The organism is Sciscionella marina DSM 45152 (assembly GCF_000379465.1).
Lineage (GTDB): Bacteria > Actinomycetota > Actinomycetes > Mycobacteriales > Pseudonocardiaceae > Sciscionella > Sciscionella marina.
Map to the genome: position 1 here is coordinate 228,398 of NZ_KB905436.1, position 57,671 is coordinate 286,068.

At 61.9% G+C, this 57,671-nt stretch carries 49 protein-coding genes and 1 pseudogene (1 of these 50 cut by a window edge); 15 read left to right on the plus strand and 35 right to left on the minus strand.

All coding sequences use genetic code 11. The features are described 5' to 3' along the window. A protein-coding gene (locus tag A37U_RS0137080; protein WP_020501721.1) for a DUF8017 domain-containing protein crosses the window boundary here: on the minus strand, window positions 1-499 show its 5' portion. It extends 254 nt beyond the left edge of the window; only the first 499 of its 753 coding nucleotides appear in the window; it begins with the start codon at window positions 497-499; its stop codon lies beyond the left edge, outside the window. Window positions 500-1,184: 685 nt separating this feature from the next. Here A37U_RS0137080 and A37U_RS0137085 point away from each other — a divergent pair. From A37U_RS0137085 to A37U_RS55325, 6 genes are all read left to right on the plus strand, one after another. After that, window positions 1,185-2,189: an ArsR/SmtB family transcription factor gene (locus A37U_RS0137085; RefSeq protein WP_020501722.1), complete on the plus strand. Its 1,005-nt coding sequence runs from the start codon at window positions 1,185-1,187 to the stop codon at window positions 2,187-2,189. 124 nt (window positions 2,190-2,313) lie between these two features. Next, window positions 2,314-3,465, plus strand: coding sequence for a type VII secretion target (locus A37U_RS0137090; protein WP_020501723.1), 1,152 nt, complete (start codon window positions 2,314-2,316; stop codon window positions 3,463-3,465). 24 nt (window positions 3,466-3,489) lie between these two features. Beyond that, window positions 3,490-3,981 (plus strand): hypothetical protein, encoded by a 492-nt coding sequence (locus A37U_RS0137095; protein WP_020501724.1) that lies wholly within the window; start codon window positions 3,490-3,492, stop codon window positions 3,979-3,981. A gap of 66 nt (window positions 3,982-4,047) precedes the next feature. Continuing rightward, window positions 4,048-5,175, plus strand: coding sequence for a recombinase family protein (locus tag A37U_RS50665; protein WP_157183276.1), 1,128 nt, complete (start codon window positions 4,048-4,050; stop codon window positions 5,173-5,175). Window positions 5,176-5,479: 304 nt separating this feature from the next. Then, window positions 5,480-6,202, plus strand: coding sequence for a DUF2637 domain-containing protein (locus A37U_RS0137105; RefSeq protein ID WP_020501726.1), 723 nt, complete (start codon window positions 5,480-5,482; stop codon window positions 6,200-6,202). Window positions 6,203-6,559: 357 nt separating this feature from the next. After that, window positions 6,560-7,840, plus strand: coding sequence for a 2-oxo acid dehydrogenase subunit E2 (locus A37U_RS55325; RefSeq protein WP_476707428.1), 1,281 nt, complete (start codon window positions 6,560-6,562; stop codon window positions 7,838-7,840). A gap of 353 nt (window positions 7,841-8,193) precedes the next feature. On the opposite strand, the gene A37U_RS0137120 is transcribed toward A37U_RS55325, so the two are convergent. Beyond that, complete coding sequence (locus A37U_RS0137120; protein ID WP_157183277.1) at window positions 8,194-8,595, minus strand: substrate-binding domain-containing protein; 402 nt, start codon at window positions 8,593-8,595, stop codon at window positions 8,194-8,196. Between the two features lie 299 nt (window positions 8,596-8,894). Between A37U_RS0137120 and A37U_RS50680 the strand changes: the two are divergent. Next, window positions 8,895-9,077, plus strand: a pseudogene (locus A37U_RS50680) (IS3 family transposase); the annotation flags it as partial. A 51-nt stretch (window positions 9,078-9,128) separates the two neighbouring features. Here the strand turns inward: A37U_RS50680 and A37U_RS47275 are convergent. From A37U_RS47275 to A37U_RS0137205, 17 genes are all read right to left on the minus strand, one after another. Beyond that, the gene (locus tag A37U_RS47275; protein ID WP_157183278.1) at window positions 9,129-9,818 is read right to left on the minus strand and encodes a hypothetical protein; all 690 of its coding nucleotides are present in this window, start codon (window positions 9,816-9,818) and stop codon (window positions 9,129-9,131) included. 4 nt (window positions 9,819-9,822) lie between these two features. Continuing rightward, window positions 9,823-10,485, minus strand: coding sequence for a hypothetical protein (locus A37U_RS0137130; RefSeq protein WP_020501729.1), 663 nt, complete (start codon window positions 10,483-10,485; stop codon window positions 9,823-9,825). Further along, the gene (locus A37U_RS47280; RefSeq protein ID WP_020501730.1) at window positions 10,482-11,855 is read right to left on the minus strand and encodes an MCE family protein; all 1,374 of its coding nucleotides are present in this window, start codon (window positions 11,853-11,855) and stop codon (window positions 10,482-10,484) included. Before A37U_RS47280 ends, A37U_RS0137130 begins: the two co-directional genes overlap by 4 nt. Beyond that, window positions 11,855-13,069 carry an MCE family protein gene (locus tag A37U_RS47285; protein WP_051111833.1) on the minus strand — a complete coding sequence of 405 codons (1,215 nt, stop codon included), beginning with the start codon at window positions 13,067-13,069 and terminating at the stop codon, window positions 11,855-11,857. The genes A37U_RS47280 and A37U_RS47285 overlap by 1 nt, the downstream gene beginning before the upstream one ends. Before the next feature lie 2 nt (window positions 13,070-13,071). Continuing rightward, window positions 13,072-14,262 (minus strand): MCE family protein, encoded by a 1,191-nt coding sequence (locus A37U_RS47290; protein WP_040589861.1) that lies wholly within the window; start codon window positions 14,260-14,262, stop codon window positions 13,072-13,074. 41 nt (window positions 14,263-14,303) lie between these two features. Then, window positions 14,304-15,350 (minus strand): MCE family protein, encoded by a 1,047-nt coding sequence (locus A37U_RS0137155; RefSeq protein WP_020501734.1) that lies wholly within the window; start codon window positions 15,348-15,350, stop codon window positions 14,304-14,306. Continuing rightward, window positions 15,347-16,393: an MCE family protein gene (locus A37U_RS50685; RefSeq protein ID WP_083934201.1), complete on the minus strand. Its 1,047-nt coding sequence runs from the start codon at window positions 16,391-16,393 to the stop codon at window positions 15,347-15,349. The genes A37U_RS0137155 and A37U_RS50685 overlap by 4 nt, the downstream gene beginning before the upstream one ends. After that, window positions 16,390-17,553 (minus strand): MCE family protein, encoded by a 1,164-nt coding sequence (locus A37U_RS0137160; protein WP_020501735.1) that lies wholly within the window; start codon window positions 17,551-17,553, stop codon window positions 16,390-16,392. The genes A37U_RS50685 and A37U_RS0137160 overlap by 4 nt, the downstream gene beginning before the upstream one ends. A 7-nt stretch (window positions 17,554-17,560) precedes the next feature. Beyond that, window positions 17,561-18,409: an MlaE family ABC transporter permease gene (locus A37U_RS0137165; protein ID WP_020501736.1), complete on the minus strand. Its 849-nt coding sequence runs from the start codon at window positions 18,407-18,409 to the stop codon at window positions 17,561-17,563. Between the two features lie 26 nt (window positions 18,410-18,435). Then, window positions 18,436-19,284: an MlaE family ABC transporter permease gene (locus A37U_RS0137170; protein WP_020501737.1), complete on the minus strand. Its 849-nt coding sequence runs from the start codon at window positions 19,282-19,284 to the stop codon at window positions 18,436-18,438. Continuing rightward, entirely contained in the window at window positions 19,281-20,390 is a 1,110-nt protein-coding gene (locus A37U_RS47295) for an ABC transporter ATP-binding protein (RefSeq protein WP_051111834.1), read from the minus strand. The genes A37U_RS0137170 and A37U_RS47295 overlap by 4 nt, the downstream gene beginning before the upstream one ends. 1,091 nt (window positions 20,391-21,481) lie before the next feature. Then, window positions 21,482-22,987 carry a pyruvate, phosphate dikinase gene (locus A37U_RS0137180; protein WP_020501739.1) on the minus strand — a complete coding sequence of 502 codons (1,506 nt, stop codon included), beginning with the start codon at window positions 22,985-22,987 and terminating at the stop codon, window positions 21,482-21,484. A 16-nt stretch (window positions 22,988-23,003) separates the two neighbouring features. After that, window positions 23,004-23,618: a hypothetical protein gene (locus A37U_RS0137185; RefSeq protein WP_020501740.1), complete on the minus strand. Its 615-nt coding sequence runs from the start codon at window positions 23,616-23,618 to the stop codon at window positions 23,004-23,006. A gap of 10 nt (window positions 23,619-23,628) precedes the next feature. Continuing rightward, entirely contained in the window at window positions 23,629-25,257 is a 1,629-nt protein-coding gene (locus tag A37U_RS0137190; RefSeq protein WP_205623106.1) for a PEP-utilizing enzyme, read from the minus strand. 72 nt (window positions 25,258-25,329) lie between these two features. After that, the gene (locus A37U_RS0137195) at window positions 25,330-25,743 is read right to left on the minus strand and encodes an SCP2 sterol-binding domain-containing protein (protein WP_020501742.1); all 414 of its coding nucleotides are present in this window, start codon (window positions 25,741-25,743) and stop codon (window positions 25,330-25,332) included. 61 nt (window positions 25,744-25,804) lie between these two features. Further along, window positions 25,805-25,999 carry a ferredoxin gene (locus A37U_RS0137200; RefSeq protein WP_020501743.1) on the minus strand — a complete coding sequence of 65 codons (195 nt, stop codon included), beginning with the start codon at window positions 25,997-25,999 and terminating at the stop codon, window positions 25,805-25,807. Between the two features lie 45 nt (window positions 26,000-26,044). Next, on the minus strand, window positions 26,045-26,938 hold the full coding sequence (locus tag A37U_RS0137205) for an SDR family NAD(P)-dependent oxidoreductase (RefSeq protein WP_026198013.1): 894 nt from the start codon (window positions 26,936-26,938) through the stop codon (window positions 26,045-26,047). Window positions 26,939-27,575: 637 nt separating this feature from the next. On the opposite strand from A37U_RS0137205, the gene A37U_RS47300 reads away from it, so the two are divergent. The 3 genes from A37U_RS47300 to A37U_RS0137220 all read left to right on the plus strand — a co-directional run bounded on the left by A37U_RS47300 (window position 27,576) and on the right by A37U_RS0137220 (window position 30,925). Next, entirely contained in the window at window positions 27,576-28,124 is a 549-nt protein-coding gene (locus A37U_RS47300; RefSeq protein WP_205623107.1) for a TetR/AcrR family transcriptional regulator, read from the plus strand. Window positions 28,125-28,698: 574 nt separating this feature from the next. Next, window positions 28,699-29,862, plus strand: a complete 1,164-nt coding sequence (locus tag A37U_RS47305) for an NAD(P)/FAD-dependent oxidoreductase (protein ID WP_020501746.1) — start codon at window positions 28,699-28,701, stop codon at window positions 29,860-29,862. 94 nt (window positions 29,863-29,956) lie between these two features. After that, window positions 29,957-30,925 carry a DUF7064 domain-containing protein gene (locus A37U_RS0137220; protein WP_020501747.1) on the plus strand — a complete coding sequence of 323 codons (969 nt, stop codon included), beginning with the start codon at window positions 29,957-29,959 and terminating at the stop codon, window positions 30,923-30,925. A 447-nt stretch (window positions 30,926-31,372) separates the two neighbouring features. On the opposite strand, the gene A37U_RS0137225 is transcribed toward A37U_RS0137220, so the two are convergent. The 6 genes from A37U_RS0137225 to A37U_RS0137250 form a co-directional block, all read right to left on the minus strand. Next, window positions 31,373-33,199 (minus strand): AMP-dependent synthetase/ligase, encoded by a 1,827-nt coding sequence (locus A37U_RS0137225; RefSeq protein WP_020501748.1) that lies wholly within the window; start codon window positions 33,197-33,199, stop codon window positions 31,373-31,375. Window positions 33,200-33,334: 135 nt separating this feature from the next. Beyond that, complete coding sequence (locus tag A37U_RS0137230) at window positions 33,335-34,435, minus strand: CaiB/BaiF CoA transferase family protein (RefSeq protein ID WP_040589769.1); 1,101 nt, start codon at window positions 34,433-34,435, stop codon at window positions 33,335-33,337. Between the two features lie 216 nt (window positions 34,436-34,651). Next, the gene (locus A37U_RS47310; protein WP_157183280.1) at window positions 34,652-35,695 is read right to left on the minus strand and encodes a Vgb family protein; all 1,044 of its coding nucleotides are present in this window, start codon (window positions 35,693-35,695) and stop codon (window positions 34,652-34,654) included. Window positions 35,696-36,129: 434 nt separating this feature from the next. Beyond that, on the minus strand, window positions 36,130-37,287 hold the full coding sequence (locus tag A37U_RS0137240) for an acyl-CoA dehydrogenase family protein (protein WP_020501751.1): 1,158 nt from the start codon (window positions 37,285-37,287) through the stop codon (window positions 36,130-36,132). Between the two features lie 63 nt (window positions 37,288-37,350). Continuing rightward, window positions 37,351-37,776: a nuclear transport factor 2 family protein gene (locus tag A37U_RS0137245; protein ID WP_020501752.1), complete on the minus strand. Its 426-nt coding sequence runs from the start codon at window positions 37,774-37,776 to the stop codon at window positions 37,351-37,353. Between the two features lie 111 nt (window positions 37,777-37,887). Continuing rightward, window positions 37,888-39,819, minus strand: a complete 1,932-nt coding sequence (locus tag A37U_RS0137250; protein WP_026198015.1) for a flavin-containing monooxygenase — start codon at window positions 39,817-39,819, stop codon at window positions 37,888-37,890. A gap of 463 nt (window positions 39,820-40,282) precedes the next feature. Between A37U_RS0137250 and A37U_RS0137255 the strand changes: the two genes are divergently transcribed. After that, window positions 40,283-41,404 carry an acyl-CoA dehydrogenase family protein gene (locus A37U_RS0137255; protein WP_020501754.1) on the plus strand — a complete coding sequence of 374 codons (1,122 nt, stop codon included), beginning with the start codon at window positions 40,283-40,285 and terminating at the stop codon, window positions 41,402-41,404. A gap of 81 nt (window positions 41,405-41,485) precedes the next feature. Here the strand turns inward: A37U_RS0137255 and A37U_RS0137260 are convergent, their stop codons facing one another. Further along, window positions 41,486-42,976, minus strand: a complete 1,491-nt coding sequence (locus tag A37U_RS0137260) for a class I adenylate-forming enzyme family protein (RefSeq protein WP_020501755.1) — start codon at window positions 42,974-42,976, stop codon at window positions 41,486-41,488. A gap of 232 nt (window positions 42,977-43,208) precedes the next feature. On the opposite strand from A37U_RS0137260, the gene A37U_RS0137265 reads away from it, so the two are divergent. Next, window positions 43,209-44,408 (plus strand): IS110 family RNA-guided transposase, encoded by a 1,200-nt coding sequence (locus A37U_RS0137265; RefSeq protein ID WP_020501756.1) that lies wholly within the window; start codon window positions 43,209-43,211, stop codon window positions 44,406-44,408. 49 nt (window positions 44,409-44,457) lie between these two features. Here A37U_RS0137265 and A37U_RS48905 read toward each other — a convergent pair whose 3' ends face one another. From A37U_RS48905 to A37U_RS0137285, 4 genes are read right to left on the minus strand one after another with little or no spacing between them, the layout of a single operon-like run. After that, entirely contained in the window at window positions 44,458-45,549 is a 1,092-nt protein-coding gene (locus A37U_RS48905; protein WP_020501757.1) for an acyl-CoA dehydrogenase family protein, read from the minus strand. A gap of 22 nt (window positions 45,550-45,571) precedes the next feature. Then, window positions 45,572-46,339, minus strand: coding sequence for a crotonase/enoyl-CoA hydratase family protein (locus A37U_RS0137275; protein ID WP_020501758.1), 768 nt, complete (start codon window positions 46,337-46,339; stop codon window positions 45,572-45,574). Continuing rightward, window positions 46,336-47,103 carry an SDR family NAD(P)-dependent oxidoreductase gene (locus A37U_RS0137280; RefSeq protein ID WP_020501759.1) on the minus strand — a complete coding sequence of 256 codons (768 nt, stop codon included), beginning with the start codon at window positions 47,101-47,103 and terminating at the stop codon, window positions 46,336-46,338. Before A37U_RS0137280 ends, A37U_RS0137275 begins: the two co-directional genes overlap by 4 nt. Window positions 47,104-47,127: 24 nt before the next feature. Then, on the minus strand, window positions 47,128-48,339 hold the full coding sequence (locus A37U_RS0137285; protein WP_040589771.1) for a thiolase family protein: 1,212 nt from the start codon (window positions 48,337-48,339) through the stop codon (window positions 47,128-47,130). Window positions 48,340-48,514: 175 nt separating this feature from the next. On the opposite strand from A37U_RS0137285, the gene A37U_RS0137290 reads away from it, so the two are divergent. Continuing rightward, window positions 48,515-49,717: a CaiB/BaiF CoA transferase family protein gene (locus A37U_RS0137290; RefSeq protein ID WP_020501761.1), complete on the plus strand. Its 1,203-nt coding sequence runs from the start codon at window positions 48,515-48,517 to the stop codon at window positions 49,715-49,717. Between the two features lie 231 nt (window positions 49,718-49,948). After that, window positions 49,949-50,488, plus strand: a complete 540-nt coding sequence (locus tag A37U_RS0137295) for a TetR/AcrR family transcriptional regulator (protein ID WP_276143654.1) — start codon at window positions 49,949-49,951, stop codon at window positions 50,486-50,488. Between the two features lie 249 nt (window positions 50,489-50,737). Here A37U_RS0137295 and A37U_RS0137300 read toward each other — a convergent pair whose 3' ends face one another. The 5 genes from A37U_RS0137300 to A37U_RS0137325 form a co-directional block, all read right to left on the minus strand. Then, a complete protein-coding gene (locus A37U_RS0137300) occupies window positions 50,738-51,967 on the minus strand; it encodes a cytochrome P450 (protein ID WP_020501763.1) in 1,230 nt (409 codons plus the stop codon). Between the two features lie 499 nt (window positions 51,968-52,466). After that, on the minus strand, window positions 52,467-53,507 hold the full coding sequence (locus A37U_RS0137310) for a hypothetical protein (RefSeq protein ID WP_157183281.1): 1,041 nt from the start codon (window positions 53,505-53,507) through the stop codon (window positions 52,467-52,469). A 67-nt stretch (window positions 53,508-53,574) separates the two neighbouring features. Then, window positions 53,575-54,759 (minus strand): acyl-CoA dehydrogenase family protein, encoded by a 1,185-nt coding sequence (locus A37U_RS0137315; RefSeq protein WP_051111835.1) that lies wholly within the window; start codon window positions 54,757-54,759, stop codon window positions 53,575-53,577. Window positions 54,760-54,870: 111 nt separating this feature from the next. Further along, the gene (locus A37U_RS52345; RefSeq protein ID WP_169527009.1) at window positions 54,871-55,014 is read right to left on the minus strand and encodes a hypothetical protein; all 144 of its coding nucleotides are present in this window, start codon (window positions 55,012-55,014) and stop codon (window positions 54,871-54,873) included. A 145-nt stretch (window positions 55,015-55,159) separates the two neighbouring features. After that, entirely contained in the window at window positions 55,160-55,642 is a 483-nt protein-coding gene (locus A37U_RS0137325; protein ID WP_157183283.1) for a PaaI family thioesterase, read from the minus strand. 16 nt (window positions 55,643-55,658) lie between these two features. On the opposite strand from A37U_RS0137325, the gene A37U_RS0137330 reads away from it, so the two are divergent. Then, window positions 55,659-57,416: a carotenoid oxygenase family protein gene (locus tag A37U_RS0137330; RefSeq protein WP_205623109.1), complete on the plus strand. Its 1,758-nt coding sequence runs from the start codon at window positions 55,659-55,661 to the stop codon at window positions 57,414-57,416. The last annotated feature ends 255 nt before the right edge of the window (window positions 57,417-57,671 follow it).

The following is a 57,671-nucleotide window of genomic DNA, read 5'->3' on the forward strand; positions in this document are numbered from 1 at the left end:
TCGTCGAACCGAGCGTCTTCCGAATATATCGTTCGGCTTCCTCGCGTACGGCCTTGGACGCCGGTTTGATGTCCGTACGTGTCGTGATCACCCTGCCGAGCAGCGAATTCGCATGCCCTGCACAGTATCCGGGCCGGTAGACGGCATCCTGGAATGCGCTGCCGTTCGACCCGTGCCGATCCCTGCGCGTCCAGCCGGGGGGTACGTCGTAGCTGGCCGTCCACGCGGTCACTGTCGTCCAGCCAGGGATATGGGCAGAGTCGTGGGTCGAGGACGAGGTGCTCGGCGCGGCGCTCGGGGGCGTACTCCGTGCGGTATTCCGTGCGCTGGTCGGTGTGGTGGTCGGTGTCGGGCTGCCCGCCACCTCGCCCCCTGCGCCGCCGAGCCACACCGACACGGCGATCACCGCGGCGGCCACCAGCACCACCACGGAACCGATCGCGATCCAGCGCTTCCGGCGTCCGCGCTGCGGGGAGCCGGGTACAGAAGGGATGGACATCCTCGTGATCACTCTCGCTGGTCATGTTCCGGTCGACCCGCCGGAACGATCATCGTCACGGCAGGCGGTCAGGCCCGTGGAACGCCGCGGAGCACCGCACGTCCCACGGCCGCCAGCCTGGCAATACCCCACACGCGAGACCAGCCGATTGCGCCGCGACGCAAAAGGTTCGCCGTACGGCAGCATGCCGGTACACCTGGTCACCAAGTGGCCGCCGCGCACCCGCGACGGCGTGCGGGAAGCCGGGTGCCCACACAGCTCTCCTTGGCGATCAAGAAGACCGCCACTCAAGCCGAGGCTGGCAGGGTGCGGTCGTCACGGGGCCACACCGCACTGCCGACAATCGCCCCTCACTCGGGCGAACCTCTAGCTCCCCGTCCGAACGACCCTGGTTCCGCCCCAAGCCGACCGACCACCGTGCACCTTCCCGCTCTACTCTTGCTTGGCGGCACGGTCCGCTGGTCAGGGCATCCTTTGGGCAGGCGGGCTGACCGCGACAGCGGCGGAGTGCATCGTGCCCGCGCGAGGGCACCGTCGCCCCATTTCCACGTTGTGTCCCATTAGCGACAGTTGACGGAAAAACGCCAAATGTCATATTGTTTTCGGCAAATATTTCGCTCGACAGCAGGCCAGCACATCGCGGTGTGGGATCGCTGCCCCGCCGTTTCCAGGGAAGGGGAAGCCGATGCTGCGGCTGGTTTTCGACCGAGAGGACCTGCAGCGCGTCCGGCTCGCTCAGGCACCCGATCCGATGTGGGAACTGACCCTGAGCCTGCACCGGGTCCGGGACACCGCGATCGATCCGCGGCACGCGGACTGGCAGCGAAGAGTGCGCTCCTTGGCCATAGACGACGATCAGCTACGCACCTGCCTCGGTCTACTGTTCACTCTGGTCCCACCACGGGGGAATTTCCCGGACTTCCTCACTCCGGCAAGGCTGATCACTGAACTCGACGCGGGATGCGAGGCGATCGCCGGAACCTCACGAACCCGGCTGGAACGCGATCTGGACTCCGTATTCGCAGCAGGGCGGGTGCCGAGCTGGGTACGACGGCTCGCCGAGGGCGACCTGGAGCAGCTGCATGCCACGGTGGCCGCGCTCCGCACCGCGTTCGGTGCGCTCGTCACACCTCGGTGGCACACCATCGAACAGGACGTGACAGCCGATCGCGGCCACCGAATGCACACGCTGGTGCGCAGCGGGGTCGGTGCGATGCTCGCCGAACTCCCTGGCGTGCGCGGCTGGGACGGCTGCGTACTGGAGATGCCGTATTTCCTGCCGCAGACCGTTCATCTCGCCGGACGCGGGCTCACCCTGATCCCGAGCGCGTCTTGCATCGGCAAACCGGTCACCTTCATCGACCCCGAACTGCCTCCGGTGCTTGTCTTCCCCATCCAGCCGAGCATCGCGAACGGACCTCCCGGCATACCGGGTCAGCACTTGATCACACTGCTCGGGAAGACCAGAGCGGAATGCCTGTCCGCCCTGCATGTTCCTCGGAACACCGGAGAACTGGCGGTCTATCTGAGCCTGTCCCCGAGCGCGGTCAGCAGACAGACCACGGCGCTCCGCGACGCCGGGCTGATTACCAGCACCCGACTGGGCGGATCGGTCCAGCACCAGCTCACCCAGCTCGGTGTTGGCCTTCTGGCCGGACGGATACCGGGCGTGCCCAACGAGTCCCGATGAGTCAACCTTTTCCCCTGTAGCGCAATAGTGTGGTGAAAGCATCACCGAACACCCCATTCTCCCGATACCGAGAAGCACGAGGAGACCATTCTCGGATCAACCGAAGACGAAACTGGGGTGAGTGATGAGTTTTTCCGTCGAACCGGCTTCCATTTCCGCCTACGCCGGTGTCCTGGATGCACAAAGTGAGCACAACACGCGTGCGGCCGAATACGTGCACGAGCACGTTCAGGTCTCGAGCGGATCGAACGGGGTAATCATCGATGCAGAGAACGCGAACCCCGGATTCCTCGACATCATGGCCCATTCCCTCGACCGTGCTACCGAATTTCTCACCGAGCTGTCGGCCTCGATGGATGACACCGCCCGAATGTACAAGAACACGGACATCGAGGCGGCCGCCCAGCTCGACAGCACCTACGCGCCGATCGGGCCGCCCGGGTTCGGTGCCGGCGAGGTCACGGTCAGCGGAGCACCGACCGAGCGCGAAGACCCGACAAGCCTGCTGGTCCCACCGGATCCGGTGGGGGAATTCGACATCGGCCCGTTCGCCGAACTGGGCAATGTGACCAGCGTCAGCTGGTGGATCAATGCGCTGATAAAAGAAGAATTCGACGTCGACATCATGAACAAGGCCGTCGAGTGGCTGGTGTGCGACTGGCAGGCTTTCGCACGAGCGGCCAACGGATGCGTCAACCTCGCCGAATACAGCAAATCCGTGTTCGTGAACTATTCCGAATGGCGGAGTATGACCACGCACTGGTCCGGAAATGCCGCCAATGCCGCTTACGAATACCTGGGAGCGACTTCACAGATTTTCTACGCCGAGCCTACGAACCAGACCTGCTCGCCGCCGGACCGGAACGCACCGGAAACCGACCCCATGGTTCAGGGTGGTGAAATCGTGCTCAACTTTCATTTCCTGTTCACCGAACTGGGTAAGAAGTACTCCGAGCTCGCGGTCGCTGCGTCGAACACGACCCAGTCGGTGAATGCAGTGCTCGGCAATATCGCCGACATGGCTATCTGGGGCATGATATCGGCCGCTGTGGGGGCGGTGACCTCGTGGTCGCTCGTTGCCGGCGGGATCGGAGCCGCAATAACCGGCATGGCCCTTACTTCGATCGGAAACGATATTCTGACTGTCATCGGACTGGTCAACCAACTGACCGCAGCCGTACAGAGCTTCAGCATCCTTGACATCGACGCCGGTTCCCCGCTCGATGCACTCGGCGCGCTGGAGATGCCACTCATCTTCCACCATCCCGCCGCTTGAACCGAGACAGAACGGGAGACCGCGATGAACGAGCACACCACAGGGGCGATCTTCTCGCCGAATCTGCGCCGCAGAATCCTCGAAGCTTTGAAGAACAACAGGAAAGACGCGACAATCGCCGAGATGGCTTCCGAAATCCTCAACGGAAACATCACGCCGCACCAGGCCCTGTCGATACCGGCGTATGCCGAAGCCGTCTATCAGCATGCGCGAAACGAACTGGACAAGGCCCGCGGTCGAGAACCCCGGACCGAGACCGACAGCGCACCGCCCGATTCACCGATCGGCGCCGAGAACCGCACCGCTGTTCAGGAGCCGCCCGCCCAGGATACGCTCGACAACCTGTTCCCCGGGGTGGCGTCGCTGGACGAGGTACCGGACATCGGCATCGACAACACACTGCCACCGCGATCGATCCGAGAACGGGGGCAAGACCTGGCGGGCTCTCACGGAGCATCCGAGCACTTCTCGGCCGCACGTCCACCGAGGACCAGCAAGACCCGCGCCAATCCATGATCCGGCAACTGCACTCCCGCAAGGGCGCCATCGCAGATTCCTGGGTGATCGTGTCCCCTTTCTACGATGTCGAGTCCGGCCGCATGGACCTCGAAGCCTGTGGCCACAAAACCAACGACGAACGCTTCGACATTCCCGATCTCCCACGACGGCGGAATCTCCGACCTTCTCGACGAAGCCACCCGAGAAAACCGCCGTTTCGATGTGGTGCTCGCCGAAAGCATGGCCCGCGTCGCGCTACCGAGCGAAGGTCTTCAAACACCCCAACCCCACCAAAGGCCGCACCAAATCCCGCCTCGAACCCGACGTCGCGTAAGGCGAGACCGTCACCCGGATCGCGCTGTGGCGCTACTACGAAAACTCGGCGGCGGTGCCATCACCGACCGACTCGACGCCGACCTGACCAAATACCCGCCACCCGAACCCACGATCCCGGGACGCGCACGCGGCTACTGGAGCAAATCCAGCGTCTTCGACATCCTCCACAATCCCAAATACACCGGATACCGAATCTTCAACCGACGAGCCACCCGCGCACCCCGCGGCACGTACAACGACCCGCGCAAATGGGTCCGGTCCCACGAACCCCTCATCCCCAAACCAAATGCACCTACCTCTACCGCGGGCGTGTGCTCTGCCCCTGCGGCCACCGAAGGCAAGGTGCCCGCAACCACGGCAGCAACTACCACCGCTGCTACCCAAGCCAAAACAACCGCGAACGCCCCCGACATCACCCGCGAACACCCACGCACGATCCACATCCGCGAAGACGAACTCACCGAAGCCATCCTCGCCATCTACACCGAACGCCTCGACCGCACCCTCATCGAGATCAAGGCACGGCAGCACCGCATCCGCCGCCAAGCCCAGATCGGTGACCCCGACGACCCCTTCACGCGCGACCTTCGCGAGGACTGCAACCAACTCGAAAACGAAAAGAACACCACGCTGCTAGAGCTCGCCGAACTCGACGCAGCCCAACAATCGCCCCAGAAAAGCCAACCGAAAAAGACCAGGAGATCCTCGACGCCCTGCCCTATCTCGTCGCCAACCTCAGCGACGCCCCCGAAGAACTACTGCTCGAACTCTTCGACATCACACAACTCCGTGTCGAGCTTCACAACGACCCCCAGAAAGCCACCATCACCATCACCATGCCTGAAGACCACGCCCCTACCATCAGCAGCACCGTAGAGAGGATCAACAACATGGACGACACACGAAAAACGCCTGCTCAGAGAGCAGGCGCTGTTTCGTGTGCATCTGGTACGTACCCCCGACCCGATTCAAACTACTTCCACGCAAGCTGGCCGACGCCGTGATCTGCGGTTTCCTGTGGTTAAGGGGATCGCACGGCACCGTCGTGACCGCAGGACCCGTGATGCCTTGTGATCGCAGCAACACGACCTGTGAGATTCGTTGTGATTGACGTAAAGCACCCATCCGACGCTCGGCCACTGGGTTAGCACGACACCCCACGAGCCGGAGGTGCGCTGTGATGTCGTTGCCGCGTACCGGCCACTCGTTGTCGCTGTGGATCCAATGCACCTGTACCGCACTCGTCGCGCTCGGCGCCGCCTATGCCTCGTTCCGGCACGGCCGCGAGTTCGCGCTACGGTTCGGCGCGGACACGACCACGGCGACGATCTGGCCACTGATCGTCGACGGGTTGGTGATCACAGCCACCGTCGAACTCTGGAAACCTCGTGGCCCGCAGGATGGTCAACGGTGGGCCGCCTGGCTCGCCTTCACCCTCGGGATCGGACTGTCCCTGACAGCGAACATCGCCGCCTCCCCCACCCCATCAGTCTGCGGAGTCGCAGTCGCCGCCTGCCCACCCCTGGCGCTGCTGCTCGCGGTCGAACTCCTCAACCGCGCCCTCAAACGCCACCGCATGAACGTCGAGGCGATCAGTCCGGAACTACCGCCACCCGAACCAACGGAGAAGGCCGCCGTGCCTGCCGATAGTGCCGACACGAGCACAGCCACCACATCGGACGCCGCGTCCGCTCAACCGAGCGCGGAGCAACGCATGTGGGACTACTACCTCACCCAACACGCCCGCGGCCGCACCCCCACCGGCGCCGAACTCGACCGCCACGCCGGAACCAACAACTACGGTCGCCGAGTACTCCGCCAATGGCGCACCAAAGGAATCCTCCTGTCTCTGCAAGCATCCCAACCGACTCGATCCAACCCACTCGCACCGAGACCGACGTAATATCTCAAGGTCTCGGCCGTCAACGGGCGATCTCGGCGTACCCCGACGCCACAGACCACCTCGGCCGGGAGCGACCGGCGCGCCGAGCAGGAGGCCAGTGCGGAGCAGGCGCCCGGACCGGCACCGGAGCCCGAACCGCTGTCCCGGCCACCGGCCCGGCCAGCCACGACCACGACGCCCGGAACGCCGGAACCCGCGCCCCCACCGGCGGCGTTCCGCGCTCCCGAAAACACGCGCGAGGTCCCCTATGCCACGCCCCGGGCCCGCAGACTCGCCTCCGAACACGGCATCGACCTGGCCTCGCTGACCCCTGCCGGCACGGACGGCGGGCTCCGGCAACGGGACGTGCTCGCCGTCATGGCGGCCGGACAGGAGAGCACGCAGCGCCCGGTTCCGCCCGCGCGGGAGGATCCGCCGTCCGATGCGCCGCTGGCAGCGCGGTCCCGGCCCTCGCCGGTCCTCTCAGGCACACGGGCCACCACGGAGAAGGCGAGCCGGGTCCGCCAGACGATCGCGCGGCGCACGCGGGAATCGCTGCTGAGTTCGGCGCAGCTGACTCAGGTGTTCGAGGTCGATTTCACCAGGGTCGCCCGGGTACGCGACCAGGCCAAGGCGAGCTTCCTCGCGCGCGAGGGTGTCAAACTGACCTTCCTGCCGTTTCTCGCGAAAGCCGCGGTCGAGGCACTCGGACAACATCCGGCGCTCAACGCGTACCTGCACGAGGAGATCAAGGAGATCACCTACTTCGACCAGGTCGGTCTCGCCGTCGCGGTGGACACCGACAAGGGGCTGCTCTCACCCGTCGTCCCCGACGCGGGCCGGATGAACCTCGCTGGTCTTGCCCGTGCGATCGCCGACATCGCCACCCGCACGCGGACCGGTCAGGTCACCCCGGACGAGCTCTCCGGGGGCACCTTCACGGTGACCAACCTCGGCAGCAACGGCGCCCTGTTCGATACTCCGATCATCAACCAGCCACAGTCCGCGATCCTCGGTCTCGGTTCGCTCGTCAGACGACCGGTCGTAGCGACCGGACCCGAGGGACAGGAGACGATCGCGATCCGCACGATGGCCCTACCTCGCATTGACCTACGACCATCGCCTCATCGATGGCGCGGACGCGGGCCGATTCCTGACCACGCTCAAGCGGCGCCTACAAGAGGGGCAATTCCACGAAGAACTAGGCTTGTAGTCACCAGCCACGGGCGACGCTTCCACCCGTTCGGCGCCATCGAACGTGACCGGATTCGGGCAGCCCGGCGCTCTGTGCCGTTCGCTCGGCCGTCCGTCTGGGCCAATATCGCCGTCCGGCTCGTGGTCTACACCTTCGCCGCCGTCCTGATCGTCTCGTTCCAGCGTGGACGCCGTCGGGCTCGTACCGCTCCCACGGTTCTGCTCACCGTGATCGGGCCGGCCTCACTGGTGGTGCCTGCCGTACTCGCCATGGCCGCTGGGCAGACCGTCGCGCGGGCGCTCAGCGATGGCGGCGAACTGGGCTGGGCATTCATAGCGGTGCGGCTGACCCACATCTGCTGCGTCGTGGCCGCCTCCGTGCTGATGTTCACCACCAGCGCGAACCGCTACTTTGCCGTGGACAGACACAACTGGGCGATCGCCGTCGGCGCGGACGCGCGATGAGGCGCCGTAGCGCACGGCTGTGACCGAGCGCGCAGCGACCAGTGAACCCGACGGGACCGCAGCCGTCGGCGGTATCGATCTCGCTTCGCCCCGGCGGCCCGACCGTCATCGGCGCGGCCGACCCGCCTGGCATGGTGAGCCTCCCCGCTACCCGGGACGCTCCGCAGCCTGTTGCCCCTCTGGGGAGCCGCGTTCCCGCGCGGTGATTCCCGCATCCGCGCGGCGCGGCGGCCGGACCGTTCATCGAGGTACCGCACGCGCTGGGCGAATTCGCGCAGCGCGTGCAGGTCATCCCGGCCGGGCCGTCATCGTCGGATGGCGCGCGAGATACCGCGGAAACGGCGACCCTCCGCTCAGGGTCGCGCCGCGATACGGCACCAGGAACCGATCAGCCTTCCGGCGAGTCGGGCGGCAGCCGCTCGCCCGCCGGTGAGGTCTCCCGGTAGCCATGTTCGGATCCGCTCGGCGCGCAGTTCCACCGCCCGGCTGCCGACCGCGAGCGGACTGGCATCCACTGTGGTCAGCGAAACCGCGGCCAGCTCACCGAAGGGGGCGTTGTCGAAGCCGACAACGGACAGTTCCCTGGCACCGAGAGTCCCGGGCGCAACGCTCGATGAGCATCCCGAGTGAAGGCCGTCTATCGAAGCGAACGCCGCCGTCAGGCGCTGCGCAGCGGGCGGATCGAGCAGCTCACGCAGCGTCCTTCTGCCATCGTCTGCTGTCGGGGAACCGGGAAGGCAACGGTTCCGGTACATCCAGTCCGTGCTCGGCGGGTTGCCCGGCATAGCCCGCGACGCAGGAGACCAAAGGACCGCCTTCCACCACACCCGGGGCGAGCCGTGGCGGTACCGGTCCAGTGCTATGGCGTCAATCACAAGAAAATGCGATCGAGATCACATCATGATCTCCTTGTAGGATGATTCTCGTGGCTTCCGGGCCCGCAAAGTCGCAAAAAGGAGAGTGGCGTCAAGCATCTCCCCGGTCGTGCGAGGGCCGTCCCCGGCCAGGAGCACGATTCCGGCCCCCGCTTGCTGCTCGCCGTCGTGACGGAGGCTTCTTTTCGCTGCTGCAGAAGAACGTCTTGGATACCCAAAGGTGGAATACCCAGGAAGAACTGCGGCTGGCGATCGCCACCCGGACCAAGACCAAGTACAACCGCCGACGCGGACAACGCCGCCTGGGCAAGCTCACCCCAGTCGAGTTTGAGACAATCTACGAAGCTGCAAACGCAGCCTAAACCATCAACCCCGAGTGTCAACCAAACCGGCGGCAGACTCCTGGCACTCCCTCATCGCGGCTTCAGTGAGGAGATCAACCATTTTCCGGACTGGTTCCGCATCTCCACTTCCACACGACTACCGTTTAGCTGCGGCCGCTGAATCCCATCGCCTTCCGTCGTCTGATTGAGGAAAACCAACAGCTTCACGTCCTCGGGATCAGCCGACACGACCGAGGTGTCGGCGACCTGCGCATTGGTCACCGCATGTCGCTTCTTCGAAGCGTCTATCACGACATTTTTCATCAGCGACTCGTACTGCTTACCGAACTCGGTAGTCAGCACATCCTGGGTATTTTTCGTATCATTCTGAATAGTCCGATAATCATACGACAGTGCCGTCGGCACGTTCTTCTTGGCGACCGCAACCGCCGCCGCGCGCGACTCTTCGCTGGCGTTCTGCTGCACCTTGTACCACGCGAGCCAGCCAACAAAACCGCCCAGCAACACCGCCGCGATCACCATCACGACAAAAAACTTCCTCGAACGACGCTCCACCAGATTCCGCGCTTGCCGGAGGCTATCTCGCCACACGAACTTCAGCCGCGGTTTTCCCGCTTCGTCGTCTTCCCGGTCGACTACCGGATCGGCCCGATCAGACGATTCCACTTCCCTCGGGTAAGGAGTCGGAACGTGACGCCGTCCAGACCTTGCCGGTGCCTCCTCCTTTTTGATATCCGTCTGTGCGGCCAACTTCATCATCTCCTCAGGGAACAAACTGCACATTGGAGGCAAGCCACCGGTCGTCTACCTTTGTCATCATCACCTTCAGCCGATATTCACGAGCCGAGCCCTTCTTGTTCGAGTCGTTTTTCACAGTCGAGTGCGCCGCAACCAATACTGTCGCATTACTCGAACCGGAAGATTCGATCCCCGCGGCATCGATACCTCCGTCCGAGGTGACATGCTGTCCGTCGATCATCTTCAAATAAGTCTCCTTCTCGGCGCCGAAGCTCTGCTTGAACTGCCCCGTGGCGCCCTCCATCAACTTGTCCGCCCCGGCCTTTGCCTGACCTGGGCGGATCGTCAACAGATTCAGCACCTCATTCCTCGCAGCATCCACAGCCTCGGATCGGTCACCGGAGCGCCCCACACCGTTCAGAACCGATATACCGAGAACAACCGCCCCTGCCAGCAAGACCGCGACAAGAACCAGCCCCGTGACGACCTTCCACGACCGGACGTGTCCAGATGCGCTCACCTCATCCCGCTCCTCGGACGAGGACGGTCCGTCCAGCTCATCGTCCTCCGCGCTATCGCCGTCCTGCGAAACGTCTCGCAGGCGTGCGACCCGATCTCCATCAGGCTCATCAACCGGAGCTGCTGACTGAGCCTGCGGCTCCTCGATCGACTCTTCCGATTCCCTCATGGGCTTATCGGCCGTAGCAATATGCTTTGCCAATTCGACTCCTCCTTGCCGTGCGCTGGCGTACCGATCCCGCCTACCGCATAAAGAGCACCATCCGGTGCCTCGGCTGTCCCTGACGACGGCGAATAGTCACCGACACCAACCGCCTTGTCCCTGCCGTTACCACTAGCACCTGCTGCGGTGCCAGCTTGCCTGTAGCGTTGCTCATAAGCTGAACCAAGGCAGTCTTTCGTGTTCGGAGCACGCTGCCCGTCTCCGGCCATGCATTTCAGGTTCCGCGCTCCCCGCACGACGGTCTGCGCCTGATGCTGCAGTTTGCAGTACAGGTTGGGCTGAACCGGCGGAGTGTAAAGACTTGCCGGTGGCAGCTGCTTCCCCGGCGGAAGAAACCCCTTCGTGCAAGGCGTCGTCGCCTGAACCTGCGTCCGCAGGTCCAACCGCAAATGCCCATCGGTTTTCTCACTCGCCGACAGGAACGCCGTGGTCATCCTCGGATACAGCACCAGTAGCTGCTCGACCGACGGATTGTAGGTCACCAAGGTCTGGCCCACATTGACCAGATCCGAAAGAAGTATCGGCAGGGTCGGTTTCAAATCCTGGAAGAGCCCATCGACCTGCTCGGCGGCGGGCGCACCGTGGTCAAGCAATTTCCGCAAGTCACCATCGCTCTGCCATACCCGATCGCCGAATGACGACAAGCTGTTCGCCAGCGACCGGATGTTGGACGCCGTGTCCGTCTGTGTCTTCAACAGCGGCCCGGCACGCCTGATGAGGTCTTTCGTCGGACCGACGTTGTCCTGTGCCGTGCGGATCAACTGTTCAGCATTGTTCAGGCTCCGAGACAATGCCGGCCCCGTACCACGAAACGCCTTCGTCAACTCGTCCAACGCCGTCCGCAGGCTCTGCTTCGGCACCGACTCCAACAGCTGGTTGGCCGACTCAAGCACCGACCCGATACTAACCGGTACATTGGTCCTATTCATCGCCACGTCCGCACCGTCTGCCAGTGCTGGCCCCGACGGATCCTTTCCAGGGACGAAATCGACGTACTGTATTCCGATCGCCGACTCACTGTGTATCTCAGCGGTGCTCGAGGCCGGAATGCGATAACTGTTGTCCAACAGCATGCGCACCCGTACCCCATCTTTCTCCGGTGCAACCTCGGTCACCCGCCCCACCTCGGTCCCCTCATAGGAAACCTTCGTGCCCGAAGTCAGTCCCGCAGCATCGGCGAAACGGGCTGTCACCGTCTTCTCACCGAACCCGAGGAGCTGCGGCACTTGCCCATACACCAGCGTTATCACCATCAACACGACCAAACCGGCTGCGCCGAAGATCAAGAGCTGGAACCGGACGAATCTGCTTATCATCAATGGCCTCCCAGCGACCCGAGCAGACCACCCAACAAACCGCCACCGCCGTCCTTGTGCTGGTCGCCCGCACCGGGGCTCGGCGGCGCTGGAGTCGGAGCGGGGTTCGTATCCTGCTTCTTCTTGCCACCTAGACCTTGAAGCGGACCGGTCAGCAGGCTACCGACCTCGCTGCCGACTCCGCCCACCAAGCCCTTGATCGCCTGCGGAGAGACGAAGGCCAGTTCATCCCTCTTCAACTGCTCGTTGGACAAATCGATCGTCAAGTAGAGGTTCGTGAAATCGCCCCGAACAGCCGTCTCTTTCGGCGCATCCTCCATACGAACAGGAAACGGTCCACTGGCGATGATGTTCGTTGCCTTCACCAATGAATCACCCGAATCCGCAAGACTCCTGGAAACATTCTTGAGATGATTCAGGTTGTCCACGAGCGGCCGTTGCAGGTTTCTGAATACATCATCGGACTGATCGGAGAATTTACCGATATTATTCAACGCATCCGTGATCTGCGGACGCTCCTGATCGAGGACGCTCAGCGCACGTGGCAGCTCGGACAAGGTCTTCTTGATCGTCTGCGTGTGCGCCGCACCCTGCTTACCGAGTTCATTCAGTCCGTCCAGAGCATGTACGATACTCGACTTCTGCCGATCGGCACTCGAAACGAGGTCGTTGATCTTGTGCAACGCATCCCTCGCTACGTTTTCACGTCCACCCAACGCATTGTTGACTTCTGACGTGATCGTGCTCAGGTTCTGAAGTCCACCGCCATTGAGGAGGTTTGACGCGCCAGCCAACGTCTCCTCGGTGTCCGGGTACGCCTTCGTGCGCGAAAGCGGGATGCTGCCGCCATCGGCTAATCGGCCCACCGGCGCCTCACCGGGCGGCGGGCCGAGCTCGATATGGCTGGACCCCAGTAGACTGGTCTGGCCAATCTTGGCGACAGCGTTTTTCGGCAAGATGACATTCCGATTCAATCGCACAGTAGCCAACGCATGCCAGTGATCCGGCCTCATTCCCGTCACGGCTCCGACGACAACATTATTGTCCATGACTTGAGCGTTCGAGAAAACATTGTTCAGGTTCTCGAACTCGATGTTGACCGTATACGATCCATCGCCATCGCCCTCGCCGCCTGGCCAGACGCCGTCTCCTGCCGAACAGCCTGCGACCATGATCGCCGCAACGAGGAACACTGCGCACTTCGCGACCCTCATCGCTACTTTCCCGCCTTCGGTTTGAGCAGACCGCCCAGAACTCCGGGCACGTCAGGCTTGGGCAATATCTGGTTAGGACCAACGTTCACCTGCGGTGGTGTCCCGTTCAACGGAAGCGTCGGGTTCACGTTCACCGGTGGATGGTCCAACTGCAGCAGATTGAGCAATGGCCCAGCATACTTCTTACAGAGATTCATCGCCTCGTTCAGGGGCTTCTCAGTCACCGTCTGAATAGCGGAACAGACGAACTCGGACGGGTTTTTCAGGTTCGGCACATCCAGGCTCCCAGTGAAGGAACCATCACGGCCCGAGTAAATTCCGTAGAAGTTCCCGAACACCGTCGGCGCGACGTGCAATGCTTGCTCCAGGCTCTCCTTCTGCTTAGCAATCGAACTCGACACGTCCGCCATCTGCCCCACGGCCTGCTTTGCCTCAGCTCGATGCTGCTTCAGAAACGCCGTCACGTCCTCGGCCGCGGAGTCCAGCCCCCGCAGCGCTACCGCCAATTGGTCCTTATTGTCGTCGAGTACGCCGGACACCGAATCCAGTCGTCGCATAAATTGCTCAATTTGGTCATCACTCGTACCGATCGCCCGTACGAAGACCTGAAGATTTCGTACGCTTCCGAACAGGTCGCTCCTCCCATCGGACAAGGTCTGCATCGCCTGCGAGACTTGCTCGACCGTCTGATGGAAGTTTTGCCCCTGCCCTTTGTACTTCGCTGCCGCATTCAGCAAGCTATTCAACGAACCGTTCTTGTTCGCTCCGTTCGGACCGAGCGCGTCCGTCAACTGGCTCAACTGTTTCTTCACGTCATCGAATTCCACCGGGACCGCCGTTCGATCCTCGGATATTACGGCGCCATCAGCCAACTTCGGGCCGTTGACGCGCCCAGGAGTGAGCTGTATATACCTCACGCTCAACAGCGCCGGTGACACAATAGCGGCACGCGCGTCTCTATCCGCCGCATACTTACTATCGTAGTGGAACCGAACGGCCGCGCGACCCGGCTGCGGCGTGATCGAGTCGATGGTTCCCACCTTCAAGCCCCTGATACGAACCTCATCGCCGGCGTACAGTCCCTTGGTGTTCGAAAAGTAGGCCGTCACATTGGTGTTCTGACCCTGAAACCAGACCACCATGGCTGCGGCTACCGCAAGGACGACAACGGTCAAAGCCGTCACGACACGCACGCCCCTACCGCCGGCCGTATTCTTAAGGACCGATACGAATCTCATTTCGTTCCTCCCGGCTCGGCGGGACCAGTCGCTCCCGGAGCGATCGTACGGTCCGGGGGTGTGTACTGCCCGGGAAGCGGCGTTATATTCGTCAAGGCCAGATTACTGATGAAGGCGTCCCAGAAGGGCCCGGATGCCAACGCCTCACCCAGTGTTTGCGCTACTGGCCCGGCCTTTTGAATTGCTGACGCGATACTACCTTCGTTTCTCCGTAAAACGTCGAGGACGCTGTTCAAATGCTGTAAAGCCGGGCCGAGCTGATCCTTGTTGTCTTTCACCAAGCCGCTAACCTGCTGAGCAACCGAGTCCATATTAACGATAAGGGCGTGGATCTCGGCCTTTCGACTCTGAAGCTCATCCAAAAGCGCACCACCATCGGTGAACAACTTGTTCAGTTGAATATTGCGACTCGCCAAAATACCTGACACACCGTTCGCGCCGCGGAACAGGTCACGCACCTTTGAGTCACGCGAGGATACGGATTGAGACAGCCTCGTCAAGCCTTGCAGCGCCGGCCTCAGTTCACCTGGAGCACCCCCGAACGCGGAGGAGATCGCATCGAATGAACTAGCCAACTTCTTCTTGTCGATATCACCGGCAAGCGTGCTGACATTGCCGAGTTGCGATGTGATGTCATAGGGGACAGTCGTTCGCGATTGTGGGATCAACGCATCCGACGCCAGCTGACCTGATCCGGAAGGCGTCACTTCCAGATACTTCTTGCCCAGTAGCGTCTCGGTCTTGATCGCCGCTGATGTGTGCTGCCCCAACCTTCCGACTTCATTCGAGGTGATAGCGAAGTCCACAACGATCGAGTCGTCCGTCAAGTCGATGTCCTGAACCTTGCCGACCGTCACTCCGCCGATACGCACTTGCGACCCGACTTCGAGACCCGCCACATCGGTGAAGGCGGCACGATAAACCTCTGCGCCCAACAACTTGGGGAAGGCGTCGAAGTTGAACAAAACCCCGAGCACGAGGCCGACAACCGCAAGGCTCACGACCGCTACCCGAACCGGACTCATTTCACGGAAGCTCTTCATGGTTTACCTGGCCTTCCGCAACGATCAGTCGGATGCATCAACCAAGGCGTATAGATACTCTTGTCACCCACACCGCTCAACCTGACCCGGATGCCGCAAGCATATGCATTCGTAAATGATCCTCGGTTCCCGATCCTGTCGAATACGGTATAAAACACCGGCAGCAATTGAAGTGACTTTTCGAGGTACCCCTTGTCGGCGTCCACATTTTTTAGCAGTCTGCCGGATTGATTGATCGTCTCTTTCAACGGCGGCCTGGCCGTCTTGAGTGTGTCGGTCAGGGTTCCGGTCAGATCGGCGACTTTTCCTAGTGACTGCCCTATCGGTTTCCTGTCGGAAGCCAAGCCGCTAACCAGTGCTTGTAGCTTGTTCAACAGCATAGAGAACTCCCCGCCATGCTGGTTGACAGTTCCGAGCACCGTGTTGAGGTTATCGATCACCTTACCGATGAGCTGATCGTGCCCCGCCAGATTGTTCGTCAGTGAGCCAAGATGTGCGAGTAATCCCTGGACCGTTTGCCCTTGTCCCTGGAACACCGCGATCAGTTCTCCGGCGACGGCGTTCACTTGTTTCGGTTGCAGACCTTGAAAAAGCGGCTGGAAACCATTGAGCAATGTATCAAGGTCCAATGCAGGCTTTGTACGTCCGACCGGTATAGTGGCGCCGACTTTCATAGGGGTCTGCACACCGGAACCCCTAGTGAGGTCAAGGTAACGGTCGCCAGTGAGGTTACGATACCGAATATTGGCATGAACGCTTTCGGGAAGATACTGACCTTGTTCGATACTAAATGCGACAGTGGGTTTGCCATCGTGGAGCTCGATATCTTCGACACTTCCGACTTTGACACCCGCAATTTCCACCGCATTGCCCGCGGAAAGTCCCATCACGTTGCCGAAAGCAGCCTTGTACTGTTTTGTGCTACCGAAGGTCGTTTGAGACAACTGGACGGCCAGAGCAGCAAGCACGAGGGCGCAGATCACGGCCAAAATAGACAATCTGGTCAGATCGCCGCGGATCGCTATAGCGGATTTTCGCGTCACTTCGGTCCCCCAGAGCCAGGGATACCCTCACTACTGTCAGGATCTTCCATACCTGCCCCCGGAACCTCCATACCCGCACCCGGTATCTTGTATTTCGGCGCCGGGCCGTTTACGCCAGCCATCGGAAGACCGAGGCAAGCCGGTCCGCTATGCGTGTCCTGACGCGGAAGGTTTTGGGGATAACGGTAGGGTTCCTTCCCTGGAAGAAACCCTACCATCACGCGGGCCCCCGGACCGTACTTGCGTGATCCCATAATCTGAGTGAGCCGTTTTTGCGACTTATCCATACCCTGGAAGAGACACGGATACTCCGGCGCATACTTGTCCAGGAGACGACTGGTCGGAAGAAGGAGATTCAAGCTGTCGACCAGGTTCTTACCATTACTGGCAAGCAGATTTCCTCCATCTTGTCCAGTGGCGCCGAGTTGGCGGAGGAAGCCATCGACTGACGGTCGCTTATCCACAAGCGTGTTTCCAATATTCGTCCCCTTGTCCAGGAGATTGAATAGCGGGCGCGCAAGGCTTGCGTAGAGACCAGCTACGTCTCCGAGCCTGTTGAGATCGTTCGTCGCGGAGCTTATCTCGGGGTTTATGTCTGCGAGATACCGATCCACCTGGGCCAAGACATTGCCCAACTGCCCGCCCTTGCCCTGCAATGCGGTGGACATACTGTTCAGAAGAGTATTCACCTGCGATGGCTTCGCCGTGCTGAGCACGTCGGTCAGGTTCTGGAACACCTTGTTCACCTCGACCCCAACGTGATCAGCGGTCAGTACAGTCCCATCCCGGACTGGTCGACCAGCGTTCGTGGCGGGGGCGGAAAGGCTGATAAATTTGTTCCCGAACGCCGTTTCCGGACTGATCGAAGCGCTTGCATTCTGCGGTACCAGATGTGAGTCCTGGCTCTGGATCGCCAAATCCAGTGCGGCCCCCTGGTCTGTCAACTGCACACCCTTGACGGTACCGATCACGACGCCGTGCATTTTCACGGAGTTGCTGGGCGCCATCATCAGTCCAGCGCGATCCGTCATGAGACGTACAGAGACGGTCGAAGCGAACGCGTTGTTCATCAGTGCAAGCGTGAGCGAAATTATGCCCACGAACGCAACGAGCATGCCGGCCCCGGTAATCCTTGCGCCGTAGTCCTTCATGATGGCCATGGTTTGCTTACCCCGAAATGTGCAGAGTTTTCGTGCCGCCCCAAAGCGCCATGGCGACCAGCAGATTGACTGTCGATATCGAGATCAGCGAGGCGCGCACTGCTCGCCCCACAGCTTCTCCAACTCCTGCCGGACCGCCCGTGGCAGTATAGCCGTAGTAGCAGTGCACTAAGATCACCACTATCGCGAGCGCGATAGCCTGGACGAACGAGTAAAGTAAATCGATAGGCTGAAGAAACGTATAAAAATAGTGATCATATGCGCCCGAGGACACGTGATAGAACAGCACGGTGACCGCTTTATAACCGACATAACTCAGTATAACCGAGGCTGCATACAATGGAATCACGGTGACGAACCCGGCTACGAGCCGGGTTGATACGAGATAAGGGAGAGACCGTATCCCCATCGTTTCCAAGGCATCTATCTCTTCATTGATACGCATTGATCCGAGTTGGGCAGTGATTCCCGTGCCTACTGTCGCCGCCAAGCCGGCACCCGCGATGAGAGGTGCGGCCAACCTGGTATTGATAAACGCAGAAGCGAATCCGGACAGCGCCGTCAGCCCAACTTGGTTTAGTCCGTAGTATGCTTGCACACCAGCGTTGGTTGCGGCGAAGAACGTGAGGAACCCGGTGATTGCCACCGATCCGCCTACCAGGGCCAATGCTCCGCTACCCATACCGACCTCGGCGATGAGCCGTAATTGCTCTCGTTTATATCGAACAATGACCCGGTAGACCCACTTGAACACATTGCCGTAGAAGATCCCCTGGCGTCCGATCGCATCCAATGTACGCCCGGGGGCCTTGAGCACAGAGGCTATATGCTCTTTTACCGCAGTCTTGTTCGCCATGCCAGTCCTCGCGTCATTTCGTATTTCTAAGTTCGTGATCCTACAATGCCGAGCGTATATGGTAGAGATGTAAGAAAGAGATTCGCCACGAACAGCACGACAAAGGAGGCAACGACGGTCTCGTTCACAGCGTTGCCAACCGCTTTCGGTCCTCCCTTGACCGACAGCCCACGGTAACAAGCGACCAATCCGGCAAGTAGTCCGAACACAATGGCTTTCACTTCGCCGACGATGAGGTCGGGCACTCCCACCAGAAGATTCAGATTAGCAATGAAAGATCCGGAGGCCGCTCCCTGTAGGCCGACCGAGAACAAGTATCCTCCGCCGAGTCCGATGAGGATCACGATCGAATTCAACAGCATGGCGACGAACGTCGAGGCCAGAGTTCTGGGCACGACGAGCCGATGGACCGGATCGATTCCCAGGACCTGCATAGCGTCGATCTCTTCCCTGATCGTGCGAGCGCCGAGATCAGCACATATGGCGGTTCCACCGGCACCGGAAACGACCAGGGTCGTGACGATCGGACCGATCTGGGTTACGGTCGCGAACGCCGTGCCCGAACCACTGAGATCCATCCCTCCGATATTTTGCAAGACATTGTTGAATTGAAAAATGACGAGACAAGTGAATGGTATCCCCACGAAAATTGCAGGCCCGACACTGACTCGTGAGATGAACCAAGACTGCTGTACGAACTCTTTCCACTGGATAGGCGGCTTGAACATGACCCGCACGGTCTGCAGCGAAAGCGCGAAGAACCCGCCGGCGGCGGCAAGAACTTTGGACAGGACCGAATTCGACCTGGAGCCGCCTACTTTTCCGCCCTTGCGCACTTCCTTGACTGTCGCTGACCGCTGCGCTGAGCTCGTCATCGGCTGTATCCAACCCGCTCAGTAGTGATGGTCGTCTCGCTGCTGTAGTCGACAGTTCCGCTGATATGACCGTCCTCGCGCTGATGTGAGTTCATCGGCGCGGCGTCGAGACCATAGCGCCGTAGCTCGTCCGGCTCCATCGAACCGATAATTGCTTTTTGCGCGCCGGGCGGTAGTGATCCCAGTGAGCTCATGACGCGGTCTTTTCGCCGTATTTCGGCGCTCCGCTCGGGCAAGCCCGGTGTCGGCTTGATCTGCGGTGCCACACCACGCACATCGTCTGTGCCGCCGTCATGGTGGCCGGCATCCAGATGCTCCCGCTCTCGCTGTATCTGCGCGGTGTCTTTTTCCTCCGACATGCCGATCGGCCCCACACGGCGACCGTTCAAAAACTGTTCGACGGCCGGTTCTTCGGATGTGAGGAGCAGCTCTCGCGATCCGAACATGACGAGCTCTTTGCGGAACAGCATCCCGATGTTGTCCGGCAAGGTCCTCGCCACGTTAATGTTGTGCGTCACCACAAGGATGGTCGCGTCTATTTGTGCGTTGAGGTCCACCAGGAGTTGCGACAGATACGCCGTTCTCACTGGGTCAAGCCCGGAATCTGGCTCATCGCAGAGGATGATTTGCGGATCTAGCACGAGCGCCCGTGCTAGACCAGCACGCTTCCGCATACCTCCTGATATTTCGCCAGGGAGCTTGCCGTCCGCACCAGCGAGGCCTGTCATCTCGAGTTTTTCCGAGACGATCCGCTTGATTTCGGACTCGGACTTACGGGTGTGCTCACGTAGCGGGAAGGCGACGTTGTCATAGAGATTCATTGACCCGAACAGCGCGCCATCTTGAAAGAGCACACCGAACAGCTTCCGGATTTCGTACAAGTCTTTTTCTGAACAACGCACCACATCGGTGCCGTCCACCGAGCAACTCCCCAATTCCGGGCGTAGCAGTCCGATGACCGACTTCAGGAAAACTGACTTTCCTGTACCGGACGGACCGAGAAGGGCACTTACTTCGCCGGGTGGAAGCGTGAGGGTGACGTCTCGCCAGATGTTTTGGTTGCCGAAGGACTTCGTCAGGCCGTCGACCACGACTTCAACACCCACGGCTGCTCCTTTCGTTCGTGGCGGCCGTGTTGCTCACTACGTGTCCGTGAAATACAGCCGTAGATAAACCGGGCGGCCAGCTCAGCCGCAGTTCATTCGCGCGGAAATAGCCTGACAAGGCGGCTGTCGTGCTCATGCTGGCGATCTCTCGGAATCGACGCTTGTCTCGCGGTTTTCCCGTTTCCGGTCTATCGGTCTGTTGCGGTCAGTGCCTACACCACGCGATCTTGTGGATCGGGATGCCCGCCGACGCCGCAACGACGTCTCTAGGCTTTACCCGAGCGAGGCTGCATTGCCGACGTCACAGGATCGTAGTGTCGGTCATCTTTTAAGTCAACAGTCGTTCACTGATTCTCTTGCGCCGTGGTCCCGATGTTGAATCAAGGTTGCCCTGATATGGAAGCCTTTGGGCTGCTTGTTACTGTCACTGCCGGAACGGTCGTTCCTGTATCTGTCTACCTACGCTCATTAGACGGACACCAGGTATCGCCCGTCTCGTTTCGGACGCGGAAGGGATGCCATTGATGGGTTCGACCGGTACGGTAGCCGGGCGTCCGTACTGCGCCATTGACCCGAACACACGTAGACCTGAGTCGTGCTGCCAGCCGCTTGGAACGCCCGCCGTGGATGACTAATATAACATTCTACTGGGGTACGAAGTACGGACACCGTCGGCAGGTCCATGACCGGGGCCGGCTTCGTACCTGATGGATTCGTTCCCGGCTCTGGCGACAGAGCGCGGGTTGTTGAAGCGCGGTGTTCGTTCGGGATCGTCGAGGTGCCTCGACGGACGCCGCCTCTTGCCAGCTCTTTGGAGGTAGTCTTTCTCGGTCCGTTCGTCGATTTCATCCCCTGCGCTAGGCCGTCTGGACCGTCATCCCTCGCGCCGTACAGACACATCGAGTTCCCTGTGCCTCGTGCCTGTGCGGCGAGTTTCCCGGTCACCCGTGAAGGCATGGGCCGCCGGGGACGCGTCGTCCTTCTGGATATCGTGGGGATTCGCGTGATTCGATGGGACCGTCAGGCCGATCGAGCCCTGGACAGCACATGATGGTCCGCAGTCGTGCGAAGTCCAGGAACGCCACGCCGGGTCAGCGCGCCGGCGCGTCCTCCTCTTGTTTGTGGAGTCCTACCTCACGAGCCCTGCGGAACAGTTCGGGCATGCCGACTTCCGGATCACCGACGACGTCTCGGGCCCATTCCGCCAGGGTCGCCAACGCCGGGCTGCCGGCCTCGGAAACCGGTGCCAGAGGCAATGCGCCGTCAAATATCTCTCCTGTGCCCGCATCGACGGTGATTCGCTGCCCAGCAAGGCGCTCCAGCGTCCCCGCGCCGCAACCGACCACGCAGGGCGTGCCCAGTTCGCGGCTCACGACCGCCGCGTGCGAAGTGCTCCCGCCGACCTCGGTGACGACTGCCTTCGCCGCGATCATTCCGGCTACATCGTCCGGATCGGTATGCGGGCGAGCCAACACGACATCGACGGAGGATTCCGCTTGCGCGCAGGCGGAATCGACGTCGGTGACGACCACACCGGTGGCAAGGCCCGGACAGGCGGTCTCACCACGCGCGAGCACGACGGCTTCGGCACGGCTTTCGGGTGTGATCCGCGGCCGTCGCAGTGCGGCGACCTGATCGTCGGTGATCCGCCACAGCGCCTCGTGGCGTGTGATGAGGCCGGATTCGTGCAGCGAGACCGCGAGCCGCACCGCGGCGTCCGGCGAGCGTTTCGCCGCACGGGACTGCAGCAGCCAGAGCGTGCCCGACTCCACGGTGAACTCGATATCCTGTACGTCCTTGGCGAGCTGCTCCAGTTTCCGCGCTGCGGCGAGCAGCTCCTCGTGCACGCGCGGTTGAGTCCGCGCCAACGTGTCCACGGCAAGCGGGTCGGACCGACCGGATACGACATCCTCACCCTGACCGCGCGGCAGCCATTCGCCGTAGGCCGCCTCGTCACCGGTCAGCGGATTGCGTGAGAACAGCACCCCGGTCCCGGACAAGTCGTCGAGGTTGCCGAAGACCATCGCCTGCACGATGACCGCCGTGCCGGCTTCATCAGCGATCCCGTGGTGACGCCGGTAGGAAATCGCACGGGAAGAGTTCCACGAGCCGAACACGGCACCGACGGCTTCGAGTAGCTGTTCCCACGGCTCGGGACTCGGAGCTCGGCCGACAACACGTTCGTATTGCTCCCGGAACCGCCGCGCCGTGTCCGCGGCATGGTCGGCATCCCCGGTGAGTTCAGCGATTCCGCGCTCGACCTCGGCATTGATACCGAGATTGAGCACGGTGTCCATCATCCCTGGCATGCTGCGCGCCGCACCGGAACGCACCGAAACCAGCAGCGGCCGGGCCGGATCCCCGAAACCTCGCCCGATACGCTCCTCGAGTCTGCTCAGCGCGTGCCGGAGCTCGGCCGAAACGCCGATGGGAAGCGTGCCGCCCGCCGCGTGAAACTGTCCACAGACCTCGGTCGTGAGGACGAAAGCGGGCGGAACAGGCAATCCGGCATTCATCATGAGATTGAGGCTGTACGCCTTGCCTCCCACGACATCACGCTCCAGAAACGGATGCTCGCCCAGCCAGATCACGCTCATCTCGACACCTCTCCGATCAGATCGCGCGGCCCGCAGCCGCTTCCTCGGCACGGGTCCGACCGAGCAAGCCGATCAGCTCCTCGTGCAGTTCGAACCAAACCGTGTGGTAACTGTCGATGAGCGGACGGGCAATGAATGTATGATCGCCGGACACGATGCGGTCGAGGGCGTTTTCGAACCGCCCCGGGTACGGTTTGAGCCTGTCCGCCAACGCGACGATCCCATTCAGCAGTGGGGCAAAACGCGTGTGCAGTTCCCCGAGCCGATGGACGACCTGCTCGTCGTATTCCTGATCCAGATGGTCGTTGGGCGTTTCGGGGTCCTTCATCTGCCATGCAGTGATGATCGCCTTGAACTCACTGTTGTATTCATCGAACGATGAGTATTCGGCCGCCAAGGCGTTCCCGTCCACCTCCGCCGCTTCCGCCGCGATGAGCTCAGCGACCCGTTGCTTGCCTTCAGCAGTGATCCGGAAGGCCGAGTTCACGGCTCCACTCACCAAGGCGCTCCCGGCCAGTTGCTCCAGTCTCTGCGATGCTTCCGACGGGGATACACCGGCGACCGCCGCGGCAGCCTCGGCCGTACATCTTCCCTTGAAGCGGACCGCCTGCAATATCGACAGCTCCGACACCGTCTCCTCCTCAGCCGGTCTGGGATGCGTGTTCGCGTTCGAGCACTTCCACATCTCCGCTGTCTCCATCGACTCGCACGTAGTCACCGGTGCGCAGGACACGGGTCCCTTCCTTTGTGTTGACCACGCAGGGAATCCCGAGCTCACGTGCGACCACGGCCGCATGGCTGAGCTGGCCGCCGATATCGACCACGAGTGCCTTGGACAAGAACAGCACCGAAGCCCAGCTCGGATCCGTGGTCGCGGCCACGATGATCTCGTCGGGTTCGACCTCGGCGAAGTCGGGATCGTTGACGACCCGGACCACCCCTTCGACGACACCCCGGCTGACCCCCATGCCACTGATCATGACCGTGCCACCGGACGTGGAGTCGCTCGAAGGTCCCGCCGAGATCGGCTCGGGGGTGCCCTGCCAGACCACGGGCAGCTCCATCGACAGGTAACGCATCCGCTGTTCCTGACGCGTCGAGATGAGATCGCGCGCGTTCGGTGGAAGCTCGACGGCCACCTCGTCGGCGGTCAGGTACAGGATGTCTTCCGGGTCGCCAAGCAGATCCCGATCAGCCAGCAGGACACCGATGCGACGCGCCGCTGCCCTGGCCACATCGAGCGAACGCAGGAACGTCACCTTGCCCACCCCGCGCAGTGGAACATTCTTGCGTGCCAGCGACAATACGGCCTTCGCGCCCGCACGCCTGCCCCGCGGCAGCGCGGCCAAGAGCTCGGCCTCGGCTTCCTCACGCTCATCAGAACGTCGCGCCGCCGCGGCCAGTGGATCATGCTCGTCCGTCCGCCCTCGGTATTGCTCGGCCAGCCGCAACACGGGTGAGGGATCCTCCCGCCACACCCGGCCCGCGATATCTCCCTCCAACGGACCGTGGTAGCCATGTCGCCGGAGGAACTCCTCGAGCCCGATTTCTCCGTGTGCCAGTCCCCAGAGATCATCGACGATCTCGGTCTCCGCGTGCGATCCCTGCCCACCCATCAGCGCGCTCCCCGACTCTCCCATCCCGGCTTTCTCGATGAGCGCGAGCAACTGATCATAAACCGGCTGTACTCCGATGAACATGCCATGCGATTGCAGCTCGACAGCGCGATCGAACCGCCTGCGGGCGGAAGTGAACTGAGCTCGCGCCTCTGCCAATCCGAGCCGTGGCGTCCGCTCGACCTCACGCGCCCACCACGGCGCGACCTCCGCCGACTCGCGCAACATCCGTTTGCGGACCGTCACGAAGGCCCGCGGTAACTTCACCGCCGCTATCGGATACCGGCGCCTTGTCGGAGCGGCCACGAATCCGGGGGGAACCATCCCGAGGAACTGCGTGGCAATCGCCTCTCCGCTACTGCCCGGGAGCCGGTCGCCCATGGCACACAGGAAATCGACACGCGCGGCGACTCTGCCATAGAATATGTTGATCACGCGTTCCTGATCGCGTTCCGGGATCGCGGCCGCTGCCCGCGGCAATGCGCCCATCTCCACGAAGGCGGACCGTGCGGCGAGTTCCGAGGCCGGACCCCATACCGACCACCCCAGCGGCGTCAGCACGCCCGGCATCGCCTCACCGAGATTCGTGGTGCTGTAATACGAGGACGGGTCCGCCGCAGAGTGCAGCACGTCCCCCTGACTTTCTGTCATCATCTGGCCCCACTCACTCGTACCGTAGCGACACTGCGCCGACGATCACCCTTGGGCCGGCGCCACGAATACTGCTCAGAGCAGATCATCACGGCCAATGTCTTTGAGATAGGCCTTGTATTGCGCATACGCGGGCGTGAGGACGGGAAGTAGACCGAGCATCTTGGTCAGGTTCCCGCTCGTCTTGACCTTTCGTTTCGCCAGCGAAATCGGAAGGTTGAGGTCACCGAGCCAGAACTTATGGCCGTCATCGCCCGACATCGACAACGCCACCTCCGTATCGGCGGCCGTAGCCTCGGCGCCCGTGAGGACCCTTACCGGATCGCCGGTCGCGTCGATGACGAGCGTCCCACTCGGATCATGATAGTCGACCCGGAATGAAGTGTTCGCTTTCACGAATTTCGGACCTAACTCGGGATCCGACGTCACTTTGCCGAGAAAAGGTTCGACGATGCCAAACATCTCATCAGCCGACTGGAAGATCGCCATAACAGATCCCTTCGATCCGCGAAATCATTTGTTTCGTCCGTGCAGCGCCGAAGCCGCGGGATCAACCCTCTATCTTGATCGCGGCGACCGGGCAGACCGTGACCGCTCGTTCAGCTTTTCCGCGAAGTTCTTCAGGCGGCTCCTCGTCGAGTACCGTCACCTCGTCGGCATCATCCTCGAGGTCGAAGAGTTCGGGCACCTCGACGACGCAGTCTCCATGCATATCGCAGCGCGACTTATCCACGATGATTCTCACTGCCGCTCCTTCATAGTCCGCTCAAGGCCGACCGGTCTAGCCAGTCTAATCCTTGCTGTGCGCTTTCACTCGCGAATTCGCCTCGAGATCCCCACCATCCTCGGGCTTGCCGGCAACGCTTTCCTCGTACGCGGCCCGCGCCTTCGTGTCTGCTTGCAGCAGCAGTTTGTCGGCATTGGTGAGCCTTGCAAGAAAATCACGTAGCCGGTACGGCATTCCGCACATCGCCAAGGACATCACGCCCATGACCTTGGGAACCCAAATCACGAATCGTGGTTTGCGCAGACCGTCGACGATGGCATTCGCCACCTCGTCCGGAGTCACCTTGGACAACCCTTTGACATCGGCGAGCCCCGCACCGAGGTCGGTTTTCACCACCGCCGGCCCGACGACCGAGACATTGATACCCGTGCCGTGCAGCTCCAGCGACAGCGCATGGGAAAACCCGACGACGCCGTGCTTCGAGCCACTGTAGGTTGCTCCACCGCCGCCGGCGACCCAGCCTGCGCCGGAGCTGACATTGACGATATGTCCCTTACCGCCCCGTCGCTTCAGCCGCCGCACGGCTTCCTTGCTGCTCCACAGCACCGCATGCAGGTTGATCCCGAGCACCCGTGCCGCGGTCGCATCGGACTCCTCCTCGAACGGCCCAATCGGCATGATCCCGGCGTTGTTGATCAGGATGTCGACCGGTCCGAGGCGCTGTTCTACCTCATCGAAGACCCGGGCGAATGCGGTGTGGTCGAGTACATCGAGCGGCAGTCCGATCGCACCTGTTCCGATCTCGGCGGCGGCTTTCTCAACGTCCGCACCATTGAGGTCCACCAACGCTACCTTCGCGCCGGCTCTCGCCAGCGCCCCGGCAGTAGCCCGGCCGACGCCACGCGCCGCCCCCGTCACGAGTGCCACCTTGCCAACCACGGAGGCCTGTCGACCCATGTTTATTACTCCTTTGCCTGTGTGCGGCGAGCGACCACCCGAGCAACTCGTTCCTGGCTCGGCACATCCGGCATGGCCACGGCCGCGCGGTACCCGGAAGGCCTGCGCCTTAGACACTTCGCCGATACTGCGCGCGAATACCTTGACCATGCTGCTTGCATACCGTGCGCCATCCCTGGCAGCGGATAGCGACGGGATCCTTCGGAGAGCCCAACGGTTTCCGCGGCCGAGCCGCCACACCCTGAACATCGCTCAGCCGCACAAGCCCGATGGTCATGTCGGGATTCATTTCTAGTGACCTCTCAGCACACCAATGTCACCGACCTCGCCTGGCGAAGTCGCACTCGTCGCTGTTGCACGTGACACAGAAGCTACCTCGCGGGAGGTCGATACGCAACCTTTCGTTAACCATGGCCTTTCCGTCAATCTTCCAAAAACTGCCTGCAATATTGGTATAAAGTGGCCACCATGAGCATCCGAAGTTAACACTCGTTCTCTCATGAGTAGGCTGAACTGCCTCAACAGCGCAGTAGGACGCCGGTGCGCGTCACTGTGAGGGCCGCGAGACTAGGGAGCACTGGACGTGACTCGGTCGCAACGCAGGCATGGGGCCTCGAGGGCACACCAGATTCTCACCGTGGCAACGAGACTGTTCTCCGAGCGAGGCTACGAAGCAGTCGGCGTGGACGAGATCGGCACCGAGGCCGGCGTGACCGGGCCCGCCGTCTACCGCTACTTCCAGGGCAAGGACGAGATACTCGCGACACTGTTCGACCAGGCCATCGACGGCGCACTACGTGCGACAAGCGGACGATTCGACACTCCGGCAGAGGAGCTCGACTACCGTGTCCGCGCACATGCCCAGCATGTGCTCCGTGAGCACAAGTTGGCGATCATCTGGATCCGCGAGGGCCGCTCGCTGTCTACGGCGCACCGTCAACGACTGAACAGGCGTGAACGCCAATACCTCGAGTTGTGGGTGGAATGCCTGGAACAATGCTATCCGATCCTCACCGAGCACGAGGCGCGAGATGCTGCGGCGATGGCCCTTGGCACGCTCAATGCGGTCGCCCTCTGGCCATCGGGTGCGCTACCCAGCGAACGCATGGACACGGACCTCGCTGATTTCGTGCTGGCCGGTCTGCAATCGCTGTACGCGAAGCCAAGACTCGCGCGAGCACCGTGACGGGCCACCAGACCACCGTCACGCGCGGCAAAACAGCCGAGATGCAAGTTATCGTTCACCTACGATATCATCAATAGCGCGCACCCCGAACCAGGCAGAAAGGCGCAGCATCGTGCGCCCCGTAAGAAAGTATACGTAGTTCATATAGCCAAGTTCGACCCGCCTGCCAGGCCTGCCCGGAATACGATCAGAGTCACCCTGAAGCGGTATAGGCGTTTTCTACGTAAACGATCGGTAACACTATATGCCGGTCATGCGCTACGCTGTGGAGCGTAAGGGCCGTGGCAGGCGACGACGGAGGACGCCGGTGCTGTGGAGGACGAGCGGAGACCTGCACGAATGATCCGGTCCGTCCGATACGGCCGGGAAGTCACGTACCCCGCAAGGTGGCGCGTCGATACTTGTCGAAGTGCATCGGGTCTCGTAGGAACAACGGTGTTTCCGGGCGGAACAGCCGTACGGTGGTTCGAACCCCCGGAAGCGGATCGACGGAACGACTACGCGCGCCGGGACGAACAGCAGCCAGCAGTGAAACGCACGGCGCGGTGGTATCAAAAGCGATGAAGGTGGGCCGGTGCACAAGGTAGTGATCGTGGGAGCAGGACTCGCGGGGCATCGAGCGGCGTGCGAGCTGCGCAAACAAGGCTACGACGACGAGATCACGATGGTCGGCGATGAGCCGCACCCACCCTACGACCGTCCACCGCTGTCCAAACAGGTACTCGAAGGCACGATGGAACACCGCGATCTGTTCTTTCCCTCCGAGGATCTGCACGTCACCTGGAAGCTCGGGGAACCGGCTACCGGACTCGATCCACTCCGCAAAATGGTCCGGGTGGGGGCCGGAGCGGAACTCCCCTACGATGGGCTGATCATCGCGACGGGCCGAGGTGCACGAGAATGGCCCGGCGATCTCGGCGGACTTGACGGCTTCTACACGCTGCGCTCCTTCGATCATTGCCGGCGCCTCAAGGACAACCTGCTCGACCAGCCGCGGGTGGCTATTGTCGGAGCGGGATTCATCGGCTGCGAAGTCGCGGCGACGCTCCGCGGACGCGGAGTCGAGCAGGTGACCGTCATCGACGTGGCCGGTTACCCCATGGCTGGACTCGGACCGGAAGTCGGTCGCCATGCGGCCGGTATCCATACCGAGGAAGGCGTTCGCTTTCGCCTGGGAACGACTGTCACCGGTTTCGAAGGCAATGGCCGGGTCGAACGGGTTCTGCTCTGCGAGGGACCGCCGGTGGACACGGATCTGGTACTTTTCGCACTCGGGTCCGCACCGAGCTCGGACTGGTTGGCCGACTCAGGTCTCCGCTTACAGGACGGGAATGTGGTCTGTGACGAAAACCTGTTCGCGATCGGTTACGAGAACATCACCGTAGCGGGGGACATCGCGAGCTTCCCTCATCCGCACATCGACGGGCTGACGCGGGTCGAGCACTGGTCGGCGGCACGCGAGATGGGAACACTTGCGGCGGCGAACCTGATCGGCGAGCCGGGACAACGGACGCCGTTCCGCGCCGTTCCGACGTTCTGGTCGAATCAATACAACCTCAAGATCAAATCCGCTGGCTTCATCAACCAAGCCGACTCCTTCACCGTCATCGAGGAGGACTCCGCGCGACGTTCGCTTGTCGTAGAGGCGCGACGGGGCGGCCGGCTCGTCGGTGCCGTCACGGTCAACAAGAACAAGAAGATCATCGAATACACCCGCGAACTCGCCGCAGCGGGCTGACGACCTCGCCGGTGGGCCCGCCTAGGCTGCCGGATGAGACACGGTCCAGCCGAAATACCGGCCCATTGACCGCCCCACGGTACCGGGAGCACACATGACCGAACAGAACCAGGAACTGTACGCGCCGCAGCAGGGCTTCGTCGCCCCGCGCGCCGAGGACGAGTTCCTGCATACCGGCGGGGATCCGAGCGATTACACGATCTCGGAGACCTCCTACCTCGGCTTCAACATCCCCGAGTCCGGTATCAACGGCGAGATCTATCATTGGTACCATCCCAACCTCGGTATCGCCAGCGGTGGCCTCCTTCTCTTTCAGGGGCACAAGCAGCAGACCGCCGAGGCCGATTACCTCGACTACCGCAACTTTCAACCGCTTCCGCAAAGCGACCTGCACGAGCATTCCTACCCGACTGGAGTACGAATCCGGGTGGTGCAGCCCCTCCAAGAGATCGAGGTGCGATTCAGATCTCCGGACGGAGCTACCAGCCTGGACCTGACCAGCACAGCGATCATGCCGGCGGCCGGACGTGCCGACGGCAAGCACTTCGCCCAAGCGATGCGGTCCACCGGAGAACTAGTGCTAGACGGCGAAAAGCATACTATCGACAGCTTCTTCACCCGGGACCGTTCATACCTTTCCCCCAGGCCCGAGGGCCCGCATGCCATACCGCCGTTGACATGGGGTGCCGCGGTCTTCAATCAAGAGCTCGCCATTCACTTCGTCGCGCATGATTCTCTTTCGCTTTCCGACGAGCAGCTGCGCTGGGGATACGTGTGGCGTCATGGCGAGCTCCGGCGACCGGTGCGGATCAGGCAGCAGACCTTTCGCGCGGAAGACGGCGTCACCCCGCACGCCGCCGATGTGGAGATCGAAGACGAGGCCGGCGAACTCTATCGACTACGAGGCCGTAGCATCGCTCGGATGCCGATGTCGTTCTGGCCCAACATGGTGACGAACCTGATGTTGATGAGATATGAGTCCGAAGACGGTTCGGTCAGCTTCGGCGAATACCAAGATGTCGTATTCAATTCATTCCTACGCTCAGCGCGCCGGCAACAGTGAGTCGGCCCGAGGTAGCTAACTACCTCCCTCGAGTACCGCGTCCATACCGTTGGTCGAATGTCACTATCTGCGCACGGCGTCGGCTCGCTTGCGTACTCAGATGGTCATTCGCCAGTCGGCCATGAGCGCGCCGCGCGGCGAGAAGTATTCCGATCTTGACGTATTTTCCAAGCGACTCTGCTCGGGGCCGCGACTGCGAAGCCGGAGAGACCACGCCTTTGCGAATTCTTGTTTCCCGGATACCTCCGGGCGCCGAAGCCGGTTTCTCGTCCGAAGACCTCAGCATCTACCTGGCCGATGTTGAACGACAGCTCCGCGGACTGCACCCAAGGTGGCGACGACATCGCCTCGATCCTGAAGGGCAGCGCCGGTCGGCACACTACTCTCCCGCGCCGACAAACGCGTTCCCTCCGATGCCGAGCTCGCCAGAGGGCAACCCGAGGCCGCTCACGCGTAGAGATTCTTGATCTGTTCGGCGTACTTCGACTGCACCTCCCGGCGCCGGATCTTGCCGGTCGGTGTCAGCTCGTCCCCGCCTGGAGACCACACCGAACGGATCAGCACGAAATCCTTGATCTGTTCGTTCCTGTTCAGCGTCTCGTTCGCCCGTTGCACCGCCTCCGAGACTTCAGCGCACATCCTCGGTGAAGCGACCACCTCCTCGTACGCCTTACCCTCCAGCCCCAGCCTGTATGCCTCGGTCGCAGCCGCCTCAGGATCAACGGTGATGAGTGCCGTGACGTATCGCCGACCATCACCGATCGCGACGACTTGGTCGATCAGCGAGGACTGGTCCTTGACCGCCGACTCGATCGTGGCCGGCGACATGTTCTTGCCGGCGGAATTGATGATGATCTCCTTTTTACGATCCACGATGCTGACGAAACCGTCCTCGTCGATGGCCGCAATATCACCGGTATGCAGCCATCCGTCCGGTTCCAGGACCTCTCGTGCCGCGTCCTCCTGCTTGCGGTAGCCGAGGAAAGTCGAGTCACTCCTGAGCAGCAGCTCGCCGTCCTGCGCGACTCGTGCCTCCACGCCAGGAAGCGGACGGCCGACCGTTGCCGTCTTGAAGTTGTCGATCTGATTGAAAAGAACCAGCGAGGCTTCCGTTGAACCGTAGGCATCGAGCATCGGGATACCGACCGCCCGGAAGAACAAGGACAGCTCGCGTCCAGCCGGTGCGCCACCCACGAAGGCGGAGACCACGTTGTCGAGCCCTACTCGCCCGAGGAGCGGACGGAGCAGATGCAGATCCTCTTGATGCTCAGCGGCCATCTTCGCGACGTCCTGCTCCGACACTCCCGACCCGCGCTCACAGGCGCGGGCCCATCGCATGCCCCGGTCGATGACGCGGCGCATCCGCTCCTGGAGCTGCGGATCGCTCTCGGCCTCGACCAGCCCCTCCACGGCAACCCGCAGCTTCTCCCACAACCGAGGCACCGAAAAGAACGCATCGGGGTGTGCGGCAGCCAGCGCCCGCGGGAGCAATGCCATATCGGGACACTCGGTGATCGTCGCACCGTGCATCAACGCCATGTAGTGCACCGTGACTCGCCCACCGGCGTGGGCCAGCGGAAGGAACGAGACCAAGCTTTCCCGTGGGATCGGAAGTCCCGCCGCCAATGACCGCTGGTTGCACATGACGCCACGATGGGACCACTCCGCTCCCTTCGGCGGTCCCGTGGTCCCGGAAGTATAGATCAACGTCGCGAGATCATCCGGCTTGATCGACCTCCACGCTGATTCGAAATCGAATTCGGCCGCACCCGAGCCCTCGATATCCGCCACATGACAAGTCCGCTCATCTGCCTCTCCATCGACAACGACCACTCGCCGCACGGTTACGTCTTGACTGTCGACGGCTTCCAGCACCTTCTGCCTGAACTCCTGGTTGGTGAACACGATTTTCGCATCGGAGTTCCGCAGCTGATGCGCGATCTGCACAGCAGGAGAACTGTTGAAGACCGCGAACGGGACCGCCCCGATATGAGCCGCGGCGTAGTCGACGATATGGCACTCGATACTGTTCGGAAGCACAAGTGCAAGTGCGTCACCGTGTTCGAGGCCGTGCGCCGCCAACCCCGCGGCCACTTTCTCGACCCGTGCGGCGAGCTCGCGCCATGTCAGGGCTACTGAGCCGTCTATGTTCCGCAGCGCGAGGCGATCCGGTCGCTGTCGCACAATCCGCTGAAAGGCCTCAGGGACGGTCTCCGCCTCCAATGGAGGGCCTTCCAGGTCCGGACCGGAGATCAGGGTGGTTGAGGAATCCATTTCGCACTGCTCCTTGCGCACGCCCCGGACAACGGTGGCCTCGAGGCTGGCATGTATCGGCGATTCGAGTTTATGAGCTACACCGTCGCTGTACAAGCTGGACCTTCAGCGGGAGAACGTCCCCTTCTGGTCCCATTACGACTCCTTTTCTCGCCACTCGGCGAGAATCGCGCCGTATTCGACGCGCTGCAACGCCGAAGGCAACGGGTCTGGCTGCTCGCCCGAGCGTCTCGGCGCCGGTGCTGCAACTGGCATACCCGAGTCTCCTGTACGTACGGTTCCACGACTCGCGAGATGCGGATGGCTCCGAGCCTCCGAGAACGAGAGCACCGGAGTCACGCACGCGTCGGTGCCCTGGAAAAGTCGGGCCCATTCGTCACGGCTCCGCGACTTGAACACGTCAGCGAGCAGTTCACGCAAAACCGGCCATCGTGTCCGATCCGCCTGTACCGGCAGCCACCCGTCGTCTAGCCCCAGTCCACGGATCAGCTCGGCAAAAAACTGCGGTTCTAAGGCCCCGACCGCGACATACCGGCCGTCCGCACATTCGTATACGCCATAGAACGGGGCACCTCCGTCGATCAGATTGGAACCACGGGCTTCGCGCCAACCACCTGTCTCCAACATCGACAGAACCGGCTGCTCGAGCGCCGTGATCCCGTCCACCATCGCGACATCCAACACCGTTCCCTGGCCCGTCCGATACCTCTCCAGCAATGCCGAGAGGATACCTGTCACGAGAAACATCGAGCCACCGCCGAAGTCGCCGACCAAGTTCAGCGGAACGACCGGAGGCCCTCCTGGATGCCCGATCGCATCGAGGGCTCCGGTCACCGACAGGTAATTGATGTCGTGACCGGCTCGTTCGGCGAGCGGTCCGGTCTGTCCCCAGCCGGTCATCCGCGCATAGATCAGCGAAGGATTGACCCGAGCACAATCTTCCGGTCCGACGCCGAGCTTCTCGCAGATTCCAGGGCGATTTCCTTCCACCAGCACGTCCGCGTGCGAAACCAATTCCAATACGGATCTGCGTCCTTCCGCGGACTTGAGGTCCGCTTCGAACTGTCTGCGTCCCCGCATGGTCATGTCCTCGATGTCGGCAAAGGGAGCGTCACCAGCCGGGCGGCCTACGCGCACGACGTCCGCACCAAGGTCCGCCATGATCATCATGGCGTGTGTCACCGGACCAATGGCGCCCAGCTCCACGATTCTGATTCCATCCAGTGGTGTGACCAACCGTTTCCAATCATCTGGCCTCGCGTAAGGGCGTTGAATACCCGCGCCCTTCCGCGGAAGACCTACTCTTCGCGCTCACGGGACCAGCTGATCTTGGCCGGCTTTACGGTCACCTCAGTCCCGCAAGTGCGTGTTGTTTCCCCGGAACCACCGCCACGGAAAACCCGGTTCGCGGTATCCCCGATCCGCGTTGCGGCGACCGAATTGCACCTCGGTTCAAGAAAGGTCCAGCCGACCGATGCGGTTCGTCACCAGTTCGGTGAACCACACGGCATTTCCAGGGCCGAATCGTATCTCCTCGGGGAAAGCACCCGGTATCGTCGGGATCGCTGTCTCGCTGATCTTGCCATTGGACGGATCGAGTTCTCCGATCTTGTTGGCAAGCCCTTCGTCGAAGTAGATGTTTCCATCTGGCGATTTTGTCACCGATACTGGACCGGACAGCGGCGTGGGTACGGTGTGTTCGGTGATCTTCTTCGTCGCGAGATCGATCTGGCCGATCTTGTTCCCGGTGAACTCAGTGAACCACAGACTGCCATGTGACTCCGCTCGCAGTACGAAAGGAGTGGCCAGCGGGGTCGGCAAGGTGAACTCGGACACCTTCTTCGTCTTGACGTCCAAGCGGCCGATCTTGTTCCCGGTGAATTCCGGGAACCAAATCCCACCATCGGATGCAGCGAAAACGCCGATCGGGGACGCAGCGATCGTCGGCACGCTGTATTCGGTGATCTTACCGGTCGACAGGTCGAACCGGCCGATTTTGTTGCTCGCCGGCTCGGCGAAGTACATCGCGTGATCCGGCCCCGGGAAGATGTCCTCAACCATCGACGCTCGAGTCGGTACGCGCCAAGTCTCGACCTTCTTCGTCCTGGGGTCGATACGCCCGATCTGATTGCTGACCGCGTTGGTGAACCAGACACGGCCGTCTGGTCCGTTGTTGATTCCACACAGGAACGAGATCGGCTGCGGCAATGGCAGTCGAAGATGTGGTGCGACCTCGAGCGAGGTCGGTATATCGAATTCTTCGAGTTTACCGGTTTTGGGATCGACTCTCGCAATCTTGTGCGCGAGAACTTCGGCCACCCACGAAGCTCCGTCTGGACCGTCGACCAGGTTGCATGGCCCGGACAACGGGGTGCGTGAATTGTAGAACGTAAACGGAGATGACTCAGCAGCGGCAGCCGAAATCGAGCCGAACACGCTAATAATTATCAATAAAATGCCGAGGCGAAAAAGGTGATAAAGCTTGATTTTACACACGGACGGACACCTCTCTGTCTCCATTCCGAGAAAAACCGAATCAATGATTTACTAACCAATACACTACAGACGGTGAATGACCGGTATCCCCGTATACCGTAACACAGAAGTGCACTCAACAGCAACCTGCTCACGATTTTGCATCCACGATCTCTTCTCGACTCGAGCTCTCTGGATGAGTTCGAAAGCGCACCGTCCCACAACGGTCGCGAGCTCACCGCCCACGCAATACGCAATCAGGTCTCGCTGATCCTCCTGGTGTCCGCGCACCTATCGGATCCAGTCGACAGCTCGTCAGCACGAGCAAGGCGCAGAGCGGACTCTGCCGCACGTGGCTGGCCCACCGTGATAGCGAACTTCTTTCTCGTCAAAAAGACTGTCTGCGCCGGACAGGATATTGAGATTCCGCCGCTATGGCGGGATCCGTATGAATTCTATCCGCGCTGGTTGAAACGCCGCCCAAGGTACTCGGCGGTGATACGGGACCGTTGGATCGCCGGCGTTCCGCCCGCCAGCGCCCAGCCGTGAGCATCCCGGTGCAGCCGCTCGACCTCATATTCCGCCGAGTAGCCGTATCCACCGTGTAGCTGCATCGCCATGTCCGAGACTTGCTTCGCCATCTCATTCGCGAAGCACTTCGCCACCGAAGCATCCAGCGCAGACGGCGCTCCGGTGCCCGCGCTCGCTGCCGCCTGATAGACAAGCATGCGAGCTGCGCGCACCTGCATCACCATATCGGCAAGGCCGGCCTGCACCAGCTGGAATTCAGCGATCTCCTTACCGAACTGCCGGCGCTCTTGGACATACTGGGCTGTCCTGTCCAGACTCGCCTGACCGATAGCGAGTGACATCGTCGAATTCCCGAGGCGTTCTATGGAAAAAGCAGTGAAAAGTTTTCGGAATCCACCCTTGTCAACGATGATGTCGCGCACAGGCACACGGACATTGTCGAAGAACATGTCGGCGGATCCGACTCCTCGGTGTCCCATGAGATGTTCTTGCGGACCGAACGTCAGACCGGCCGCTTCCTTATCCACCAGCACGGCGCCCATTCCCGCGGCGCCTGCATCTGTCCCGAAACGGACGTACACCAGGTATTTCTCCGCATGGCCCGCTCCCGAACACCAGCGCTTCGTCCCATTGATGACCACCTCGTCGCCTTCTACGCACGCGCTGGTCGCCACGTCGGTGGCAGCCGAACCCGCATCAGGTTCCGAGATCGACACCGCGATGGTGATGTCACCGCTCGCGACAGCCGGAAGGATTCGGCCGCGCTGTTCCTCGGTGCCGAACAGATGAATGACCCTAGCCGGCCCGGCCGAAGCCTCGAACACAGGCCAACCGGAAAGCGGATTTACCTTAGCCAGTTCCTCGATGACGAGCAGGGCATCGAGCAGCGGTCGGCCACCACCCCCGTATTCCTCCGGTAAGGTCAGCCCCAGCAAGCCGAGTTCGCCGAGTTTACGGCGCTCTTCCACGGGAAAGAATGTACGGTTCTCGTCCCACTGCCTGGCCTTCGATGCGAAGCGATCGGCAGCCACCCGAGCGGCGAGGTCACTGAGGTCACGTCGTTCTTCGGTAAGCTCGAACACGGTCTTCTCCTCGTATTCAGCGATGAGACAGTCGGGTTGCCCACGGCCGATCAGGCACGGTACTCACGAGGAGGTACCCATACCATGCCTCGCGACCGCGGTGGTATCCCAGTAGAAGGCGCGGATCTCTTGGACCAGACCGTCTTGGAACGTCCAGAGTTCGAGCGCGGACATCGGCAGGCCGTCCGCGGTACCGGGGACCCGCCACTCGAAATCGATATGGGCGACCACTCGATCGCCTCCGTCGATCAGGTCGGTCAACCGAATGTTCACAGCCCCCGCCGGCGCATCCGCCGACACCATACGTGAGAAGATCTTCGCCAGGCGGGCCGAGCCGCTGATCGTTCCTCCGTGGGGAAGCGAATCTGGATACACCAGCCGTACTTGTTCCGTGAATCGCTCACGAACGATCCCCTCGAGCATGTACGAGTTTCTGTCGGACAAGGCGCGGTAAAAGTCACCCACTACTTCTCCGTTGTCACCGCTCATCACGAATCTCCTCGTCTTTCGTTGCTCGCCCGGCGTGGAACACCCGACTGGGTTTCTTCAATTAGCTCAACTCTCATCCATCGAATGCCGACCTCTGGTCCCGGAGCCGGATTAGTGTTCTAGAATGTAATCGCCCAAATCGGCGTGACGGGTACGTTCCCAGTAGTCGATATACTTCCATGGGCTGCTCACAACGACTCGACCTGCATCATTTCGATAATAAGTCCGCATTCCCGGATGCACCCAGATAGAGCGCGAAAGGGCATCGTCGAGTTCCTTGTTGTAATCCCAGAAGACATCCGAACGAACTTCTGCGGAAGAGACACCGTGTTCGAACATCCGGGAAAGCAGGTCCATCACGTATCGAACCTGGAATTCGGTCGATATCACCGCGCTTCCACCATGACCGGCGTTTGTATTCGGTCCGTTGATGATGAATAAATTCGGAAAGTCCGGAACCGTTATCCCCAAGTAGGCGCGCGCGTCATCTTCCCCCCACATCTCGCGCAGAGCCCGGCCGGACCGGCCACGTATTTGCATCGGCCACAGGAATTGCAGGGTCTTGAACCCGGTCGCGAAGACGACGACATCGGCGTCGAACTCTTCACCGGACTCTGCGATGACGGACCCGGCCCGAACTTCACTGACCGCTTCGGTCACGAGACGTACGTCCTCGCGCCGTAGCGTCCGATACCAGCCATTGTCGATGAGTGGCCGCTTACCGTAAGGCGGGTAGTTCGGGGTGCAGGCCTCGATGAGGTCGGTCCTGCCCGCCAATTCGGACTCGATGTAGCCGGTGAGAAAACGCCGATGGCTTTCGTTCGCGGCGTTGATCGAACGCTCGGGATGCGGCCATTCGGGATCGATCTGCAGCTGCGGGTGCAGGCGGTCACTGAAATTCCACAGCAGCCGAAGCCGGTACCAGGCAGCGTAGAACGGCACCTCCTCCATGACAAGACGCACGTTCTCTGGTACTTCCCTGTGATAGTTGGGATGCGGAATGGCCCAGTGGTTTGAGCGCTGGAAAACGGTGACGCTTTCGGCCGCTTCCGCGATCGAAGGGACCAACTGCATCGCGCTCGCACCATTGCCGATAACCGCGACACGCTTGCCCGTGACATCGACGTCATCGCGCCATTGAGCCGTGTGCATGGCAGGTCCGGAAAAGTCAGAGAGTCCCGGTAGATCGGGAATGAATGGGCGATTGACCATCCCTACTGCTGTCACCAGCGCCGAGGGTTCGATGAGTTCCTCTGTTCCGTCCGTATCACGCGTCAGGATCCGCCAACTCTGGTTTCCCTCGTCGTATTCGGCGCTCACGACTTCCGTGTTGAAGCGAATGTTGTCTCGGACTGTGTATTCGTCGGCGAGGCGCTCCAAGTACTCGTAGACGTGGTCACGTTTCGCGAAGTAGCGGGGCCATCGGGGGTTTTGGGCGAACGAGAAACAGTACAGGTGACTGGGGGTGTCGACACCACAGCCGGGATAGGTGTTTTCCAGCCATGTCCCGCCGACCGATGCGTTTTTCTCCACGACAAGGTAGTCGATTCCGGCCTGTTGGAGTTTGATGGCTGTGCACAGACCCGAGATGCCCGCGCCGATGACCAGTACGCGGAATCCCGTTCCCGGGGTGGTCTTCGGCATATCGACATCGCGGCCCACGAGCCCCAGCTCTTCCGACAGGAGCGGCCCGTACTCGGACGGAACCTCCTCCACGATGGCAGTCTCGAGCATCTCTGCAACGCGTTCAGGAGCGAGCTGCGCGGGCGATACCGCTCCCTGGCGGTATGCCGTAACCGCTTTGAGTACGGCATCTCTTATCTCTTGCTGGATATTCTCGGGAAGTTCGCCGGAGTCGTTGTCGTCCAGTGGCTTGCCACGCTTGGGGCAATATGGTTCGGACAGCCACTTATCCTCGCCAGTCAGGTGTGCCAGCACCATGACAAGGGTGGGGATATTCGCCTCGTCAAGCGCCGCGCGCAACCGGTCCTCGCTGCCTTGCGCGCGTGTGTTTCCGCTATCGGCGGAAACCATATCGGACATCGCACTCGATCCCTTCGAACTCAGCACACCCGGCGCTCACCAGAGCCGACATCGGTATCAGGCCCGAACGCCGGGTACCAGTAAGACCCGTTCGCGGCGTACCCATCCGCGCACCCCTGCGCGAACGGCGATCGGACACTTTATGAGTCGTTGCGTCTCATAATCGCATGGCGGGCCTGGGCCGTCAAGTTCACGATGAGCTATCGTTCACTCTGCTAGACAGTATCGTTCGACGCGTTCGCTGCCATTCGTCGCTGAACAGTCACGATAGGCCAGACGCTACCGCTCCTCGAGGGCTCGACCGCATTGAGGTCGCCCACGTAGTAGGTCAACGATCGTTTACGCAAAGTCCACGGTTTGCTAAGCTGCGCGAGTTCCGTCGATCATGATTCGGACCCGTCCACGGTGTTCGTTTCCCTGACGGACGTCGACCAGTCGAAACCGCACAAGCGATCGGAAGAGGATGCGCCGTACCGTCTTCGGCGAGCAGCACGAACAATTCCGCCTGCTCGTTCGCGAGTTCGTACTGGACGAGATCGTCCCGGAGTACCCCAGTTGGCAGGAAGAAGGCAAGCCGAGCAGGCGCTTTTGGCACCGTGCCGGTGAGCTGGGCATTCTCGGTATCGGTGCGCCGCCTGAGCACGGCGGTCTCCCCGGATCGAGCTTCCTGCACAGCGCGGTAATCACCGAGGAGATCCAGCGCGCGTTCCTCGCGCTTGGCGGCCTGCGCGTACACACCGACATCTGTATGCCGTATTTCCACCGCTACGCCGACCATGCCCAACAAGCGCGCTGGATCCCGGAACTGACCTCCGGGACGGCGGTGCCCGCGCTGGCGCTTTCGGAACCCGGGGCGGGGTCGGATTTGAAAGCGATGTCAACCCGTGCGGTTCGCGTCGGAGACCACTATGTTGTCAACGGAGCGAAGACATTCATCTCCAACGGCGCCGCTGCCGATCTCATCATCCTGGCGGTCAAGACCGATCCACAGGCGGGGAAAAATGGCATCAGTCTGCTTGTCGTCGAATCGGATACTCCAGGATTTCAGCGGGGCAGGCGTCTGGACAAACTCGGACTCAAAGCACAAGATCTGGCGGAGCTCTCATTCACCGATATGCGGGTGCCGGTAGCGAACCGGTTGGGCGAGGAGAACAACGGCTTCACTTACCTCACAGCCAATCTCGCCCAGGAGCGCCTGTCGATCGCCGTGAACTCACAGGCCTCGGCGGCTGCGGTTCTCGACCACGCGGTCCACGCCGTCGGCGACACACGGCGGGAACAGCACACGAAGTTCGAGCTCGCCTCCTGCGCCACCGAAGTGGCGGCCGGGCAAGCACTCGCCGACCACGGTCTGCTCGAGCACGAGGCCGGCACGCTCACCCCGGCTGACGCGGCCATGGTGAAGCTGTACTGCACCCAGCTACAAGGACGAGTCACGCAGCGATGCTTACAGGTGCTCGGCCCGCGCGCCTACCGGAGTAGCGATCCAGTAGGGCAGGCCGTCCTCGACGGACGCGTCAGCCGCATCTACGGTGGCTCCGACGAAGTCATGAAGATCATCATCAGTCAATCACTCGGCCTGTGATGCGGATCGAGGTGTCACGCCGCGCGCTGCGTATCCCGACCATCCTCTCGACGACGAGCCAGGGCCCGGATCCGCGGATCGTTACTCGGTACCGAGCAGGGCACGCAACTCATGTTTGACGACTTTTCCGGCCGCGTTACGCGGAATCTCGGCCAGGATGAGCTCACGCGGTAGCTTGTAATCGGCGATCAGCTCCGCGCAGTGCGACCGGATCCGGTCCAGCGTCAGCCCCGCATCCCCGCGAACCGCTACCACCGCCACCACGGTCTCCCCGTATTCCCGATGGGGTTGACCAAGAACCGCGCAGTCGAGAACATCCGGATGCGCGGCGATGGCGTTCTCCACTTCGACCGAGTACACGTTCCGCCCTCCTGTGATGATGACGTCTTTGAGCCGGTCGACGATCGTCAGATACCCGTCGACGTCCACGCGGACAAGGTCCCCGGTCCGCAGCCAACCCCCACGCAGTGCCGTAGCGCTCGCTTCCGGCAGGCCCCAGTAGCCCTTCATCACGCTCTCACCCCGCAGGATCAGCTCGCCGACCGCACCGGGCCCGATATCCTGATCGTGCTCGTCGACGATCCTGGCTTCGAAGTAAGGAAACGCCTGCACCCCCGTCGCATCGGGCCTTGCGTGCACCTGATCCGCGGTAGCGTAGATGCCGGCGGGCCCGGCTTCTGTCTGCCCGGCCTGCTGGATCAGCTTGACCCGAGGCAGGACACTCAACAAGCGCCGCACGGCCGACGCGGGCATCGGAGCCGCACCGAAAAACGCGATCCGCCACGCGCCGAGATCCCGTCTCGACACGTCCGCGTGTTCGAGCATCAGCTGGTACATGGTCGGGACCCCGAGCAGGACAGTGACACGTTCGCTTTCCAGCGTCCGCAATGCCTGTCCCGCCTCGAAACGCTCGTGCACGATCTGGGTCCCGCCGACAAGCAGCATCGCAGTGGACATGGTGATGCCCGAGCCGTGATACAGCGGTGTCAGGTGCAGATACCGGTCCAGCTCGCTCAGCCCACCGAGCGGTAGCTGCGCCAAACCGGCCCAGATCGCCCGGTGGTGGTCGAGCAGCACACCTTTGGGCTTGCCGGTCGTACCCGAGGTGTAGAGAATAAGGGCGTCATCGGATTCCCGTACGTCCTCGCCCAGCTCGGCGGCTCGTGCACGGCGGCAGGAGCGCAGTTCACCGAGCCCGATCGCCGCGGCCGACAGCTCTCCCATCGCGGCGAACGCTTTCTCCCGCGAGCCGGAATCGTGCACGAGCAGCCGCGCCCCGCAGTCGTTCACGATGAAAGCGATCTCCGGCACCGCCAGCCGTGTGTTGACCGGTACGAGCACGGCACCGAGTCGCAGCACAGCATACGCGGCGACGAGGTACTCGTCGCTGTTCGCTGCCATGAGCCCACATCGGTCCCCGTGTCTGAGACCGTGTTCGGCAAGCACGGCCGCTGCCGCGTCGACCCGAAGATCGAGTTCTCGCCAGCTCAACCGTCCCGGACCGAAAACGAGTGCCTCGCGCTCGGGAACTCGCCGCGCGTTCGAGCGTACGAGTCCGGCGATCGTCGTCATACCTTGTCCAACCCTTCAAGCGCGGGTTTGATCTGGTCATTCGTAGGATCGGAGGGCCCGGGGGCTGCGGGTATGGCTGTCATTGCTGAGCCGTTCGATGGCTTAAAGGACTTGGCCGCCCGGAGCCCCGTGACGACTCGACCGCCAATTGGGATACGCGATGTGATCGCTGCTGTAGGACAACGTCGGCGAGGTCGTCTGCGGGATCACATGTGACAGCGAGTTGGCGGAGGTGACCGTGCCCGAACTGTGGGCTGGAGTGGATATCGGCAAGACCCACCATCACTGCGTGGTGATCAACGCGGACGGTCAGCGGTTGCTGTCCCGTCGCATTCTCAACGATGAGAAGGCATTGCTGGAGCTGATCGGTGACGTCGAGGCTCTGTCGCAGGACGTGTTGTGGACGGTGGATCTCAACCACGGTGGCGCGGCGTTGCTGATCGGGCTGCTGCTCAACCACGGCCAGCCGGTTGCCTACCTCACCGGCTTGGCTGTGTACCGGGCCTCGGGCACCTACCGGGGTGAGGGCAAGACCGATTGTGGGCATGATGCTTTTGTCATCGCTGACCAGGCCCGTGTTCGTCGGGACATTGGCCTGCTGCGACCAGGCGACGAGATCGCCGTGGACCTGCGCACCTTGACCACCCGTCGCCTGGACGTGGTCTTCGACCGCACCCGGCAGATCAACCGTCTGCGCGCCCAGTTGCTGGAGATCTTCCCCGCCTTGGAACGTGCGGTGGAGCTGACGCGTAAGGGACCGGTGCTGTTGCTGACCGGATTCCAGACCCCCGGCGCGATCCGCCGTGCTGGCGCCAATCGCATCGAGAGCTGGCTGCGTACCCGCAAAGTCCGGGGAGCCGCTGCCCTGGCCAAAGTGGCGGTGGAGGCTGCCCAGGCTCAGCACACAACGCTGCCCGGCCAGAGGTTGGCGGCCACGATGGTGGCGCGCCTCGCGAAGGGGGTGATGAATCTTGATGAAGAGATCGCCGAACTTGATTCCCTCATCGAGGCACGGTTTCGTCAGCATCCACACGCTGAAGTGATCCGCAGCTTGCCCGGCATGGGTACCAACCTGGCTGCGGAGTTCCTGGCCGCCACCGGCGGTGACATGACTACCTTCGACAGCGTCGATCGCTTGGCCGGTTTCGCCGGCCTGGCGCCCAGGCCCCGCGACTCCGGCCGCGTCAGCGGCAACCTGCACCGCCCCAGGCGATATCACCGGGGACTGCTGCGCAGTATGTATCTGTCGTCCATGGTCAGCCTGCAATGCTGCGCGGCGTCGAAGGCATATTACCAGCGCAAACGACATGAAGGTAAGGGGCACAAGCAAGCACTGCTCGCGCTGGCACGCCGCAGACTCAACGTTCTGTGGGCGATGATCCGTGACGGGAAGTGCTACCACGCTTCACCTCCCGTCACTGCGGTGGCTTGACATCCTGATTGGGAAGTCCTTTCTGCCCGCGCCATCGCGGCCAGACGCATCACAGGCCAAGGTTCGCGGCCAGCGCTTCTTTTGCCGCGCGGGTACCACCGCCGTGCAACCGGAGATAACGCGCATCGGCGAAGGCCGCCGCGATCGAGTACTCCCGCATGTAGCCGTAACCACCGTGCAGCTGAAGCCCCTGATCACTGGCCAGAGCGAAAAGGTCGGCACAGCGGAGCCGCGCCGCCTCGGCCTGGTGGACGCTAAGCCGGTTCTCTGCCCGGTCGACCGCGCAGGTCCGCAGATAGGCGCTGGTGACAAGCAGTTCCGCGCTGATCTCGGCGAGGGCATACCGGGTGTTCTGGAAATCCGCGAGCGGCCTGGAGAACACAGACCGCTCGCGGACGTAGTTGAGCGTCGTAGCCAGGGCCGCACGTGCTCCCGCCACCGCGATGTGCGCCAGAGCGAGCTGATCATCGGCCCGCAGGCTGGCCAGCGTCGCGGTGGACACCGCTTGTACGGCCTCGGACTCGACGAAGACACCGTCCAGTTCGATAGTGCCCATATCGGCCCCGGGAACTGCCAGCGAGTCCTTGATCGCGATCGACCGGACTCCAGCCGTTTCCCTGGGTATGGCTACGACACGGGCCGCGCCCTCGTCGATCCCGACGGGAACGAACAACAGCCCCGATCTCGTGGCACTCACCACTGACTCGAGGGTACCGTCAATCCGCACGCCGGTCCCCGCGCTGCTCAGCCTGATGCCCTCCGCGCCATCCCCGGCGAATGCCGCCAGTACTGTCCCCGTGACCATCGGTGGAAGCCACCGCTCGCGTAACGTGTGGCTGCCATGATTCGCCAGGTACGGGACGGCAACCGAACCATGCGCGGCGAACGCGAGCGCGAGCCCTGTCTGCCCCGCTTCCGCCAGTTCCTCGGCCACCACCAGCGAATGCGCGATATCCGATATCCCCGAACCGCCGTATTCCTCCGGCGCGCAGATACCCAGGTAGCCGTTCTCCCCCGCCACACCGAAAACATCCGCGGGCACCGAACCGGAGGCAGCGATGCTATCGGCGTGCGGAAGCACTTCCCGCCCGACGAAAGACCGAAGGCTCTCCCTGAAGACCACGAACTCGTCCTCATCCATCGGATTTCCCTCCCTACCGTGATCAGGCATCGGTCCAGACCGGTTCTCGCTTTTCGGCGAAGGCGCGGGCCCCTTCGGCGGCATCCGCCGAGGAACGAATTCGCTCGGCGTACGGGGCTTGCCGGCTGAAAGCCTCGTCGCTCGGCCAGCCGGCGGACTCCTCGAGCACGCGTTTGGCTGTCCGGACCGCCAGCGGAGCGTTGCCAGCGATCACCGCAGCGAGCCGTCGCGCTTCTCGAACGGCTAGTCCTGGCGTCACGACATGGTTCACCAGCCCGAGTTCGGCCGCACGAGCGGCATCGATCGGATTGCCGGTCAGGAGTAACTCCATCGCGATGGACCGGGGAATCCTGCGGGGCAACCGGAACGCTCCGCCTGCGGTAGCCACCATCCCCCTCCGCACCTCGGGGAGCGCGAACTGGACGCCCTCGGCGCAGACAATCAGATCGCAAGCCAGTATGAGTTCGAATCCACCCCCGAACGCCTTGCCTTCAACCGCGGCGACCAAAGGCTTCTCCGGAGGGCGCTCGGCGATACCGAACGCTCCACGCGTACTGGTGATGGGACGCTTTCCGGTCGCATTGAGCGCCTTCAGGTCCATGCCGGCGCTGAACACCTCGCCCACGGCCGTGAGCAGACCGGCCCTGACATCACTGCGGGAATCCAGCTCGTCGAGTGCGTCCGAGATGGCCTCGGCGGTGGGCAGGTCGATCGCATTGCGCACCTGCGGCCGGTTCAACGTGATGGTGGCGATGCCCTCGGCTACGTCGACGATGACCGGTTCGCTCATCGTGGGGCCATCCTGATCGCCCCGTCGAGTCGTATCGTCTCCCCGTTGAGCATGCCGTTGTCGACGATGCTCATGGCGAGCTGCGCGTATTCGTCGGCGTCACCAAGCCGACTCGGGTGGGGCACCGTCGCCGCAAGAGAGGTACGCACGTCCTCGGAGAGGCGAGCCAGTAGCGGCGTATCGAACGTGCCAGGAGCGATGGTGCACACGCGGATGTTCTTGCCAGCAAGGTCCCTGGCCGCCACGATCGTCATCCCGTTGACCCCCGCTTTCGCCGAAGCGTAGGGGATCTGGCCGATCTGCCCCTCGAACGCGGCCACGGAGGCGGTCAGCACACAGACACCACGGTCACCGTCGAGAGGTTCATTACGGGCCATCCTCGCCGCGGCGAGGCGCAGCACGTTGAAGGTGCCGATGAGATTCACGCCGACGATCTCGGAGTAGAGATCCAGTGATCCCGGTGATCCGTCCTTGCCGACGAGCCGCACTGCCCCGCCCCGTCCGGCACAGTGCACGAGCACACGCAGTGGAGCGGACTCCTCGGCGGCGTCGAACACGGCCTCCATCTTCTCGGTGTCCCGCACGTCGGTCGCCACGAAGACCGCACGATCGCCGAGCCGCGCGGCGACCGCTTCACCCTCCGAGCCGGCCAGGTCGGCGATGACGACCTGGCCGGCTCCCGCGTCGAGCAGTCGTTGAACTGTAGCCAGGCCGAGCCCTGACGCGCCGCCGGTGACGACCGCGCTGATGCCTGTGGTCCGCACGAGGAATAGTCCCTTCCAGGTTTCTCATATCCGTTCGATGATGGTGGCGTTGGCCATGCCGCCCGCCTCGCACATGGTCTGCAAGCCGTATCGGGCGCCGCTGCTTTCCATTGCGTTGAGCATGGTCGTCATCAGCCGCGTGCCCGATGCCCCGAGCGGGTGTCCCAAAGCGATCGCGCCACCACATGGGTTGACTTTCTTGACGTCGACCCCGAAATGCGACGACCAGGCCAGCGGAACGGACGCGAAAGCCTCGTTGACCTCGTAGTGGTCGATTTCCTCGATCGAAAGCTTCGCCCGGCCCAACGCCTTCTCCGTGGCCGGGATCGGCCCGGTCAACATGGTGATCGGGTCGTCGGCGGCTACAGCGAACGAATGGAACCGCGCACGCGGGCGCAAGCCGAGCCTTTCTGCGGTGTCTTCAGCCATGATCAGCACCGCACTGGCGCCATCCGTCAGCTGTGAGGAGTTACCGGCGGTGATGTGCCAACCGAGCTCGGGAAAGCGCGCCCGCATCTCCTCGGTCTCGAACGGCGATCGGAGCGCGCCGAGCTTCTCCACCGTCGTTCCCGGCCGGATCGTCTCGTCTTCGGTGACCACTGCCTCCCCTGTGCTGATCGGCACGGTCTCGGCGGAGAAATCCGTGGCCGCGGCGCGCGCATGCGATCGTGCCGCGTAGTCGTCGAGCGCGTAGCGGCTGAGCCCGTACCGCCACGCGACGATCTCCGCCGAGACACCCTGCGGCACGAGTCCCGGCGAGTAGCGCTCGGCGACCGAGTCTCCGAATGGATCCTGACCGATACGAGCGCTCAGCATGGGGATGCGGCTCATCGACTCGACGCCCGAGGCCACGACGATGTCGTACGCGCCAGCGATCACGCCCTGCGCCGCGAAATCCGCGGCTTGCTGGCTCGAACCGCACGCGCGATGCACGGTAGTCGAGGGGACGTGCTCAGGGAGTCCCGCGGCCAGCCACGCCCACCTGCCGACCGGACCAGACTGCTCGCCGACCTGGCTCACGCAGCCCGCGATCACATCCTCGACCGCGCCGGGGTCAATGCCGCTCCTGTCGACCAACTGCCGGTACACCTGACCGAGCAGTTCGACCGGATGCAGCAAGGAAAGCGCGCCACCCGGTTTCCCGTCCTTGGCTGCTTTTCCCTTCGCCATAGGGGATCGAACGCCGTCGACGATGACCGCATTTCGCGTCACTTGGCACTCCTGGTAGATCGACATCGCGGAAACCGGGCCCCTGAGAACCGCTCCACATATTTTTGACTTGCCGCGTCTCAAAGATACTGTCTAGATTCGCTCTGGTCAAAGGTCGTTAACATATATAAGCTCCAACGGCATAAAACACCACTTCAGAATATCCGTACCACTGGCATAGTTCGGTGAAGGATCGTTCGACATGATCGTCAAGAGGAAGGTGATGATGGCAAGACCGGAGACCACGGCTGCCCCCTCGGGGCCACTTGCCGGCCTGCGTGTCATCGAATTGTCGGGGATCGGACCGGCACCGTTCGCCGCGATGCTGCTCGCCGACCTCGGCGCCGAGGTCGTTCTCGTGGACCGTCCGGAAGGTTCTGCCGGTACGGTGCCCGATAGCGAGGATGTCCTGCGCCGCAATCGCCGCTGTATCTGCCTGAACCTTCGAACGCCCGGCGGCAGACGAGCCTTGTTGGAGCTCGTCGAACACGCCGATGTTCTCATCGAGGGCTATCGTCCCGGCGTCGCCGAACGTCTCGGCGTCGGGCCCGAGGACTGCTGGCAGCACAATCCCCGGCTCGTCTACGGGCGGATGACCGGCTGGGGTCAACAGGGCCCCCTTGCCACGACTGCCGGCCACGACATCTCCTACCTGGCCATCACCGGCGCATTGCACGCGATCGGACGGCAAGGCGCACCTCCCACCGTCCCGTTGAATCTCGTCGGCGACTTCGCGGGTGGGTCGCTGTATCTGGCATTCGGACTGCTCGCGGCCGTCTTCGAGACAAAGCGGTCCCAGCGTGGTCAAGTCGTCGATGCGGCGATCGTCGACGGGGTGAGCTCACTGACGGCCATGATGCACAGCATGTTCTCCGCCGGACTCTGGCGTGACGAGCGGGGAAGCAACCTCCTCGACTCTGGCGTACCGTGGTACGACGTATACGAGACATCGGATCACCAGTGGATGGCCGCCGGCCCGCTCGAGCCGAAATTCTATGCGCGATTCATGAGTCTTTTGGGGCTGGACCCCGCCGAGGAACGTCGACGCGACCCTGCCGAGTGGCCTCGTCTACGCGAGGAGATCGCGACCGCTTTCGCCGCGAAGACCAGGCAGGACTGGACCGAACTGTTCGAGGGCACCGATGCCTGCGTAGCACCCGTACTCAGCCTCGCCGAAGCTCCGCACCATCCACATCTCGCCGCCCGCAAGGCCTTCATCGACGTCGATGGAGTCCGCCAGCCGGCGCCGGCGCCCCGGTTCGGGGCGACGCCACCGCCTTCCCCCTCGCCACCCACCCCGTCTGGCAAGGACACACGACAGGTCCTGCTCGACTGGGGAGTCACCGACATCGACGAGCTAATGGGCTCCGGAGCGGCGGCCACCATCGAGGATTCCGTCCGGTGACCCGGCGCGAATCGGCCCGGGCTGGAACACGATGGCGCCAGAAGCAACCTTCCGATCATGTAGACTCGCACCGAGATACAGGCCGACTCGAATACCGCCTACGGAAAGCGCGGTGAGACACTCGACAACACGGGCCGACCGACGCGTGGGGACAGCACAGTGAGCGAAGCTAGCGGACGCCCTCGAGGCAGACCCCGTCGCGAGATCGACCCGGATGCGGTCGCCGACGCCGTGGCTACACTGTTCGCCGAAGGAGGCGTGGAGCTCGTGTCGATCAGCGCTACCGCCGAAAAGCTGGGAGTCTCCCGGGCCACCCTGTATCGGACTGTTCCCACCAAGGAACATCTTCTCGGTATCTTGTTCGAACGAGCGACGAACGAGCTGACTACCGCGGCGAAAGCGATCGTCGGCAAGCCCGGTCGCGCAGGGGACCGCTTACACGAGCTGGTGTGCCTCCAGGTCGAGGCGGCGATCGCCATGCGGCGGTACATGCCGGTGTTCTTCGGCGGTGGCGATCTACCGCCCGAGGTGTTCAAACGCTGGCACGGCTGGAGTCGGCGGTTCGAAAAGCTCTGGGTCGACACCGTGAGACAATCCATGGACGAAGGTGCCCTCACGGAGGCGGATCCTGTCGTCACGGCGCGACTCCTGCTCGGGATGTGCATCTGGGTCTCGCGCTGGTACCGGCCGAAGGAACGCTACCGTGCCGAGGACATTTCCGAAGCTGCGCTCCAGCTCATCGCTCCGCTGGCGACCGGATCGAGCGCCTGAGCCCGCACACCCGAACGTCCCGGACCTGACCTGCACGGCCGGGGTTTCGAAGCGGCACAGGGCCGAACAGCGAATGACCTGGCCGTTCCGCACCGCAGAGATGGGAACCGCGTCGGGGGACGGTAAGAATGCTTACTGGGCACGCCCCATAATGCGGATATCTTTTGCCGCAACGGGATCTCCACATCACCGACGGCGCCCTGCGACGGCAGCTCGGGGCCGTCGCAGGGCATCGAGAGCGTCGAGCGCTCAGGCCGGTGTCGTCTTGACGGGGAGCGTATGAACGCCTCGCAGGAAGTTGTCCCGCACATAGCCGATCGGTCCCGTCGGCTGGATCTCCTTGGTGTGTTGGAGAAGTTCCTCAAAGAGAATCTTGATCTCCAACGCCGCGATGTGCTTTCCAAGGCAGGAATGCGGCCCTACCCCGAAGGAAACATGCCCGCTGCGTTCGCGGGTCAGGTCGAAGCGGAGCGGATCCTCGACCACGGAGGGGTCGAAGTTGCCGGAACCGAATAGCATCGCCACCTTCTCACCCTCGGCGATCGGCTGTCCGGCGATCTCGGTGTCCCTGGTAACCGTGCGCGCGAAGTGGATGACTGGTGTCGCCCACCGCACGATCTCCTGGATCGCGGTCGACGGAACGTCGTCGGCGTGCTCACGCAGCCACCGCATCTGTTCCGGATTACGCATCAGACCGTGCAAGCTGTGACTGAACGCGTTGCGCGTGGTATCGGATCCGGCACCGGCCAGCAAGAAGATGAAGCCCTGGATCTCGTCATCGCTGAGCGTTTCCTTCGCCCGCACTATCAACGACATCAAGTCGTCGCCGGGCTCTTGACGGCGATGATCAGCGAGGTCGAGACCGTATTCCCAGATGTTTCCGAGTGCGATCATCGCCTCTTCCGGGGACGGCGCATAATTGGGATCCGTCGTCACGGTGAACGCATTGACCCATTTCAAGAACTGTGGACGATCCTGAGCAGGCACGCCCATCAAGTCACAGATCGCATTGAGCGGCATCTCGACCGCGATCTCGGAGACGAAGTCGAACGATCCCTTGGCGACAGCGCGCTGCACGATTCGCCTCGACATCTCGCGAAACTGTTCCTCGAACGTCTTCACGACTTTAGGAGTGAAAGCCTTGCTCACCACACCACGATTTCGCCGGTGCTGGTCTCCATCAAGACCGATCATGGCGGGCTTTCCACCCATGTCGAGATTCTCCGGCGTATAGACACGCGTCGAAACGCCGTGCATCGAGGAGAACAGTTCAGCATCCTTGTCTACCCGGACGATGTCCGCGTGACGCGAAACCACCCATATCTCGTCGATCATCAGCGGATCATCGAGCTTGTGCCGGTAGCAGGGCGCATCCTGACGAAGCCGCTCGTATCCATCAAGCGGCAGTCCATTTTTCTCCGGGTCACCGTTCGCGTAGACGTCGGGACTCAGCACGTCAGTGGTCAGTATCTGGGACATCGTTGGCTCCACTATCTCGTCGCTCGGGTCGGCGAAACCCTCGCAGGTTAGCACGCACGAGGCCGTTCATATTCCGACGACACACTTATGTCTTCAAGGATGTCGTAATGATCGTTCGTTTATCAAGCCCTGTCACCGCCATGAGCATCATATGACTGGTCAACGCGCATCTCAAGCGCCTCCATCGGCACAACGAAGAAGCAGGCGAAGAGAGCCGAGAGCGCACCGTAAACCGGCGCCGAAAACGTCTCGCGCACTGCCTTTCCTCAGCAGCGTCCCGTAGAATGAATTTTCTCATGAGACTGACGGACGCCAACAACCATCGACGTCCAGACACCACGTCTCACCGCTAGGAGCCGTCACCCGTCAACCGCTCCACTGTTCATCCGCATACACCGTTCGGTGTTCTCGGTGGTACCGACCGATGCATCGGCTTCAGTGCCATGAGTGGCTGGGCGGCACATTTCCTGTCCACTCGACTCGATCCGAGGGCCGTCGTTCAGCTGAATTCCAGGCGCTCATCCACGACCGTCGACTTCTCCAAGATCCCTCGCAGTGACGGATAGCGGCCGAACAGCTGCGCGTAGGCGATTTGGTACCGTTCGAGATCGCCCCAGTTGCGTGGCCAGTTCTCAGTGTAGTTCCAGCTCTTGACCACTTTTTTGTCCGCGCGCGAAACTGACGTCACGGTGCCATAGGTGTGCAACGGCCAGTCGAACGAGCCGTGCTGGTCGAGCACGACCTCGAACTCTTTCCCATGTTTGATCCGAGCCTGCTGCATCGTGCCTTTCTCCGAACGTGAGATCTCGAGAGTGGCATCCGAACGAGCATGACTGCGCCCATCGACATAATGGTGCGCGATCGTATACCCGGTTTCCGGGTGGCCGCGCATCGCGAATCCCCCTTCGAGCGATCCGTCCGAATACTCGACCAGCCAATCTGCCCAGAAGTTTTCCAGCAGACTCGTGAACTGGATTTCCTGGAATGTCTTGCCTGGCTCCGTGTACATGTGAGTGTCGTGAAAGATTCCTTCGACTTTGTCTCCGTCGATGGTTCCGGTCACCTTGCCGAGATGGTCACGGAAAAAGATCGGGTACTCGAACAACTCCTGACGCGGAATGTAGAAGTTGAAAGATTGCCCCAGCCGTTCCGCTTGTACATCAATCCGGCCGTTGGCGTCGGTCCAATGGTAGCCATCGAGACCGAGCTCGTAGTGGAATGAGTCCCCCTCGAACACGACCGACTGATCACCGTAGGTCGTCCAGTACTGTTCGATGGCGGGCGCCTCCCGGAACGAAAACAGCAGTGAACCCGGTTCGTCCAGTTCATCAGTACCCTGGTAGGTGCCGAAGTTCATCGAAGTGCCGGTGCCCGGATGGGGCAAGGCCCGCATGATGTTGTAACGAGTACCGGACTCGCCGGTCAGAACGGCATAAAAACAGATCTGTACCACTGCCATTCCGTCACGCGGTGAGTGGTCGAGCCGTAGCGATTCGAGAGTCACCGGGTCCGGATAAGTCTGGAAGTGCATCTTTTGCATCGGTATCCCTTTTTATTTCTACCTGACAGAGCTGTTGGTCAGATACGTCGTGGACCTACGTCGAGGTTCAATACGAGCGAGGAAGATCTAATGAATGCTCTGCTACATAGTTCAGAACACTTTCCCGCGAGACAGGTGCGATGAGTTGCAGCCGAGCGAGGAACCAAAAGCTGGACAGATCGTAGTCCGAGGCGACTCCGTTCCCGCCATGGGTCTGAATGGCCCGGTCGAGCGCGAACACCCCGGCCTCGGCTGACGCGAATTTGGCGATGTTGGCCGACTCACCTACAGACGAACCCGCATCGTAGAGAGCGGCGGCTTTGTTCGTCATCAGCCGCGCCTGCTCAAGCCGAACCTTAGCTTCCGCGAGTGGGTGGGCTATCGCCTGGTGCGCACCGATGGCGGACGGCCAGACTCGGCGCGTGCGAGCGTACTGGCATGCTCTTTTCAGCGCCCATCTCCCTATTCCCGACGACAGGGCCGAGGACAAGATTCGTTCCGGGTTCATCCCGTCAAACGCCACCCTCAGCCCGTTGCCCTCGTCGCCGATTCGGCGTTCCACCGGAACGTGGACATCGTCGAAATTGACGGTGAACTGCTGTTCCGGTATCTGGGGAGCGGCCGGAACCGGTTGCATCGCCAGTCCGGGGCTCTTCGGGTCGATCATCAGGATCGTGAACCTTCCCCGTTGCTCCCCACTCGAGCCGGTTCGGGTCACGACCATCATCTCATCGCAGTCGTTCGCACCCGAGATGAAACACTTCTGTCCATTGACGACATACCGATCCCCTTCGCGCCTGGCCGTGGTGCAGATATTGTGCGAGTTCGAGCCGGCATCCGGTTCGGTCAGCGCGAACGAGAAGCGCAGACTGCCATCAGCCACTCCGGGTAACCACCGGTCTTTCTGTCTCGGGGTACCGTGTCGGTTCACGATCATGCCGATGATTCCCGGAGACAACATCAGCAACAGCATCGGACAGCCCGATGCGGCAGTCTCCTCCATGATGACGGTCAACTCACGCAGTCCGCGCCCTCCGCCGCCATACCTCTCCGGCAAGTGCACGCCGAGGAAACCACGCTCCGCCAATGCTTCCCACAACTCCCGTGCGGGTGCACCGGTCGCGCAGACTCTGCGATAGTAGACGGGACCGAACTCGGCGGCGATCCCGGACACCGCTTCCCGTAGCATGTTTTCCTCTTCGGACCCACGAGACCGCAGGACACGGGAACCCTCGGGCGCTGAGCTCTTCATGTCCTCGGCCTCCCTGCCATCATCGACGCCCGCAGCCGGATCAGAGCACGCTGCCGGATGCGTTCTGCCTCCAGAGATCATGGAACAAGCCAGCCGCGATGTCAACGATCGTTATCCGTGCTTGAACTGCACCAAGCCCGATGAAATGACTCTCGCCACCAGCACAAAATCGCTCTCAACAGCATAGAGTTGCGCCTCAACAGTCGTCATGCGCAGGTTTTGATCACTGAAGCAGGAGCGTTCGTTTACTTTCATGATGTCGTTGTTCGCCGCTCGGGGTACGAATCTTCGCCCCGGAATGACCGCAGAGTCCACGCTGGGCCGCTCATCGAAGCCGATCCGAGGGTGCGGTACGCCCCTCTCGGGCGGAAACGGATCGCACACTCACAGACTGTGCTGTTCAGTCGCCGGGCACTCGAGCGACCGCGGGCGGCGCGAAGCGTGAGGCCCCGTCAGTGACCATGACGCCAGTGACCCGACTGGCCACCTTTCCACTCCGCTCGTACACGGTCACCGCGACGAAGACGAGCGTCCTCCCCGAACGGTCCACGACGGCCTCGAAGGTCAGCGGAGGTAGGGCAGGTCGGAGGAAGTCCGCGTTGATGGTCCCGGTAGCCGGAACGTGCGCACTGTCGAGCACGGTCGAAGCGACGAGCCCCATGCAATGATCCGCGCACCCGACCACCATGCCGCCATGAATCGCGCCATTGGCGTTGAGCGGCCAATCCGACTCCGCGAGGCGGAAATGTGCCCGACCGGCCTCGATTCGGTGACAGCGTAGCCCAATACGCGCAGAAACAGGCATCCCGTTTGCCCACGCCAGCCACTGTTCTTCCGACCCACCGTAAGGCGCCGCGACAGCCTCGTCAACGCTGTAGCTCACAGCCATCATCCTATACATGTTGCGACAGGTCGTTCACATCAGGGAGGAGTTCGCCGTCGCGTCGACAGCATTGTCATCGTTGAACTGTTACTTGATAGTACACTCAGGCGATCACCTGGTGGCCAAGATCGCTTCAGATGCCAGCACACGGAAAGAACGATCGTTTACAATTGCCCTCGGCGGTTCGATTGGTCGTCCTCTGGCTGAGTACTGCAGCGCCACAACAAACCCACTGGCTTCGGATTCATCAGGGGCCGGTGTCGATGAAGGAGAGCTCATGGGATACCCACTTCCCCAGGAAAATGCCTTAAAGGGCCCGTTCCAGCCCATGCGGTTCGAGGCTACGGTCGAGGAGTGCATTGTCGCTCATGGTGAGATTCCCAAGGATCTCGCCGGCGGCTTCTACCGCACTGGTCCTACCTGGAAGCGACCGACGAAGCAGGGCAACAACCCACTGCTGTCGATGGACGGGATGGTTCAAGGACTCGTCATCCGCGACGGTCGTGCTGATTTCCGCAACCGGTGGATTCGCACACCCAAGTACTTGCTCGAGGAACGCCATCAACAGGGCATGTTCGCCTGGACCGACGGCGGATTCGGCGACTGGCGTGACCACGCCTACGGTGACGTCGAGCGAGACCGGTTCAACTGCGGCGTTCCACAAGGAACCTCGAATATCAACATCTTCCCTTTCGCGGGTGAGATGTTGGCATCCAGTGAGCAGGGCGGCCCGCCGATCGCCGTCGACCCGATCACCCTGGAGACCCGCGGTATCGTCTCGTGGTCGCCCAACCTCTCCGAGGGGCTGCACCCGAAATCGTGTTACGGAGATGGTGGTTTCAGTGCGCATCCAAAGTGGGACCACGACACCGGTACGCTTTATGGTTGGGCCTATCGGGACACGGCCCCGCACGTAACACTGCACGTCGTGCATCCCGATGGCACCGTCGATTCACGGGATCTCGAGGGCGCTCCGTACAACACGGTCGCGCACGACATCTGGCTGACATCGGAATGGATCGTCATGCCGTGGCAACCGTTCACCGTCGACAAGAAGAAGATCACCGAGAAGAAGCTCGGCATCTGGGGCTGGGACGAGCGGCTCCCGATCGTGCTCGCGCTGATTCCCCGCCACGACATCCACGGCGAAGTACGGTGGATCACAACGGACCTGCCGGCACAATATGTCATGCACACCATGTCAGCGAACGTCGACGGTGACCGGCTCATCCTGGACGCGCCGATATTCAACCGCCCGCCGTTTCCCTTCGAACAGGACTTCACCGAAGGCGATGACGTCGCGCTCTTCTTCTCGATCGCCAAGAGCTTTCTCGGCCGGTGGATCATCGACCTCAAATCGGGCACGTCAAAGTCGGAGCAGCTTTCCGACCGCCCCTCCGAGCTACCGAAAGTCGACGAACGCTACTACGGCAAAGGATACCGCTGGGGGTTCCAGGTCGGCGGTGTCGTCAAGCGCAAAGGCATGTCGATGAACAGCCTGGTTGTCACCGATATGGACACCCTCTCCGACCAGGAGTACCAGATTCGGTCGAACGAGCCGGCCGCGGTACTCGAAGCGACTTTCGCACCCCGCTCCCCCGACTCCCCTGAAGGCGACGGCTATATCATCGTGCCGGTGTCCTGGTGGGGCGAGCGTCGCGGCGAATACCAGATCTTCGACACCTATGACATCACCAAAGGGCCGATCTGCCGGATCGAACTGCCGTTCATGCTGGGCTGGACACCACATGGCCATTGGATGGACTTCCGCTGAGCAGTAGCCCCGGTCGTGCCGCGAGTCATCGGAGTCTGCCGGTCATTGTTGCATCGAACCAGCACCGTTACCCCATCTTCTTTCGCGCTCGGCCACCCGAATCGGTATCCGGTGAACACGACCGGGGCTCTCACCACTCGTCTTTCCCCGGCCTGAGCAGCAGCGAGGGTGGCACCCGAAGCGACGTGTGCGTGCAGCCGGCACCATTCCCGCCAGCTGTATCGGATCGATACCCCATCCGGCGGTACGCGGCGC

What these genes read in the sequence shown, in the direction of transcription:
- A37U_RS0137085 (WP_020501722.1), top strand. Translation starts at nt 1,185, where the DNA reads ATGCTGCGGCTGGTTTTCGACCGAGAGGACCTGCAGCGCGTCCGGCTC.
- A37U_RS0137090 (WP_020501723.1), top strand. Translation starts at nt 2,314, where the DNA reads ATGAGTTTTTCCGTCGAACCGGCTTCCATTTCCGCCTACGCCGGTGTC.
- A37U_RS0137095 (WP_020501724.1), top strand. Translation starts at nt 3,490, where the DNA reads ATGAACGAGCACACCACAGGGGCGATCTTCTCGCCGAATCTGCGCCGC.
- A37U_RS50665 (WP_157183276.1), top strand. Translation starts at nt 4,048, where the DNA reads ATGTCGAGTCCGGCCGCATGGACCTCGAAGCCTGTGGCCACAAAACCA.
- A37U_RS0137105 (WP_020501726.1), top strand. Translation starts at nt 5,480, where the DNA reads ATGTCGTTGCCGCGTACCGGCCACTCGTTGTCGCTGTGGATCCAATGC.
- A37U_RS55325 (WP_476707428.1), top strand. Translation starts at nt 6,560, where the DNA reads ATGGCGGCCGGACAGGAGAGCACGCAGCGCCCGGTTCCGCCCGCGCGG.
- A37U_RS0137120 (WP_157183277.1), bottom strand. Translation starts at nt 8,595, where the DNA reads ATGTACCGGAACCGTTGCCTTCCCGGTTCCCCGACAGCAGACGATGGC.
- A37U_RS47275 (WP_157183278.1), bottom strand. Translation starts at nt 9,818, where the DNA reads ATGATGAAGTTGGCCGCACAGACGGATATCAAAAAGGAGGAGGCACCG.
- A37U_RS0137130 (WP_020501729.1), bottom strand. Translation starts at nt 10,485, where the DNA reads ATGAGGGAATCGGAAGAGTCGATCGAGGAGCCGCAGGCTCAGTCAGCA.
- A37U_RS47280 (WP_020501730.1), bottom strand. Translation starts at nt 11,855, where the DNA reads ATGATAAGCAGATTCGTCCGGTTCCAGCTCTTGATCTTCGGCGCAGCC.
- A37U_RS47285 (WP_051111833.1), bottom strand. Translation starts at nt 13,069, where the DNA reads ATGAGGGTCGCGAAGTGCGCAGTGTTCCTCGTTGCGGCGATCATGGTC.
- A37U_RS0137155 (WP_020501734.1), bottom strand. Translation starts at nt 15,350, where the DNA reads ATGAAGAGCTTCCGTGAAATGAGTCCGGTTCGGGTAGCGGTCGTGAGC.
- A37U_RS0137160 (WP_020501735.1), bottom strand. Translation starts at nt 17,553, where the DNA reads ATGGCCATCATGAAGGACTACGGCGCAAGGATTACCGGGGCCGGCATG.
- A37U_RS0137165 (WP_020501736.1), bottom strand. Translation starts at nt 18,409, where the DNA reads ATGGCGAACAAGACTGCGGTAAAAGAGCATATAGCCTCTGTGCTCAAG.
- A37U_RS0137170 (WP_020501737.1), bottom strand. Translation starts at nt 19,284, where the DNA reads ATGACGAGCTCAGCGCAGCGGTCAGCGACAGTCAAGGAAGTGCGCAAG.
- A37U_RS0137180 (WP_020501739.1), bottom strand. Translation starts at nt 22,987, where the DNA reads ATGAGCGTGATCTGGCTGGGCGAGCATCCGTTTCTGGAGCGTGATGTC.
- A37U_RS0137190 (WP_205623106.1), bottom strand. Translation starts at nt 25,257, where the DNA reads ATGATGACAGAAAGTCAGGGGGACGTGCTGCACTCTGCGGCGGACCCG.
- A37U_RS0137195 (WP_020501742.1), bottom strand. Translation starts at nt 25,743, where the DNA reads ATGGCGATCTTCCAGTCGGCTGATGAGATGTTTGGCATCGTCGAACCT.
- A37U_RS0137205 (WP_026198013.1), bottom strand. Translation starts at nt 26,938, where the DNA reads ATGGGTCGACAGGCCTCCGTGGTTGGCAAGGTGGCACTCGTGACGGGG.
- A37U_RS0137220 (WP_020501747.1), top strand. Translation starts at nt 29,957, where the DNA reads ATGACCGAACAGAACCAGGAACTGTACGCGCCGCAGCAGGGCTTCGTC.
- A37U_RS0137225 (WP_020501748.1), bottom strand. Translation starts at nt 33,199, where the DNA reads ATGGATTCCTCAACCACCCTGATCTCCGGTCCGGACCTGGAAGGCCCT.
- A37U_RS0137245 (WP_020501752.1), bottom strand. Translation starts at nt 37,776, where the DNA reads ATGAGCGGTGACAACGGAGAAGTAGTGGGTGACTTTTACCGCGCCTTG.
- A37U_RS0137250 (WP_026198015.1), bottom strand. Translation starts at nt 39,819, where the DNA reads ATGTCCGATATGGTTTCCGCCGATAGCGGAAACACACGCGCGCAAGGC.
- A37U_RS0137255 (WP_020501754.1), top strand. Translation starts at nt 40,283, where the DNA reads ATGCGCCGTACCGTCTTCGGCGAGCAGCACGAACAATTCCGCCTGCTC.
- A37U_RS0137260 (WP_020501755.1), bottom strand. Translation starts at nt 42,976, where the DNA reads ATGACGACGATCGCCGGACTCGTACGCTCGAACGCGCGGCGAGTTCCC.
- A37U_RS48905 (WP_020501757.1), bottom strand. Translation starts at nt 45,549, where the DNA reads ATGGATGAGGACGAGTTCGTGGTCTTCAGGGAGAGCCTTCGGTCTTTC.
- A37U_RS0137275 (WP_020501758.1), bottom strand. Translation starts at nt 46,339, where the DNA reads ATGAGCGAACCGGTCATCGTCGACGTAGCCGAGGGCATCGCCACCATC.
- A37U_RS0137285 (WP_040589771.1), bottom strand. Translation starts at nt 48,339, where the DNA reads ATGTCGATCTACCAGGAGTGCCAAGTGACGCGAAATGCGGTCATCGTC.
- A37U_RS0137290 (WP_020501761.1), top strand. Translation starts at nt 48,515, where the DNA reads ATGATCGTCAAGAGGAAGGTGATGATGGCAAGACCGGAGACCACGGCT.
- A37U_RS0137300 (WP_020501763.1), bottom strand. Translation starts at nt 51,967, where the DNA reads ATGTCCCAGATACTGACCACTGACGTGCTGAGTCCCGACGTCTACGCG.
- A37U_RS0137310 (WP_157183281.1), bottom strand. Translation starts at nt 53,507, where the DNA reads ATGCAAAAGATGCACTTCCAGACTTATCCGGACCCGGTGACTCTCGAA.
- A37U_RS0137315 (WP_051111835.1), bottom strand. Translation starts at nt 54,759, where the DNA reads ATGAAGAGCTCAGCGCCCGAGGGTTCCCGTGTCCTGCGGTCTCGTGGG.
- A37U_RS52345 (WP_169527009.1), bottom strand. Translation starts at nt 55,014, where the DNA reads ATGAAAGTAAACGAACGCTCCTGCTTCAGTGATCAAAACCTGCGCATG.
- A37U_RS0137330 (WP_205623109.1), top strand. Translation starts at nt 55,659, where the DNA reads ATGTTGCGACAGGTCGTTCACATCAGGGAGGAGTTCGCCGTCGCGTCG.